This is a genomic window from Dietzia timorensis, from assembly GCF_020742175.1.
GTDB lineage: Bacteria > Actinomycetota > Actinomycetes > Mycobacteriales > Mycobacteriaceae > Dietzia > Dietzia timorensis_A.
In genome coordinates, this window is sequence record NZ_DYXM01000006.1 from 1 (window position 1) to 48,804 (window position 48,804).

A 48,804-nucleotide genomic window follows, 5' to 3' on the forward strand; every position below is an offset into this window, starting at 1 on the left:
CCTCCCCCACTCGTAGGGCGCTTAGCCCATGGACATTTTCCGGCGTAGCATGGCGACCATGACTGTCGCACCCGAAGGCCGGAAACTTCTTCGCATCGAGGCGAAGAACGCCGCTACCCCGATCGAGAACAAGCCAGAATGGATCCGCACCAAGGCGGTGATGGGGCCCGAATACCGCGACATCAAGGGGCTGGTCAAGGGCGGCGGCCTCCATACCGTCTGCGAGGAGGCGGGCTGCCCGAATATCTTCGAATGCTGGGAGGACCGGGAGGCCACGTTCCTTATCGGCGGTAGCGAGTGCACGCGCCGCTGCGATTTCTGCCAGATCTCCACGGGAAAGCCCAGCCCGTTGGACCGCGATGAGCCGCGCCGCGTGGCCGAGTCGGTGCGCGAGATGGATCTGCGCTACTCGACGATCACCGGTGTCGCACGCGACGATCTTGACGACGGCGGCGCCTGGCTTTACGCCGAGACGGTCCGCAAGATCCACGAGCTCAACCCGAACACCGGCGTGGAGAACCTCATCCCGGACTTCAACGGCAAGCCTGATCTCCTCGCCGAGGTATTCGAATCTCGTCCAGAGGTGCTCGCCCACAACGTGGAGACTGTGCCGCGCATCTTCAAGCGGATCCGCCCGGCGTTTCGTTATGAGCGCTCCCTCGACGTGATCACGCAGGCCCGCGACTTCGGTCTGGTCACCAAGTCGAACCTCATTCTCGGTATGGGTGAGACCAACGAGGAGATTGTCGAGGCGCTCCACGATCTGCACGACGCCGGCTGTGACATCATCACGATCACCCAGTACCTGCGCCCGTCCTCGCTGCACCATCCGATCGAGCGTTGGGTCAAGCCGCAGGAGTTCGTTGATCTGTCGAACGCCGCCTACGAGATCGGGTTCTCCGGGGTTATGGCAGGTCCGCTCGTGCGCTCGTCGTACCGCGCGGGAAAGCTGTACGCGCAGGCGATGCACGCACACGGGCTAGACGTGCCGGAGAATCTCTCCCACCTCACCGCCGAGAAGTCGGCTACCCAGGAGGCCAGCTCGGTGCTCGACCGCCAACTCCAACGCGAAGCGGCCCGCGTTTAGCGCTGGTTCACCAAGCCACTCCGATGCCGGGGATCCGCAAAGCCGCGCGGTCCCCGGCATCGCTTTCGCGCAGTTGACGACGGACTCGACGCGTCTGTCAACGTCGGGTTTAATCTATCGTCGCGCTGGGCATTATCCTTATACTCATGGCAGCCAGCGATAAACAATCCAAAGAAGAGAAGAAGGCCGCGAAACAGGCCAAGCGCGCAAACGGTAAGCAGCAGCGTGGGCAGTTTTGGCAGGTCCTCAAGATGCTCGCGAAGGAAGACAAGCTCTTCATTCCGGGCGTCATTGCGATCATCATCGGTACCGCCGTCGTCGCGTTCCTCGTCGGCCTCCTGTGGGGCGGCCAGTGGTGGATGCTGTTCCTCGGTATTCTCCTGGGCATCCTGCTGGCGATGACATTCTTCTCCCGTCGGATCCAGCGACTTATGTACAACCGGTACGAGGGAACGCCTGGCGCCGCCGCGTGGACGTTGGACCAGCTGCGCCGTGGGTGGCGTGTTACCCAGTCGGTGTCGATGAACACCCATTTCGATGCCGTCCATCGTGTCGTGGGACGCCCGGGGATCGTGCTAGTCGGCGAGGGAGAACCGCACCGCGTCAAGCCGCTCCTCACCCAGGAGAAGAAGAAGGTCGCGCGGATCGTCGGCGATACCCCGATCTACGAGCTCATCGTCGTCGAGGGCGCAGATACCAAGGCGTCGCCCGAGCAGGTGGAGCTACCCAAGCTCAATCGTCGCCTCACCCGGTACCCGATGAATATCTCGCGTGACAAGATCGATGCGCTCGATACCCGACTCAATTCACTCAACGCGAAGTCGGGGATGCAGGCCTCGATGCCCAAGGGCCCGATGCCGCAGGGCGCAAAGGTGCGCAGCGTCAATCGCACCGCTCGCCGCAAGGGCGGAAAGTAGAAGCCGACCCCGCTGGCAACCCCGCGACCGCGCTACCGACTGCGAACCACCGCAGTTCCGGTAGCGCGGTCGTGCATTCCGCGCAGGTCTTCGTCCTGGAAGAGCGCGGGGAACACACACAAGGTCAGTAGAGTGCGAACAACGGCACGCCACAATCCGACCGGGGCGTCGGCATCGACGCGTCCGACGGCGAGACCCGTTGCTGCCATCCCTGGCGTCAGCGAGAACGCCCATACCGAGGCCACGGAGATAAATGCCCAAATGATCGGGATAGTCGAGGAGATTCCGCCGAGGATCCAGCTGCCGTCTACTCCAAGAATCAAGTTTGTCGGGAGAGCGACGATAAGCCAGTCGATGAGGAGCGCACCTACGCGTCGCCCCAGCGTGGCGATCGATCCTGGCCCATGCTCGGTCGCGCCAAGCTTCTCCCCCGCGAAGTTGCTAGGAGACTCGTCAAGAGCTGCCTGCGGACCGGAAAGCCACGAACCCGTTACCTTGCGCATGCGTCTCACTCTATGTGTTTCGGCACTTCGAACGTAATTTGCGTCCGCCAAAACCTGCGAAAACGCCGCGAAATATTGCCTCGGTTAACGTCGACGAAACATGGCAGTGATGGACGGGCAACACCAGTTCTCTATTCTTAATGGAGTACACAGCCGATGGCACCGGCCATCAGGCGTAGTTACGAAGGAGAACCGCATCGTGGGATTCAATAGCCCCGCAGAGGTAATCGAGTACGTCAAGAGCGAAGGTGTCGAGTTCGTCGATATCCGTTTCACCGACCTGCCCGGAGTGCAGCAGCACTTTTCGATCACGGCAGATCAGTTCACCGAGGATGTTTTCGAAGAGGGACTGGCCTTCGATGGCTCGTCGATCCGCGGATTCCAGTCCATCGACGAGTCGGACATGATCCTCCTCCCGGATCCGTCGACCGCTCAGATCGACCCGTTCCGCATCCGCAAGACGCTCAACATCGTCTGCTCGGTCCACGACCCGTTCACTCGCGAGGCCTACTCGCGCGACCCGCGTAACGTCGCCGCGAAGGCGGAGGAATACCTCATCTCGACCGGCATCGCCGACACCGTGAGCTTCGGACCTGAGGCCGAGTTCTACATCTTCGATTCGGTGGCCTACGAGACGAACACGAACTCCGCGTTCTACGAGCTCGAGTCGGTATCGGGCTGGTGGAACCGCGGCAACCCGGTCAACCCGGATGGCTCGCCGAACCTCGGTTACAAGGTGCGTGAGAAGGGGGGCTACTTCCCCGTCGCGCCGTACGACCACTACCAGGACCTCCGCGACGAGATGTCCGTCAAGCTCGCCGGCGCCGGCTTCGAGCTCGAGCGTGCACACCACGAGGTGGGCACGGGCGGCCAGCAGGAGATCAACTACAGGTTCAACACGCTGACCAAGTCGGCGGACGATCTGCAGCTGTTCAAATACATCATCAAGAACACCGCCTGGCAGGCCGGCAAGTCCGTGACCTTCATGCCGAAGCCCCTCTACGGCGACAACGGTTCGGGCATGCACTGCCACCAGTCGCTGTGGAAGGACGGCAAGCCGCTGTTCCACGACGAGGCCGGCTACGCGGGCCTGTCGGACATGGCGCGCCACTACATCGGCGGCATCCTGCACCACGCTCCGTCGCTGCTCGCTTTCACGAACCCGACGATCAACTCGTACCACCGTCTGGTCAAGGGCTACGAGGCGCCGATCAACCTGGTGTACTCGCAGCGCAACCGCTCTGCCTGTGTGCGCATCCCGATCACGGGTAACAACCCGAAGGCCAAGCGCATCGAGTTCCGTTGCCCCGATCCGTCCGGCAACCCGTACCTGGCGTTCGCCGCCATGTTCATGGCCGGCATCGACGGCGTGCGCAACAAGATCGAGCCGCCGGAGCCGGTAGACAAGGACCTCTACGAGCTTCCCCCCGAGGAGGCCGCAGGAATCCCGCAGGCTCCGACTACGCTCGATGCCGTCATCGACCGCCTCGAAAGCGACCACGACTACCTCACCGAGGGTGGCGTGTTCACCGAGGATCTCATCGAGACCTGGATCAAGTACAAGCGCGAGAACGAGCTGGACCCGGTCCGTCTGCGTCCGCACCCCCACGAGTTCGAGCTCTACTACGACTGCTAGGCAGCTCGTCACCAGCTCATATGACCGGGCCCCTACCGCATTGTTCGCGGAAGGGGCCCGGCCTTTTCATTTATGACGTCGGACGTGCCGGCCCTCTCGGGTTCGCAGCGCCCGTTCGTCCTCACTCGCCGATCGGGCCGCCGTCGCTGCGCCAGGCCACGACCGTGGACGGACGGGCCAGCGAATCGCCGCCCTCGGGCCAATGCGAGGTACCCGTTTCGACCGTCGCCTCGTCGTCCTCGCCCGGGTGCTGGACATTGACGATGACCCGGCTCTCGGTAACCACCGGGCCGCACGTCTCAGCGCCGACCGGAACCGTGAGGAACTGCTTCGTCAATCCGCGCGTGTCGCCCTCGAGCGACACGGCGAACAGCCCGTCGTTGGATTCCAGCGCGTTGCCGTCGGTGGATACCCAGAGATTGCCGAAGCTGTCGAAGGCCAGGTTGTCCGGGCACGAGATCGGAGAGACGGACGACTTGTCGAAACCGCCGAAGTACGTCTCGGCGGCGTCCGGATCACCACAGACGAGCAGCAGGTTCCAGGTGAACTCCTCCCCTGCCGTGTCGTCGTCGATTTCCAGCACGTAGCCGTTCTTGTTCTCCTTGACCGGCGCATATTCCATCGCTGGCTCGTCGTCCTTGCCGGGGCGCCCCGCCCCGCGGTACTCATTGTTCGTCAGCGCCGCGTAGACCTTGCCGGTCTCGGGGTGCGCCTCGACGTCCTCTGGGCGGTCCATCTTCGTGGCACCCGCCTCGTCCGCGGCGAAGCGGCTGAACACGAGCACCTCTTCCCCACTCATTCCGTCGATGTGGGATTCCACCGACCCGTCGGACTTGCAGGTGGCGAGCTTGTGCCAGCGTCCGGTGCCGTCGAAGGCGCCGTCCTCGGGGAGAGTGTTCTCCTCGAAATCGTCCGAATTCCCCTCGAAGCTCGCCACATAGAGGACGCCCTCGTCGAGCGCCTTCATGTTTTCGCGGCGCGCCTCGGCGTCGTCGCCCTCAACGATTTTCTTCGAGGAGACGAACTTGTAGATGTATTCGAAGCGGGAATCGTCGCCGGAGTACGCCACGATAGTTCCGTCGTCCGCCACGTGGATGGCTGCGGCCTCGTGTTTGAAACGGCCGAGTGCCGTGTGCTTGACCGGGGTCGACTCCGGGTCCCACGGGTCGATCTCGATCACCCAGTTGAAGCGGTGTGCCTCGTTGGGCTCCTCGGTGATGTCGAAACGCTTGTCGAAGCGTTCCCATTTGCGGGCGGTCTCCTCGTCTTCCATGCCGTACCGGGCGAAGCGTTCGCGATCCTCGTCCTCGGGCACGCGATCGCCGCCGGCGAAGTATTGGTCGACGTTTTCCTCTCCGGACAGGATCGTGCCCCACGGGGTCACCGATCCGGCGCAGTTGTTCAACGTGCCGAGCACCTTGGTGCCCGTGTCGTCCTTACTCGTCTTGAGCAGGTCCGAACCTGCGGCAGGCCCGGTGATCAGGAATTCGGTCGTCGCCGTAATGCGGCGGTTGTATTTGCCCATCACCGGCTTGAGGCGCCCGTCGGAATCGTTGCCTTCGACCTCTACGATCGACAGACCGTGGTTGGCCCATTCGATCTTCACGTGGTCTTCGCTCGGGTTATCAGCGTCGTAGCCGGGGAACATCTGCTGCGGCGTGGTGTACTCGTGGTTGCTCACAAGCAGGAAACGCGTGTCAGAGCCCTCGATGGGCAAAAGCGCGGCGAAGTCACAGTTGAATCCGAACTGCTTCTCTGCATCCTCCGGCGTCTGTCCATCGAGCTTCCATTCTGGCGCGCCGTCCACGACGGGATCACCCCACCGGATCACCACATCGTTCTCGTAGCCCTGTGGTGTGATCACCTTGTCTTCGGTGTTCGGGGCGACCATCTCGAACCGTAGGCCGGCGGGCGGCTCTGGAGCGGACTCGGGGGCCGAGGACGATGCGGCCCCCGCTGTCGAACCCGAACCATCCTGTCCGCAGGCGGCGAGCATGCTCGTTCCGCCGACAACGACCGTCGCCGCCCCGACCCCTCGCAGCACCGTGCGACGGTCGAATTCCCGCTGGACCACATCCCGGAAGTAGAGATTATCGGAGGTGTTGCGGACGGGCTTTGCGCAAGCGTCTCCACATTTGTAGATGCAGGTTCGGTGGGATCGGCTCGAGCGAAAGTCCATCTTCGCCAGGAGATTTTGTCCGATGGGGAGCATGAGGGGGCAGCCTCTTTCTCGTTCGGTCTTTGCGGAAGTTACCGAAGCGAGGGTAGGGAGCCGCAGCAAAGTCGCAGTGGCGCAAAGGTGAATGTCCACTGAACTCCGGCCGTCTATCGAAAAAGGGTCACCCGCGCGGCCCCAATCGGTCACGGATAATGGGCGACGTCGCCGTCAACCATTCTGTATACGCGCCGGGATTGTCGAATTCCGTGTCCACCACGAAGAGCCCGCGCCCGGGAACCGTGGCGCCGAGCTCGGTGAGCACCGGCCGCAGGACAAGCTCGGGGGCCAGCGCGTGAGCGAGACCGCCGCCGAGCATGAGCGGGACGGCGAGACCCGACAGACCGCTTCCCCCGGGAAATCGGTCGAGGAACAGCTTGAGCAGTCCTGTGTAGGCGCCCTTATAGGTCGGGCTCGCGACGATCACGAAATCTGCACGGCCGACATCCTCTACGAGTGTCGCAACCTTCTCGCTTTGCCAATCGAGCAGATCCGCCCCCAGCAGGGCCAAATCGACGACGAGATCGGGTTCGCCCGCAAGCTCCGTGGCCACGTACTGCGCCGCTGCCAAGGTGCGGCTCGCGGGCTTCGGGTTTCCGGCGACGACGGCGATTGTTGTCACAACGATTCTCCTTGATAAGTGTTCGAGCTAATGCAACGTAGGCCTCGGGCGCTGTTCGGCCAGGCCACAAGCAGGCGGTTAGCGCGCGGGCACAAGATCGAAGGCCGGCTCGAGCCCGAGGTGCTCGCGCAGCGTCGCACCGCGATATTCGCGCCGGAACAGATTCCGACGCTGCAGTTCGGGCACGACGAGGTCGACGAAGTCGTCGAAGGTCCCCGGAGTCTGCGCAGCGGACAAGATAAAACCGTCGGCCTCGCCGCCGTGGAATCCGTCTTCGATCTGGTCCGCGATGTCCTGCGCGGTACCGACGAACTGCGGGAGCAGCACGCCCTGGGCGTAGAGCTTCCCAATGTCCCGGAGGCTGAGGTCGTCGCGCCTGCTCAGCCCCCGCGCCACCTCGAACAGCCCACGGGTTCCCGAGACCTCGATGTCCTCGATCGGAGCATCCAGGTCGTATACGGAGAAGTCGTGATCCGTGTGCACGGACAGGGTCAGCAGACCGGAGATGGGATCCGCATTCTCGTTGTGGCGCGCCTGCTTGTCCTCGGCCTCGGCACGCGACCGGCCGACGAATGGGATGAACGACGGCAGGACCTTCACTCCGTCGGGGTTTCTCCCCGCATCGCTGACCAAGGATTTCACGTCTTCGTAGTACGCCCTGCGCCCCTCGGCGGTCGGATCGATCTCGAAAATCGCGTCCGCCCACCGCGCCGCGAAGTTTTTTCCGGTCGTGGAGGATCCCGCCTGGATCAGGACGGGGCGCCCTTGCGGGGAACGCGGAGTGGGAAGTGGCCCGCGGGAACGGAAGTACTTGCCTTCGTGGAAGATGGCGTGCACCTTGTCCGGATCGGCGAAGATACCCGCATCTTTATCGAGCACCAGCGCGTCGGGATCCCAGCTCTCCACCAGCTGGACAAAGGCGGAGACGAACTCCTCCGCGCGCTCGTACCGAGAGTCGTGGTCCAGCGCGAGGTCCTGCCCGAAGTTCTGCGCCTCCGCCCGGCTCAGCGAGGTGACGATGTTCCACGCCGCGCGTCCGCCCGACAGGTGGTCGAGGCTCGAGAACAGCCTGGCGAGATCGAAGGGATGGAAATACGTGGTGCTCTTGGTCAGCGCGATGCCCAGGCGCTCGGTAACCCCCGCGATCGTCGCCGCGACAACCGACGATTCAAGGGTCGCGCTCGCCTGCGTGCCGCGCCGAAGGGCCTCGCGTTCGTTCCCGCCGTAGTTCGTCGGCACCGCCAGCAGATCGGCGAAGAAGACGAAGTCGAATTTCCCCCGCTCCAGGGTGCGCCCGATGCGTGTCCAATGCTTCGCGTCGAGAAAGTCGAGCTGAGACCCCGGATCCCGCCACGCCGCGTGGGAATGTGCAACGTGCGAGGCGATCTGGAATCCACCAAGGTGTAGCTCACGAGTCATTTTCCGGGCCTTCCTGCCGCTGTATCTTCCGGCCAAAGCTACAAGCGCACGGCGCCGCTACCCCAGACTTCGACTCATGCTGGTTCCTCCTTTTCCCGTGTATGACGGCGGAGTTCCGATCCCTCCCCACCCCTATATGCACCTTGTTGCACATAACTTCGTTGCATATGGATTCGGCTCGTCGTAATGTGCTGCCCATGGCGTTGGAACACGCGATCCTCGTGTCGCTCGCGGAGCGCGCCGGCACCGGCTACGAGCTGGGCCGGCAGTTCAGCACGTCGATAGGGCACTTCTGGTCCGCGACGCACCAGCAGATCTATCGCACCCTCGGCCGCCTGGCCGAGGACGGCCTAGTCGACTGCGAGTCGGTCGCCCAGGACGGGCGGCCGGACAAGAAGGTGTATTCGCTCTCTGGCGCAGGGCAAGACTTCCTGCGCGAGTGGGTCGTCACGCCCACACCGATCCAGACCCTGCGAGACGATCTCGGCGTCAAGATCCGCGCGGCCGAACATGCCGACCTGCCCCGGCTAATCGCCGAGATCGATCGCCATCGCGAGCTCCACCGTTCCCGCCTGGAGTTGTTCCACACCTTCGCCGCGGAACAGTTCCCTCCGGACTCCGCGCGCACCGGAAGAAAGCTCCACCAGTATCTCGTCCTCCGCGGCGGGATCGGCGTGGAGACGTTTTTCGTCGACTGGTGCACCGAGGTCATCGACGCGCTCGAAGGCGAACTCCGTGACTCGGCGCCCGCCAAGTAACCTCCGCCCACCGACCGACCACACTCCTTTACGACCCTGCCCCTAGGAGAAACCCCATGTCGAACGCCCACTTTCCCCATCTTTTCGAGCCGCTGCGCATCAACTCGATGACCCTGCCGAACCGCTCGGTCATGGGGTCCATGCACACCGGATACGAAGATCATGTGTGGAACGCCGACAAGCTCGGCGATTTCTACGCCGAACGCGCGCGTGGGGGAATCGGACTCATCGTCACCGGCGGCGTGGCACCGAGCAGAACAGGACAGTTGCTGCCCTTCGGGGCCAAGATGACCGGGAAGCTCGACGTCATCCACCACCGACGCGTGACGAAGAAGGTGCACGAGGCCGGAGGGCTGGTGTGCATGCAGATCCTGCACGCGGGCCGCTACGGGGTGACCCCGCTCAAGGTGGCCCCCGGGACCGAGCCTTCGCCGATCCACCCGTTCAAGCATCTGCGCATGTCCGATCGGATGATCCGCCATGTCATCTCCTCGTACGGGAAGGCCGCCGAACTCGCGCAGCAGGCGGGGTACGACGCGATCGAGATCATGGGCGGCGAAGGCTATCTCATCAACCAGTTTCTCTGCCCGCACACCAACGATCGCACCGACAAGTGGGGCGGGTCGACGGAGAACAGGCAGCGGTTCCTTCTCGAGGTCATCGACGCGATCCGCGCGCGCGTGAGCTCCGATTTTCCGGTGATCCTGCGCCAGTCGATCGCCGACTTCGTTGCGGGCGGACAGACGTGGGATGAGATCACGCAGCTCGCCCGCGAAGCCGAGGCACGTGGCGTCGACGCGATCAATACCGACATCGGTTGGCACGAGGCCAAGGTGCCGACGATCGTCACGTCCGTTCCGCGCGCGGCGTTCGTCAAGTTCACCGAGCGCCTGCGCGGGGAGGTTTCGATTCCGCTCATCGCCTCCAACCGCATCAACACCCCCGAGGTCGCCGAGGAGATTCTCGAGCGCAGCGAGGTCGACGCGGTCTCGATGGCGCGGCCGCTGCTCGCCGATCCACATTTCATGGCCAAGGCCGCCGAGGGGCGAGCGGACGAGATCAACACGTGCATCGGCTGCAATCAGGCGTGCCTCGACCACGCCTTCGTCGGTAAAAAGGTCTCGTGCCTGGTCAATCCGCGCGCGGGTCGCGAGACCAGCCTCGTACTGTCCCCCACAAGGCATGCGAAGAAGGTCGCCGTCGTCGGCGCGGGCCCGGCCGGGCTGTCGGCCGCGGTGTCTGCCGCGGAGAAGGGGCACCGTGTCTCGCTGTTCGAGGCGGACTCCTCGATCGGCGGCCAGTTCTCCATCGCCGCGCGCATTCCGGGCAAGGAGGAATTCTCCGAAACCATCCGCTACTTCACCACCCAGCTCGACCGGCTCGGCGTGGACGTGCGGCTTGGCACCAGAGTGACGGCGGACGAGCTCATCTCGCAGGGCTACGACCATGTCGTCGTCGCGACGGGAGTCACCCCGCGCATGCCCGATATCGAGGGAATCGACCATCCGAAAGTCATGAGCTACGCCGACTGCGTACTCGGCGACCGCGAGATCGGGGACACCGTCGCCGTCGTCGGTGCGGGCGGTATCGGCTTCGATATCGCCGAGTTCCTCACCACCGACAACTCCCCAACGCTCCATCTCAAGGAGTGGGAGCAGGAGTGGGGCGTGGACGACGATCCGGAGGTTCCCGGTTTCGTCACCAAGCCGCGCCCGGCACCGGCGGCGAGGCAGGTGTACATGGTCCAGCGCAAAACCTCGCGCATGGGCAAGGGACTCGGCAAGACGACCGGTTGGGTGCACCGCGCGAGCGTGAAGATGAAGGGCGTCGAACAGATCCTCGGAGCCACCTACGACAAGATCGACGACGCCGGGCTGCACCTGTCCTTCCGAGACTCGGATGGCAAGGTCACCGATACCCGCGTCCTCGATGTCGACACGGTCGTCATCTGCGCCGGGCAGGAATCGGTCCGTGAGCTCGTCGATCCCCTGACCCGTGCAGGGGTGGCGACCTCGATTATCGGCGGTGCAGACGTCGCCGCCGAGCTCGACGCCAAGCGTGCGATCAAGCAGGGCACGGAGCTGGCCGCGTCTCTCGACTGACGGGCGCGGACGCCGTTAAAAGATGGTAGACGTGGGCCATGAGCACTGAGGGTCGACGCACGCTCGACTCCCGCGTCCGCGCGGTGGCCGGCGAAAATTTCTGGAACACCATGCCCCTCGGCCCGGACGGGGTGCGGGTCGTCATGACCGACGGACCGCACGGGGTGCGAAGGCAGGTCGGCGGCGGAGACGCTCTCGACCTGGAGGACGCCTATCCGGCCACGTGTTTCCCCACGGCCTCCGCGCTCTCGTCGACGTGGGACCGGGATCTTCTCGGCCGCGTCGGCGAGGCGCTCGGCGTTGAGGCGGCGGCTCTCGGCGTTCATGTCCTCCTCGGCCCGGGAATGAACATCAAACGCCATCCGCTGTGCGGACGAAACTTCGAATATTTCTCCGAGGACCCGCTGCTCTCAGGCACTCTCGCCGCGTCTCTCGTCCGCGGCATCCAGTCGACGGGGACCGGCGCGACTCTCAAGCATTTCGCCGTCAACAACCAGGAATCATTCCGCTACTCGGTCGACGCCGTCCTCGACGAGCGCACGCTCAGAGAGCTCTACCTCCGCGGATTCGAGATCGCCGTGCGCGAGAGTGAGCCGTGGATGGTGATGTGCAGTTACAACTCGGTTAACGGCACCACAGCCTCGTGTAACCGCACGCTGCTCACCTCGATCCTGCGCGAGGAGTGGGGCTTCGACGGCGTGGTTGTGAGCGACTGGGCAGCCACGGGTCCCCGAGCGGAGGCGCTCAAGGCCGGGCTCGACCTCGAAATGCCCGGCTCCGAGCTCAATACCGGCGAGCTCCTTCGCGATACCGAGCGCGATGCCGTCACCGCGTTCGCTCTCGACCGCGCCGTCACGCGCCTCGATACCCTGGCCGAGAAGGTCTCTACGCATGTCGAGAACACCGGTATCGACGCGAACACCATCGCCAAACACGACGCGCTCGCCGCCGAGGCCGCGGCCGCCGGCGCCGTGCTCTTGACCAACGATGGCACCCTCCCCATCGACACGTCCGGTTCCCTCGGCGTCATCGGCGAATTCGCGGAATCGCCGCGTTATCAGGGCGCGGGCAGCTCACGTATCAACTCTGCGCGCCTGACCTCGCTTCGGGATGCGCTCGGCGAACGCGACATCGCCCACCTCTTCGCTCCCGGGTATGACGCCGCACGTCCCGATGCCCGGGACGAGCGCAAGCTCGCCGAGGCAGTTGCCGTGGCACGCGGCTGCGAAACGGTCGTCCTCGTCGCCGGGCTCCCTGCGGCCGCGGAAAGCGAAGGAGTCGACCGCACCTCCTTCGCGCTACCGCAACAGCAACTCGACCTCATCGAGGCCGTCACCTCGGTCAATCCCCGCACAATCGTATTTCTGTGCAACGGGTCCCCAGTCGACATGGGGTGGGCGTCCACGACGCCGCCGGCCGCGATTGTCGAGGCGTACCTCGGCGGGCAGGCCGGCGGATACGCGATCGCGAACATCCTCTTCGGTGACGCCGAGCCGTCGGGGCGGCTCGCCGAATCCGTTCCGGAACGACTGTCAGACCTTCTCGCCGATCCGTGGTTCCCGGGTTCGATCCGCCAGGTTCAGCACCGCGAGGGAGTGTCGGTAGGCTACCGTCACCATGCCACCGCAGGCCCGGCCGCGCGGTTCCCGTTCGGCTACGGCCTCGGCTATGGGTCCACCGAGTGGTCCGATTTCTCCCTGTCCGCCACGACCGTCACTCCCGCCGACGTGCGGTGGGGCACCACCACCCCGACGGTGTACGCGAAGGTTCGAAACACCGGTGGCCGCCCGCGCCGCGAGTGCATCCAGGTCTATCTCGCCGACGCGCGGGAGGTCGCCTCTCCCGCGCGGGTGCTCGCCGGCTTCACCTCGGTCGACACCGCTCCCGGCGAGGAAGTCTCGGTCGAGGTGGAGGTCAGCGCCGATGCGTTCCACGTCTATAGTCCGCGGCAAGAGCGGTGGGTGTGTCCGCCGGGCGAGGTTATCGTGCAGGTCGGCCGCAATAGTGCCGACATCGTGTGGGAATCCCGCGTCGACGTCGCCGGTTCCGATTCCCCGGAGGGCGTGACAGACGAGCGGGTCCTCGGCGCAGCGGACGACGCCGGTTTCGCGGCGCTACTGGGTCGGTCCATCCCCAGCCCGCGCCCGGCCCGTCCGTTCACCCGGGACAGCACGATCGCAGAGATTCAGATGTCCAAACTCGCCGGGCTTGTGCTTCCGCGTCTCCTCCGCGCGGTCGCCTCCCGGGCGGGCGAGAAGGGCGAATCCAACCAACTCCTCGAGTCCGCGATGCGTGAGTTCCCCTTGCGTTCGCTCGCCTCAGCCAGTGGCGGGAAGGTGAGCTGGAAGATCGTCGATGCGGCGCTGGTGGTGCTCAACCGGCTCCCCTGAGGCCGGGAGGCGAAGCGGCGACGTTCCTAAAGGGCGCCCTGCAGCCAGTCGCGCAGCACCTTGGCGTGGGTGTGTTCGGTGTCCTTCCCCGCGATGAGGAGGACGACATCGCCTTCGGTCAGCGATGAGCGCAGCTCCGACAACGCCTCGTCGAGATCGCCTGCTGTGAAGGAGTCGTCGAGTTCCTTCCGATACGCCTTCGAGAAGTTTGGCCAATCGAGATCCCCGTCGTGGAATCGCTTGCGCAGTTCGTTCGACGGCGTGAGTTCCTTCGGCCAGCCGTCGAGTTCGATCGAGTCCTTGGCCACGCCGCGCGGCCACAGCCGGTCGACGAGAAAACACTCGGCGCCCTCCGGCACGCCTTCGCCCTTACGGGCGTCGTAGACACGGTCGATAAGGATGTCGCCACGTTTCGAAGACTTCTTTGTTGTGGACATACCCCGAGTGTAGGCCCAGAAAGCGAAGTGTCGACACCGATTTCAGAGGTGGGCGATCTCCGAGTCGGCGAGAAGGCCCGGCGCCTCCGACGTCACATGTGCCCAGAACTCCTCCACAGGGGGATTCGGGGCCGCACGGGCGTTGCGTACGACGCCGATTTCTCGGCGGATTCTGGTTTGTAGCGGCACAACCACCGTGTTTTCGGGCTGCATCGACGGATAGCCGAGCGGGACAACGGCCAGCGCGAGCCCGGCGGAGACCAGTCCACCGGCGGTGGGGATCTCGCCGGCTTCGAACACGATGCGCGGGGTGAAGCCGGCCTCGGCGCACAATTCGTCGAAGACCTGGCGCGTGCCGTACCCGGGCAACAGGGTCGCAAAAGGCTCGCCGGCAACCTCGGCGAGACGGACGCGCCGGCGGGAGGCGAGGCGATGTTCGCGGGGCACGGCGAGCCCCTGTCGTTCATCGGCGACGAGAACGAACTCGAGGTCTGGGTCCGTCGGCCTCGGCGTCGCGAGAGCGATATCGCTGAGCCCGGCCGCGACGCGCTCGGACAGCTCGACCCCCGGGCCCTGGTGCAGCACGAACTCGACGCCGGGCCGGCGGCCGAGATGACCGCGCACGAGCCGAGGCATGAGCCAGGTGCTCAACGAATGGAGAAAGTCGAAGCGGATGGTGCCGCGGTCCGGGTCGCTTATCCGTCGCACGGCCTCAACCCCTGCGACCACCTCGGCATCCGCGCGGCCCAAATGCTCGCGCAGCACCTCCCCGCGGCTGTTGAGGCTCAGCCCGCCGGCGGCCCTGTCGAAAAGTTGCGTGCCCACATCGTGCTCGAGGCGTTGGAGCCGCCGCGACAGCGTCGACTGTGGGATGCCCAGGAAATCCGCCGTCGCGCTCATCGAGCCGATCGTGCAGAGTGTGAGAAACCACTCGGGACTCCAGCCTCGTATCAACATGTTGCCCTCACCGCCCTGTGCTCATGCATCTAGTACAAGTCATTGTCCATTTATATGCATTGGACGCATGTCAAGTAAACACCCACAGTAGAGGCATGCCTGCGAGTTCCGAGACCACAGTTACCTCCGAGACACTGCCTGACGCCGGACTGCACCCCGGCGCGCCGGAGTACTCGAAGGCGATAATCGCGCTGATCGCCGCCGGCCTCGCCTCGTTCAACGCGATGTACGCGACACAGGCGCTGCTGCCGGCTCTGACCGAACAGCTCCACGTCTCCCCCGCCTCGGCATCGCTCACCGTCTCGGCGGTCACCGGAATGCTTGCCGCTGCGATCATCCCCGCGTCGATCCTCTCCGAGCGGTTCGGGCGCGGCCGGGTAATGATTATCTCCGCCGTCGTCGCGACTTTGATCGGCGTGGCACTCTCGGCATCTCCGACGATCGAAGTTCTCGTCGCCGGCCGGGCGATCCAGGGAGTCTTCGTCGCCGGCGTTCCTGCAGTCGCAATGGCGTGGCTCGCCGAGGAGATGTCCGCCGAGTCCCTTCCCGCGGCGATGGGGAAATACGTCGCCGGCACGACGATTGGCGGGCTTCTCGGCAGGCTCGTCCCCGCCGGAATGCTCGAGCTCGGCAGCTGGCGCTGGGCCCTGCTCGCCACGGCGCTGCTCGCACTGGTATTCGCGATCATTTTCGCCGTACTTTTGCCCCATCAGCGCAATTTCGAACCCAAGACCATCACGCTTCGCAGTGAGCTCGCCGCTCTGGCCGCACATTGGCGCGACCGGCAGATTGCCGGGCTCTACATACTCGCGTTTCTCCTCATGGGCGTGTTTGTCTCCCTCTACAACTATCTAGGCTTCCGTTTGCGTTCGGACTTCGGCTTCTCCGAGGCCGCCGTTGGCCTGGTGTTCCTCATCTACCTCGTCGGCACCTGGACCTCGGCGCGCGCGGGCACCTTCGCCTCGCGAGTCGGCCGCACCGCCGTAGTCGGCGTTGGAATCACCGCGGCGGCGGCAGGGCTGCTCCTCACCTTGTCGTCGCACCTGCTGCTCGTACTACTGGGAATGGCGGTGATGACCGGCGGCTTCTTCGCCGCACACTCAACCGCCTCCGGCTGGGTCGGGGCACTGGCCAAATCCAATCGCGCCGAGGCTTCGTCTACGTACCTATTTTGCTATTACCTCGGCTCGTCCGCGCTCGGATACCTATCGGGCCTGGTGTTCCACCACACGAGTTGGGGCGGGCTGATCCTCGCGCTTCTGGCGCTGCTCGCCCTCGCCGGCGTCACACTGTTCGGTCTCGTTCGCGGCAGGCGCTGACCACCCCACTCTTCGTCTCATAGTTCCGGCACCCCCAATCCCGGTCGACCAACCGAGATCCGGGGGTGCTAGCCTTCACCCTTACTGATAATCGTTTTCATTATCAGTTTGGATGCGGGGTGAAAACTTCACCCGCGGGACGAAGGGATTTACGCACTGTGAATAGCCAACTCGCCATAGAACGCCGCAGGCTCGGGACGCTCGTGGGCGTTTCGATGACGGCCGCCGTCTTTGCCGCCGCCTGTTCGAACGAGTCCGGCGCGATACAGGAGGGAGGCGCGGAATCGCCCGCCGGGGCGGAGGCGACGTCCGACGTCATAGGCGGCAACGATGCGGGACCGGGCACCGAAGCTCCCCAGGAGGCCGCCGGCCCGCAGGCCCGACTCGTGGCCACCTATGACGGCGGGCTGATGACTCTCGACGCCGACACGCTCGAGGTGCTCGACACCACCGAAATGCCCGGCTTCCTGCGGGTGAACCCGGCCGGAGACGGGCGGAATGTCTTCGTGTCCACCCCAGAGGGATTCCGGGTCTACGACGCGGGAACGTGGTCCGAGCCGCATGGCGATCACTCGCATTCATACGTCCAGTCCCCCGCGCTCACCGACACCGTGTATTCCGCGGAGGAGCCCGGACATGTCGTCGCGCACGAAGGAAAGACCGTGCTCTTTTCCGACGGCGACGGCCGAATGCAGACCGTGACGACCGAGGACATGCGTGACGGCGACTACCCCGAGCCGGAGACTGCCGTCGCCGACGAGCCCCATCACGGCGTTGCCGTGGCTCTGCCCGGGGGCAGCGTACTGATGACAACCGGCGACGCCGACTCGCGCAACGGCGCGAAGGTTATCGACGCGAACCACGCCGAGGTCGCGTCGACAGAGGAATGCCCCGGCGTGCACGGAGAAGCTCCCGCAGCCGGAGGAAGGATTGCGCTGGGATGCGAGGACGGAATCGTCGTGTGGGATGGCGAGCGCTTCACGAAGATCGACGCACCGGACGCGTACGGCAGGATCGGCAACCAGAAGGGCAGCGAGGACTCCGCCGTCGTACTCGGCGACTACAAGGTCGACCCTGACGCCGAACTCGAGCGGCCGGAGAGGATCTCGCTCACCAATACCGAGACGGGCACCATGCGGTTGGTCGATCTCGGCACCTCTTATAGCTTCCGTTCCCTGGAGCGTGGCCCCGGCGGCGAGGCGCTCATTCTCGGTACCGACGGCGCACTTCACGTCATCGACCCCGACAGCGGCGTGGAGACCGATGCAGTCGAGGTCATCGACGAATGGCGGGAACCGGCCGAGTGGCAGGAGGCGCGCCCGACGGTGTTCACGATGGGCGAGACGGTGTATGTCAGCGAGCCGGAAAAGAAGTTGCTCCACGAAGTGGACCTCGCATCCGGCGAGGTCACCCAGACCGCTCTGCTTCCTCACGCGCCCAACGAACTGACCGGTGTGAGCGGCGACATCGACTAGGTCGCCACACGTGCCGCGGCGGGCGTCACCATCACAGCAAGACGCGAAACTGCGGCTCGGTCGTGCGATACTTGCAGGTATGACTGATCCACACCGCGGGGGCGGCTATTACCGCGATGCCTGGGATACCGCAGCGCACGAACCGAGGCGGCGAGGTGCCGCGACCGCGTGGATCATCGCCGCGCTCGTCGTGGCACTCGTCGCCGCCGTGGGCATCATTGCCGCGGTGTGGCTACTCGGCCGGAGCTCCGACGAGCCGAGCCCAAACGCGGTCGACGATTTCACCGTGGCCCCCACAACGGAGTCGAATTCCGGGGACGGCCGCGCGCAGCAATCCGAAACTCAGTCGTCAACCGCGACGTCAGCACCTGCGGAAACCTCCACGCCGCCGAGTCCCTCGGCGCCCGCATCCACTTCGACCTCTTCCGAATCGACGTCCTTGCCGGCCGGGCTTAATCCGCGCGGCTGGAAAAATGGGGTCACGTGCAATGCCTCCGACGACTGGGTTTACGCGGGGAGCAACGGCGCGGACTACGCCCTGATCTGCGTGGCCACCCCCGGAGGGGGCCTGTATTACAAGGGATTGTTCCGCGGAGGCGAAGCCGAACACGACATCGCCACCCAATCCGGCGTGGGCACGACGAACGCCCAGTTCGAAACGCTCGCCTCGGGAGACACGAGCATCTTCATCGATGGCTCCGAGCTCTACGTCTATGGATCCGGCGGCGAAATAGTCGCACAGACGTCCTTCGGGCAGGTCTACGCTCAATAGGTATGGGATCGATCCGTCTTTTCGCCGGTATCACTCCCCCGCAGCCCGTTCGAGATCATCTCGACATCGCGCTCGAGGACGTTCGAGCCCGCGCCGGGGAGACCCTTCGGTGGACGCCACGCGCGAATTGGCACATAACGCTGTCGTTCTACGGAGAGCAGCCGGCGGGCTCCATTGAGGAAATCAGCGACTACCTCCGGTCCGTGGCCGTGGCCAACTCGCCGATGTCCGTGCACCTTGCCGGCGCCGGGGCGTTCCATTCGACCCGGCTGTGGATCGGGGTGGGCGGGGAAACGGACCGCCTGCGCGGGCTGATGTCCGAATGTCTTCTCGACGCCGACTTGCCACGCCGCAATCGTGCGCATCTTTCCGTCGCGACACTTTCGAACAGCCACCGTACGCAGCGAAGGCGCGGACGTCGCTCGTCCCCAGTGGTCGGCAACAGCACCCCAAGATTGGACAACTTCGTTCACGCTCTGAGCGTGTACTCGGGCCCGGAATTCGACGTCGACGCGATCGAGCTTTTCGAATCCCGACTCGGCGAGGGCCCGGGCGGCGCGCCGGCCTACGAGGTGCTCGCCCGGTTTCCCTTGGGAGCTACGTCTTAGCCCGTCAGCTTCGCGACGTTTCCGTCGCAATACACGGGCACACCACTGGCCAGGAAGAACGCGGCCTTTTCCGGATCGTATTGGCCGCGCTCTGCAACACCGTTGATGACGTCGCCCACCGGAGCATTCTGGTCGAGCTGACCGCACGCCTCGGTGATCACCTGCACCGGATCCACGCCCTCGGGCATGGCCGCACCGAACTGCTGCGTCAACGCGATGAAGTTATCGCGCTGCTGATCGCCGACCGGCGGCGGGGGCGGAGGAACCTCGCCCTCGGGCGGTGGCGGTACCTCTCCCTCCGGCGGAGGAACTTCGCCCTCTGGTGGTGGCGCCTCCCCTTCTCGTGGGGCCGGAGCGGGGGCCGGCTGACTCGAAGTCGCCGAAGTCGTCGTCTGCTCCGTCGTCGACGAGGACGCGGGATTTTCGAAGTCGTCGGCCACCTGTAGCTGGGAACAGCCCGCAAAGGTCAGGGCCGCGGTGCCGGCGAGACCGAGCGCGGCGACGCCGCGCCGCACCGGGAAGGTCATCTTCGTTGTCGAACGCATAGTCAAATGATAGGTGAGAGAGCGGCAAACACCCGTAGCGGCGCTGGGTAGCGCCGACAATCGCCTAGCGCAGAAACTTCCGCATGTCCGAGAGCATGCCGATCACCTTGTCGACATCCGCCTCGCTGCGCAGAGATCGTCGGAGGAATTCGGCCACCGCGCGGGGAGGTTCGGTCCCAGCGCCTTCACCTCCGATCGAATGCGCCCCCGCCCGCGAGGTCGAGTCGTCCCCGGCCCCGGCGGCGCGGATCACGGAGCCGGGCTTGCGGTCGGCGAGGTCTACCTCGAAACGGTCGCCTTCGGCATCGGATCCGACGCAGAGCACCTTCTCTTCCGCGGGAACCCCGGCAGCTTTCGCTGCGGCGACGAAGTCGTAGAGCTCGCCGTAGGTCACGTCGGCGAGTTTGAGCGTGAGTTTCATCTCGAGCGGCATGGTTCCAGCCTATTCCGGCACGTCGGTCGCGTCATCGGGGTTCACCCCGAAATTCCCGCCCCCGCGGAGTCTCTATTCGCCCCAGAACACCTTGTCGACCGCTTTGTGCCCGATGCGGGTGACGCGCATGTACTCATTGATGAACTCCGCGGTATCGAGCGCCGCCTCTTTGCCCGAGCAGATCTGGGCGACGCCCGCGACGACCTTGCCGCTCGTCGGCAGCTCGTCGGTCGGTTTGCCGCGCACGAGCACAAGCGCGTTGCGCACGCGCGCCGCCATCGTCCATGAGGCGCGCAGGTCCTCGGCGTCGGACTCCGAGACGAGCTCGGCAGATGCCGCCGCGGCGAGCGCTTCGAGAGTCGAGGTCGTATGTAGCCCTTCCACCTGCGACGCTGATTGCATCGTGAGTAGCTGGACGGTCCACTCGACGTCGGCTAGGCCGCCGCGGCCTAGCTTCGTGTGCGTCGACCGGTTCGCGCCTCGCGGCAGCCGCTCCGTGTCGACGCGTGCTTTCATGCGCCGAATGGCGAGCACCGATTTCTCCGGCATCCCGTCCGCGGGGTAGCGGAATTCGTCGATCATGTGGAGGTAGTCGATGGCCAGGTCCGTGTCCCCGGCGCACACCGAGGCGCGCAACAGCGACTGCAGCTCCCATATCTCGGCCCACTTCTCGTAGTAGGCGCGGTACGAGCCGAGCGTCCGCACGAGCGGCCCGCTGCGCCCCTCGGGGCGCAGATCCGCGTCGACCTCGAGCGGCGGATCCGAGGAGGGGGTGCCCAGCAGTTTGCGCATGCTCTCGCACACCGACGTCGCCCATTTGATGGCGACCTCGTCCTCGACACCCTCAGCCGCGCGACACACGAAAAGAACATCCGCGTCCGATCCGTAGCTTTGCTCGCGCCCGCCGAGCCGTCCCATCGAGATCACAGCGACCTCGGCCGGCGCTTTCCCGTCCTCGGGAAGGGCATTGTTAATGACGGCGGAGAGCGCTGCCTCGATGACGGAATTCCATAGCGACGTGAGCCGCTCGCCAACGTCTTCGACGTCGAGCATCCCGAGGATATCGGCGCACCCGATCCGGGCGAGCTCCGCGCGGCGCAGCGAGCGCGCGGTCGAGATGACCTTCTCCGGGGTGGAATGTCGCGCCGCCGACGCGGTGAGTGCGCGGGCGATCGTCTGAGCGTCGGACGCGAGAAGCTTCGGCCCCTCGGCGCCGTCCGCAAGGTCGAGGATTACGTTGGGTGCGCGCTGCAGAAGCTCGCGCACGAAGGCGGAATTCCCGAGGACGGTCATCAGGCGTTTGCCTGCGACATGGTCGTCGCGGAGCAGGCGTAGGTACCACGACAGTTCCTGGTGTTCCTCGCTGATCTTGCGGTAGGCAAGCAGCCCGGCATCCGGATCGGCGGTCTCCGAGAGCCATTCCATCAATGTCGGCAGGATGAGCGACTGGATCCTGCCCCGACGCTTGGAGCTACCGATAAGCGCGCGCAGGTGTCCGACTGCGTTGCGCGGCGAGCCGAAGCCGAGTGCGGCGAGCTGGCGCTCCATCGCCTCCGAGGACAGCGACAGCGCCTCGGCGTCATAGGCCGCGATGGAATCGAGCAGCGGACGGTAGAAAAGCTTTTCGTGGAGACGACGGACGCGCGAGCGCAGCACACGTAACCGTTCGGCGAGCATGCCCGGTGCATCGCGCATCCCCTCGGCACGAATACCCGCCGCGCGGGCGAGCCACCGGTAGCCCTCTTCGTCCCCGAGCTCCGGGAGTAGATGCGTGCGCTTGACGCGCTGGAGCTGGAGACGGTGTTCGAGCAGGCGGAGGAACTCGTAGGCGTCGATGAGTTTGCCCGTGTCCGCGCGAGCCACGTACCCGCCGTCGACGAGCCGCACGAGCGCTTCGACGGTATTTTGAACGCGCAACGTCTCGTCGCCTCGGCCGTGCACCATCTGCAGTAGCTGCACGGCGAACTCGACGTCACGAAGTCCGCCGCGGCCGAGTTTGAGCTCGCGGTCGAGCAGCTCGTTCGGCACGTTCTCCTCGACCCGTCGGCGCATGCGCTGCACGTCATGGACGAAGTCCTCGCGCTCGGACGCCGTCCACACCATCGGGCCGACCGCCTCGACGTAGGAGTGCGCGAGATCCATATCCCCGGTCATCGGCCTGGCCTTGAGGAGCGCCTGGAACTCCCAGGTCTTCGCCCAACGTTTGTAGTAGGCGACGTGCGAGTCGAGGGTGCGGACCAACTCGCCGCGCTTGCCCTCGGGGCGGAGCGCGGCATCGACCTCGAAAAACGCCATCGAACCGATGCGCATCATCTCGCCGGCGACGCGAGCGGTCTTGGGGTCTGCGGGGTCCGAGACGAAAACGACGTCGACATCGGAGATGTAATTGAGCTCTCGGGCCCCGCATTTGCCCATCGCGATGACACCGAGTCGGCTGGTAATCTCGTCCTCACCGAACACGTTCGTCATGCCCACCGCCAGCGCGGCGGTGAGGGCTGCGTCGGCAAGGTCGGACAACGCGAGCACGACGTCGCCGAACGGAACGGGCCGCTCGGTCTGGATGACCGAACCGGCGAGATCATGCGCGGCGATGACCAGGAGCTGGTCGCGGTAGGCGACGCGCAGCGGGTTGACGGCGGCCGCGCCGTGAATGCCGGCCCTGTACGTGCCGGCCGAGGTCAAATCGTCGCTCGCCGTGTTGCGGACGGCTCCGGAATCGTCGGTCTCCGACGTCACACGTGCCGGTCGGGCGTCCACCGAAGACAACAGGCCGGCAAAGAAGTCCTCCCGAACAGGGAACTCGCGCTGCAGATGGGGCCACTTGTGCGGGTCGGCGACAAGATGGTCGCCGAGCGTCGTGGACGAACCGGTGAGCGAGAACAGCCGCGCCCGCAGAGTCTCGTCGGAGTGGAGCGCGGCGTCGAGGTCCTTCCACGCGGTGCCGGAGGGCAGATCGGTGCGCTCGTCGAGGGATTCCTTGAGGCGGGAAATGGTCGTCAGCGCGAGGTCCGCATCGGGCGCCCGTGACAGCGAGCGCAGCACGTCGATCGACTGCTCGGTGGTCCAGCCGAGGTCGGCGAGCTTCGCGCTCGCGCCCTCGCCGACGAGGCCGAGCCGCCCCGGGCTCGGCACGACGGGACGATTATTGTCGGCGGCGTGCGCGGGTCGGATCACAGCGGCAGGTAGCTTCTCAGCTCGAACGGGGTGACGTGGGCGCGGTAGTCGTTCCACTCTCTACGTTTGTTGCGGAGGAAGAAGTCGTAGACGTGCTCGCCGAGCGCCTCGGCGACGAGCTCGGAATTCTCCATCTCGTCGAGGGCCTGTTCGAGGCTGCCGGGCAGGTCACGGTAGCCAAGTGCGCGCCGCTCGGAACGCGACATCGTCCACACGTCGTCCTCGGACTCGGGTGGCAGCTCGTAGCCCTCCTCGACGCCCTTGAGGCCGGCGGCGAACATCACTGCGAACGCGAGGTACGGGTTGCATGCCGAATCGGGGCTGCGCACCTCGATGCGCCTCGAGGACGCCTTGTCCGGGGTGTACATCGGCAGGCGCACGAGCGCCGAGCGATTCGCGCGACCCCACGTCGCCGAGGTGGGCGCCTCTCCCCCGCCGATGAGCCGCTTGTACGAGTTGACCCACTGGTTGGTGACCGCGGAGAACTCCGGCGCGTGCTGCAGGATGCCGGCAACGAACGACTTGCCGGTGGCGGACATCTGGTACGGGTCGTCAGGATCGTGGAAGGCGTTGTTATCGCCCTCGAACAGCGACATGTGCGTGTGCATCGCCGAGCCCGGGTGGTCCTTGAACGGCTTCGGCATGAAGGTCGCACGCACGCCGTTCTGCATCGCCACCTCCTTGACGAGGTAGCGGAAGGTCATGATGTTGTCCGCCATCGACAGCGCGTCGGCGTAGCGCAGGTCGATCTCCTGCTGCCCTGGCGCACCCTCGTGGTGGGAGAACTCCACGGAGATACCCATCGCCTCGAGCGACTCGATGGCGTGACGACGGAAATGCGGGGCGTGCTCGTGCACGGCCTGATCGAAGTAGCCGCCGTTATCGGCGGGCTCCGGCTCGTGACCGTCGGTGTCGAGATTGCGGACGAGGAAGAACTCGATTTCGGGGTGCACGTAGCACGCGAATCCCAGGTCGGCGGCCTTGCTCAATTGACGGCGGAGCACCTGCCGGGGATCGGCGAAGCTCGGCGAGCCGTCCGGGTTGGCGATATCGCAGAAGATGCGCGCGGAGTGCTGTCCGCCGTCGTCGTGCGCCCAGGGCAGCACCTGAAACGTCGACGGGTCCGGCCGCGCGACCGTGTCCGCCTCCGATACCCGGGAAAAGCCCTCGATCGAAGAACCATCGAAGCCGATGCCCTCGTTGAACGCGCCTTCGAGTTCCGCCGGCGCCAGCGCGACGGACTTGAGCGTGCCCGTGATGTCGGTAAACCACAGCCGGACGAACCGAATATCACGTTCTTCCAGCGTCCTGAGCACAAATTCCTGCTGACGGTTCATGTGTTCACCTTAAGCCTTCGGTGTTTCCTCCGTGTTAAATCGGTACCCGCCCACGCGACTTCACGTGCGGGTCAAGGCCGGTTACGGTCGCGGCCCGCCGGGTGGCAGGATATGGGCAAGGCCTTTTCCGCCCGTTAATGACGACGGGCGTGGGTGAACTTCGTGAAAAGGGAGCGTGCTTGTCACTATGTACGGCGATTCGGGCACTTCGGCCCAGGACGGCGAAAACCAGAGCGCACCGGGGCTGACGAAGGTCACGCGGGTCCATCACGTGGCCCAGTGGAAGGCAGAGGGGCGCAAGTTCGCGATGCTCACCGCCTACGACTATTCGACGGCCAAGGTCTTCGAGCAGGCGGGCATCCCGATCCTGCTCGTCGGCGATTCCGCGGCGAACACGATGTACGGCTACGACTCGACCGTGCCCGTCACGGTCGACGAGATGGCGCCGCTGGTTCGGGCCGTCACGCGCGGCGCCCCGAAGGCGCTCGTCGTCGCCGACCTCGTCTTCGGCTCCTACGAGGCGTCCCCGCAGCAGGCCGTCGAGGCGGCCGCGGAGATGATGAAGCGCGGCAACTGCCATGCTGTCAAGCTCGAGGGCGGCGTCAATATCGCCGAGCACATCCGCGCGATCACGAACGCCGGTATCCCGGTCATGGCGCACATCGGTTTCACCCCGCAGTCGGTCAACGGTCTCGGCGGTTTCCGCGTGCAGGGCCGCGGCGAATCCGCCGAGCGGCTCCGGGCCGATGCGCGCGCCGTGCAGGAAGCCGGCGCGTTCTCGGTGGTCATGGAAATGGTGCCGGCCGACATCGCCGGGGAGATCACCCGCGAGTTGCAGATCGCCACAATCGGGATCGGCGCCGGCAACGAATGCGACGGCCAGGTGCTCGTGTGGCAGGACTTCGCCGGGATGACGACGGGCCGCACGGCCAAGTTCGTCAAGCGGTACGCCGAGCTCGCCGACGAGCTGCGCGCAGCCGCGGTCCAGTATGCGACGGAGGTCGCCGACGGCTCCTTCCCCGACGCAGATCACAGTTTCTAGGAGATTTCGCGTGTCCGAGTTGCGCACCCCGTACCCGGCGATCGAGCCCTTCGACACGGGGATGCTGCCCGTGTCCGACGGCAACGAGCTCTACTACGAACAGGTCGGCAATCCGGAAGGCAAGCCCGTCGTGTTCATCCACGGCGGGCCGGGCGGCGGGTGCCAGCCCGAGCACCGCCGCATGTTCGACCCCGCCGCCTACCGCATCGTGCTGTTCGACCAGCGCGGTTGCGGGCGGTCCACGCCGCATATCGCCGACGGCGCGGACCTGGAGCACAACACGACATGGAACCTCGTCGACGATATCGAGGTCCTACGCAGCCGCCTGGGGATCGAGGCGTGGCAGGTCTTCGGCGGGTCCTGGGGTTCCACACTCGGCCTCGCCTACGCGCAGACCCACCCCGACCGGGTCACCGAGATCGTGCTCCGCGGCATCTTCCTGTGCCGTCCCCTCGAGATCGACTGGTTCTATCGCGGCGGGGCCGCGCACCTGTTCCCCGACGAGTGGGAGGGCTACCTCTCCGTGTTGGGTCCGGAGGCGCGCGGGGATGGCCTGCGCACCTTCGCAGCTCCGGGATTCGATCACGTCGCCAGGTACCACGAGCTGTTGGAGTCGAACGATCCGGCGGTGGCGCTCGAGGCCGCGCACGCGTGGACAACGTGGGAAAAGAACACCTCGCACCTGGTCAACCATCCCGACGACGACGGCGGCGACGCCGCGGGCGCCGATCCCGCCGAGGCGGACCGATTCGCCCTCGCGTTCGCGCGGATCGAGAACCACTACTTCTTCCACGACGCTTTCCTCGCCGACCGTCCGCTGCTCGACGGGATGGACGCGATCGCTCACATCCCGGGTGTCATCGTGCACGGCCGATACGACGTGGTGTGCCCGGTGACCAACGCGTTCGAGCTCGCCGCCAGGTGGCCCGCCGCCGAGCTTCACGTCTCCCCCGAGGCCGGCCACGCCATGGCCGAGCCCATGACCACCCACCACTTGTTGACGGCGACGGACCGCTTCCGCCAGAACGCCTGACCTCGCGCGGCTCACTGCGTCCGCCCGCGCGAGGTGAGGCGCGGATCGAGGGGCCTGGGACGGGAGAAAAGCTGGTAATAGTGGGTGCATGACACCCGGCACGCACTGGGAAGTGGAGTCCACTTTCGACGTTTCGACCAGCGCCGATGTCCCCGACCTGACTCTCGGCGGGGAACTAGACGCGCGGGCGGAGCAGGTCCACCACCTTTCCGCCACCTACTACGACGCAGAAGATCTGCGGCTCACCAGGGCAAAGATCACAGTCCGCCGCCGCACCGGCGGAAAGGACGACGGCTGGCACGTCAAGCTGCCCGCCGTGGAAACCTCCGCCGGTTCCACCGGGCGCACCGAACTAACATTTCCACTCACCGATTCGGCGGACGTTCCCGACGAGGTCCGCACCGCGGTGTGGGGATACGCGCGCCACGATGAGCTGATCCCCATCGCGCGCATCGACAACGAGCGGCACGAAACCGTGGTCGAGCGTGGCGGCTCGGCGATCGTCGAATTCTGCGACGACCATGTCCGCGGTACCCGGCTGCGGGACGGCGCGGCGATCTCGTGGCGCGAATGGGAGCTCGAGCTCGTCGACTCCGAACGCGGCGGCTCCGTCGATGTCCTGTCCCGACTCTCGGCCGCATGCCTCGACGCCGGCGCGAGCGCGTCACCGCTCGCGTCGAAGCTCGCCAAAACGATCGGCCCCGTAGATGACGTCGCAGCTCCGGCGTCATCGGCGGTGGCTTCCATGCTCCGTGCCGATGTCGATAAATTGCTGTCCGGGGACGCCGGGGCGCGCCTCGGCCTGGAGGTCGGCATCCACGCGATGCGCACTTCTGCGCGCAACCTGCAGACGACTCTCAACGCGCACGCGAAGGAGCTGCGTGCGGCCGGCGAGGCGATCAACGCCGGACGCCCGGGAAGCCACGGCGTCGAAATCTCCTCGCTCGAACGCGAACTCAATGAACTCATCCGGATGCTCGGAAAATCGCGAGACGTGCAGGTAGTGCGCGCGCGATTGCACGAGGTCTCCGACGGCTACCCTCGCGATCTCGTCCCCGACTCGGTGCGCGATCGGATCTTCTCCGAACTCGACCGCGAAGAGCAACGCACCGCGAAGCGGGTGACGATGGGCCTGGAGAATCCGCGCTACCTGGCGCTGCTCGACTCACTCGACGACGTGATCGAGGCCGCGGGTGAGATGGAGACGCCGACTGATGCACAGCGCGTCCGCTCGGGGCGGCCGAAGGAGATCATTTCGTCCGGGAAGAAGGGGCTCGGCAAGGGGAAACCAGGGGCTCCGACGTCGGACCTGGTGGTCCAGGGCGCGCAGCGGCAGTTCAAGCGTTTCGACAAGGCGCGAGCCCGGGTCGAGGACGAACTCGACTCGCTGAACCTGACGCTGGCGCAGCGCGAGGAGCTCACCCATACCCTGCGCAAACGGAATAAGGCGCTGCGTCGGACGGCGGCCTCGATCAGCTCGAAGGAGATGCCGCAGGTGGTGTCTCTGCGCTCGGCGAGCGAGCGGCTGCACGACGTGCTCGGCGACGTGCAGGATTCGGTGACGGCGCGGCAGTGGATCCGGCGGATCTCGCGGCGCGCGGAGGCCGCGGGAGAACCGACGTTCGGATTCGGGGTGCTCTTCGAGCACGAGCGGTTCTCGTCCGAGCGCGCGCTCGAGGGCTTCGCCGACGAGGCGGCGACAGTGTCCGCGGCATTCAAGGAAATGCAGGACTCGCAACGCAAGCTCCGCGCCGCGAGGAAGGCGAAGTCCCCGAAGAAGGGCAAAGACAAGAAATAGCCCAGCGGGACGTGCCCGCCGGGCGGTGCGCTAGTCCTCAGTCCTCGTCCTCGTCCCACTGCTTATTGCGCTCCTTCGCCGTCTCGAGGGCGTGAGCAGCGGCCTCGCGGGTCGGGTACGGCCCCATGCGGTCGATGTACCCTTCCTGCTTGCCCTGGACGACCTCGCCGGTCTTGGTGTTGTAGTACCACTCGGTGCTGTTGTCGTTGCCGTTGTCAGCCATGAGATGTGACTCCCTAATGTGCGCGGTCGGTCGGTTCTGCGATTGATCTCCCTGTCGAGGGTAGACGGGTTGGCAGGTGCTAGGTGAAGAAGAAGCGGACGACGTGGAAGAACACCGGGGCCGCGAAGACGAGCGAATCGAGTCGGTCCATGATTCCGCCGTGCCCGGGGATGATCGAACCGAAGTCCTTGACCCCGCGGTCGCGCTTGATCGAGGACATGACCAGACCGCCGAAAAAGCCCATGAGGCAGGACACGAACGAAATGGCGGCGGCCTGCCAGGGCGCGAACGGCGTGATCCACCACAGCGCCGTGCCGAGAGCGGTAGCCGAAAGCACTCCGCCGACGAAGCCCTCCCACGTCTTGTTCGGACTCACCGACGGCGCTATCGGGTGGCGGCCGAGGGTCTTGCCCCAGATGTATTGGAGCACGTCCGAGCCCTGGACGACGATGAATAGGAACAGCAGCAGTTGGGCGCCGGCCGCGCCGCCGGATCCTGCGGGCGCGTATTCGGCGAACTCTCGACCGTGCTCGATTGCGGTCGGCAGGTTGAGCACCGCGACGGTGTAGCTGACCGCGTACACGCACACCATGAGCGCCCACTGGGTGACCGCGGTGCGTTGCAGGAACTTCTTCGTCTCGCCCGCGAGCGCGCTTCGCGTGGGCAGGAAGAGGAAGGCGTAGACCGGGATGAACACGGCGAACATGCCGTACCAGTGCTGCCAGACGAAGAAATAGTGCAGCGGGGTGATGATGAAGAACACCCACACGAGAGTCTTGTGGTCTTTGCGATGCGTGGGTGAGATGGTGATGAATTCGCGAAGGCCGAGCCAGGACAGCAGCAAGAACGCGAACACGGCGACGGTCTCCCCCGCGAGCAACGCGACGGCGATACCCGTGATCATGAACCACCACGCGGCGATGCGTTGGGTGAGGTTGGAGAGCAGGCCGGCGTTCTTCGCGCGGTCCAGCACTGCGTACAGCACCGCCGTCACCACCGAGGCGAGAACAAGTACGCCGTAGACCCCGCCGAGCAAAAGCCCTGTGCGCGCGTCGACTAGACCGATCATCGCTTGTCCTCCCGAGAGCCGTGCCCGGAGTCCGCGCCCGGTTCGGGCTCGTCATCGATGTCCGGGTCGAGGTTGCGCAGGGATCTATTGATGATCGCCGTGGCACGCTCGAGGAACTCGTCCTTTGATTCCCCCTCGCCTGTCCTGATCGGCTCGTGGAACCGGACCGTGGACAGGTGCGGGACCGGGATCTTCTCCCCTTTCGGCAGGATCCTGCCGAGGTTCGCAAGCGCGACGGGAATGACGGGGATCTCGGGGTTCCTTCGAGCGAGGTGGTAGAGGCCCGCCTGGAACCGCGCGAGCTTCTCCCCGGTCCCCCGGGTGCCCTCGGGGAAAATGATGAGAGAGTCTCCCGCCGTAAGGACTTCGTTCATCCCGTCGATTTGGCTGGAGGAACGTTGCGCCCTGTCTCGACCTTGCGGGGCATCCCTGCCGCGCGCTCCCGAGCCGCCGCGCTCGACGAGGTAGGCGTTGAAGAACCCCTCCGCGGCAGCACGCTTGATCCCACTCGACCAGTAGTCGGCCGCCGCAACCGGGCGCACCCTGTTGCGCAATCGCGGCGGCAACGACGCCCACAGCGTGACGAAATCGAGGTGACTCGAGTGATTGGCGTAGAAAATTGCCTGGCGTGGCAGGTCGACAGTCGAACCGTCGCGGACCTCGCCGTGCGAGACGAACTCGGGTTTCGCCCCTGCGATCGCGGCGACCGCCGCTGCGACGACCGTTCGGGCGCCAGACATCGCGAGTCTGGATGCGCGCGAGTGTGCCTCTCTCATGCGGATTCTCCCTCCGCCGTCATACGCCGTGCCACGAGCCGCAGCCTGACGATGACCGTGGCCGCCGAGCCGGCCACGACCACGACGAGCGCGACGGCGAACACCGTGCCCTCCGCCAGCGGCGTGAGCGGCTCCGCAAGCGAGACCAGCGCTGCGGCCACCATCACCCACATGCGTGCCGGCTTGGCCATCGGCCCCTGGAAGAAGTTGCCGGTGCCGTTCGCCGCGCCGAGGCTTCGCACGTACGCGGTGAGGACGGCGGCGAGCGCCGTAGCCCACCCGAGGGCGACTCCTACATCGGTAGAGCCGATGGTCCACGCACCGGCGGTCGCGTAGCCGGCCGCGGCGAAGACGAATACGTCGGACAGCCTGTCGGGCACCTCGTTGTAGAGATCTCCCACCGGCGAGTGCATGCCCTTCTCTACCGCCAGCATCCCGTCGAGCATGTTCGCGAGCAGGCGCAGCGGCAACAGCAACGCGACGGCCACGAGCAAAATGGACCGCACCGGCGTGCCGACATGTGCGGACGCGACGAGCAGCGCCGCCGCGAGCGCGGCAAAGACCACCGAGAGCACCGAGATCTGGTTGGGGGTGAGCCCGGCGCCTGCCATCGCGTCTGCCGCGCGCGCAGCCCAGCCGGTGCTGCGCTGCGGGATGTCTCGCCGTCGAGTGCCGTGCGGGATCGCTCCCGCGCCCTCGACTGATTCCGGTCCCGACATATGGTCCCCTTCCCCGTTGCGAATGAGACTCGCGGCCGTGCTCGATGCCTCACACTGTATAAAGTTCCGGTCCGCGCCGGGCGCTTCTCGCCGCGGCCACGATCGTGAGAGGGAACTTTCCGCCGAAATGTTCCATCACACATAGGCACGGGAATTGGGTTTTGACGCCGACGTCACTCGAAAGCAGGAGGAGGGCCGATGGGCGCACGATTGGATCATGCGGTGGCAGCCGGATGGGGGTTCGCCGAGGCGACCGCCTTCTTTATCGTCCCGGACGTGTGGCTGAGCAAGGTCGCGCTGCGCCACCCTCGCAGGGCGATGGAGGCCACGCTGTCTGCGCTCGGCGGCGCGCTCGTCGGCGGCGTGCTCACCTACCGTTGGGGCGCGAAAGTCCCGGCGGAGGAGAGTTCCGCGATGCTGCAGCGGCTGCCGGCGATCAGCGAGACGATGATCACCAACGCCGAGCGGGACCTCGTCGCGAAAGGCGATCTCGCAGTGCTCGTCGGCCCGACCAAGGGAGTCCCATACAAGATTTTCGCCCGTACCTCGGGTCTCCAGGGCCGGTCGCTCCCGGCGTTTCTCGCCTGGTCCGTGCCGGCGCGGATGACCCGGTTCGTTCTCGTCCCGGGCGCGAGCCACCTGGCCCACGTGGCCGGAAAGAATCTCTTCCCGCGCCAGATCTCCTGGCTCGCGCCGACCGTGTATTGGGGAGGTTGGACTGCGTTCTATGTGTGGTATTTCCGCACAGTCGGCCGCGACTAACTCGCTGCGCCGGCGCCGGGCGCGGCCTGAGCCGGCGCATGTGCCGTGAACTCGACCCGGCGGGACTCCCGGTCGGCTACCGCGACGTACACCGTCGCCGTCGTCCCCTCCGACACGGGCCCGGTGCACGACGCGAAGACCGGAGGTTGCGCGAGGAACACCTCCCCTGGCCGTTCCTTGGCTTCAGGTGTCTTCGGTTCCGTGCTCGAGCGCAGCACGTACACCGCCAGCGGAACACCGACGAACTCCTCGAGCGCGACTGCCTCGGCAAGGTCGACGCAGGCGCGGTCTACCGCAGACGCCGTGCGCGAGGTGCTGTTCATGATCTCCGGCAGTGCCCCCATCGCGCCGCGCACCCACTCGGGGATCTCGGTGCCCGCCGTCAGCGCCAGGCAGATTTCGGTAGCGAAGCGGTCGACCAGCCGGCGCAACGGCGCGGTGACGTGCGCGTAGGGTCCGCCGATCCCGGCGTGCTCGCGTTCTTCCGGTTCCTGCCCGTCGAACACGGCGTAGTCGGCGCCGCGCAGTGCCGCGGTGGAGGCTCGCATCATCGCAAGTCCGCGCGAATTGTTGACGTCGACGGAATCGAGGAACTCCCCGAGGGATTGTTCCTGCGGCCATTCGAGCTGCAGCGCCGCCGCGGTGCGCCGCAGATCCGACAGCGTGTCTTCGTCTGCGCGCGGCAGGGTGCGCAGCACGCCGCACCGACCCTCGAGCATGATCGCCGCCGCGCACCTGCCCACGAGGAGCGAGATCTGCGCATTCCACTCGTCGGCTTCGGTGCGCTGCTCGATGCGTAACTCCCAATGTCCGGCGCCGCCCTCGATGTCCTGGGCAGGGATCCGCAGGTTGACGGCGCCGGCGCGCACTCCCGCAGCCCGCAGTGCGCGCCCGGCGGCGGGAAGTTCGGCGATCGGTTCGGCGAGCGTGCCTTCGTCTGCGGCGGCCTGGACCTCGGCGTAGGTGAAGCGCTCGCGCGAGCGCACCGTAGCCCGACGCACGTCGGTGGACAGCACGCGCGCCTCCGCGTCGATCTCCACTCGCCACAGCACCGCGGCCCGAACCTCGCCTGGCAGCAGCGAGCCTGCGGACTCGCTGAGCTCGCGTGGATGCAGCGGCACGGATCCGTCCGGCAGGTAGATCGTCTGGCCGCGGCGCAGGGACTCCGCCTCCATCGCACCGCCTGGCGGGACCAGCGCCCCGACGTCGGCAATCGCGTAAAAGACGATCCATCCCCCGGCGGCGCGGGTTTCGATGCGCACCGCCTGGTCCAGGTCCATCGAGCCCGGCGGGTCGATAGTCACGAGGGCGAGTTCGGTGAGGTCCGCGCGCCCACCGGCGAAGAGGTCCCGCGCGGCGTCCGCCTCGGCGCGCACATCCTCGGGGAACGCATCGTCACCGGAGGGTGGCAGTTCGAACTCGCTCCTGATGGGAGCGAAATCCAGGTCGCGGGAGGTCATCCACATGCTCGTAATGATAGGCGCAGAACGCCTATGTCACGTGGGAAGAACGAGTCGGCCGATAAGCCGGATTTTGTGGCCCCCGCTTGAGCGAGGCGACGACCATCCATCTGGGTACACCGTCGCCGGGTACCTCAAGCAATCCACCCGCGCACTCGGGCGAGCAGCCCTCGAACATGCGCGCAGCCGCACCGTCGGGTGCGGCCTTCGATCTTGCTCCGGGCGGGGTTTACCGAGCCGCTGCGGTCACCCGCAGCGCTGGTGCGCTCTTACCGCACCGTTTCACCCTCACCGCCGTCCTCGAGGGGCGGCGGCGGTCTATTTTCTGTGGCACTATCCCGCGGGTCACCCCGGGTTGCCGTTAGCAACCGCCCTGCTCTTCGGAGTCCGGACTTTCCTCGACGCCGGCCTGCCGGCAGCTGCCGGCGGTTCCGAACGTCGCGGTCGTCTGGCCGACTCGTTCTGTGCAGAATTCTAAGGGCTTTGCACGCCGAATTGCATAACGGCCGGGCCGGCCTGCTAATCGAGCCCTTCGAGGTGTGCCGTGGAGTTGACCAGGTGCACGCTTGACTGCCCGTCGCTGTAGCGCCGTAATTCGGAGATTTGCGACAGGTCGAGGTGCAGGCGATAGGCGAATTCGGGTCCGCCCGCGAGTGCTTGCTGCAGCATCAGCTTGATGGGCGTGACGTGGCTGACGACCACGAGCGTCCCGCCCTCGGCCTGCTTCGCCCATGTCTCCACAGCAGGCAGCACGCGCGAGGCAACCTCGTCGAAAGACTCCCCGCCGGGCGCCGCGAGTGCCGGATTCCCCAGCCACGCCCGGTGGTGTTCGGGGTCTCGTTCGGCCGCCTCACTGAAGGTGAGCCCCTCCCATTCGCCGAAGTCCGTCTCGATGATTCCACGGTCGACCGACAGTCCTACACCCGTAGATTTTGCGAGCTGTGTGGCCGTGGCGAGGCACCGAGAAAGCGGTGAGGAAACGATCGCCCGAATGTCGCTGCCTCCGGCGTCATTGGTGGTCATTTTCCGGATGACGGCGGACGTCGCCTCCGCCTGGCGTTCACCTAAATCGGTGAGCGCCGGGTCGCCGTGGCCGGAAAAGCGCCGGTCGACCGACATCGGCGTCTGTCCATGACGAACGAGCAGGATCCTGGTCATCGACGCCGAACCGGCCACCCAGCCGGCCGAATGCCTGGTGCCCGATCCCTTCCCGGCGACCCCGGAACTCACTGCGTGCCCTTGGGGCGAACGAGGATCGCGCCGCATTCAGGACAGTGGATGACGGTAGTCGCCGGGGCGTCGTGGAACTCGGCGATCGTCGCGCGGTCGAGCTCCATCTGGCAGGCGCCGCAGCGGTGCGGATGCAGTTCGCCGGCCCCGGCGCCGCGCTCGGAGGCGATGCGCTCGTATTCGGCCATGAGCTCGGCGGAAACGTGCGCGGCCAGGTCGGCGCGGCGGCTCTGCGCGGATTCGAGGGAGGCGCCGACGTCGTGGATCGCGTGGAGCCGAGCGATCTCGGCGGTGGCGATCTTCGAATCGAGCTGGTCGAGCATTGCCCCGTGGTGAGCGACGTCGGCCTCTCCTGCCTCGCGCGCCGTTGTGAGATCCCCCAGCTGCGCCTTGAGTTCTTCGATGAGCCGGACGACCGCGCCCTTCTCGTGGGCGGCGTCGCGCCGCGCGGTCGCCGTCGGTAGCGAGGCCTCGTCCGTGGCCGCCGCCTCTGCCGCACGTTTGTCGAGGTCGGCAAGCTCGGAGAGCATCTTCTTGTGCGCACGTTCGGCGTCCTCGAGGCGGATGCGGGCGCGGGCCGCGCCGCCCGCCGCGGCGCGCCGCTGCTCGCGAAGCTCGTCGAGGCTCTCCTGCTCCGGCAGGTTCTTGTCCTTGTGCCGCAGCCCCGCGATTCGCGCGTCGAGTTCGGCGATTTCGACGAGATGACGTTGTTCGTCTATCGGTGCTTGCATCTGGTCTCCTCGACTACGTTGACGTGCGAAAGCCCTGGGGCCATCCCGAATCGAGATTACTTGGGGCTCTGCGCGTGGACGGTCCACGGGTCGGTTCGCCGGTCCAGGACCGTGGCCTCTACGCCCGCGTGGTCACGGAGTAGCCCGGCGGCCTGTGCGCACCACGGGAACTCGGCGGCCCAGTGGGGCACGTCTATCACTGCGGGCGGGCCGAGCCGCAGGTGCTCGTCCACCGGATGGTGGCGCAGATCGCCCGTGACGAACACGTCCGCCCCGGCCGCACGGGCCGCGCCCAACATGGAATCGCCGGCGCCCGAGCACACCGCTACGCGGCGGACGGGCATGTCGGGGTCGCCTGCCGCACGCAGGCCGCCGACCGTCGCAGGCAGCCGAGCGGCGAAATCGCGGGTCAGTTCCGCAAGCGTGCGAGGCACGGGGAGTTCGCACACCCTGCCGAGCCCCGCCGACGTGGTGTCCGCAGGGCCGACGGCGTGCGAGGAGAGGATGTCGTAGGCGGGAACCTCGTAGGGGTGCGACGCGAAGAGTGCGGCGCGGACCTTCTCCCGAATCGCCGCCGGCGCGATGAACTCGGCGTGGATCTCGGTGAGCTTCTCGGGCTCACCCACCGCGCCGATCGTCGGGTTCGTGCCGTCGCCCGGCAGAAATTGTCCCCGCCCGGAGTGTGTGAAGGCGCAACCGCTGTAACCGTCGAATTCCCCGGCACCAGCGGCGAACACTCCGTCGAGCACGGCGTCGATGTCGTCAGGTGGGCAGGTGAACATCCATTTGTCGACGGTGGACGACACCTGGGGCTTGAGCGGCACCCCGGCCGGGATCCCGAGAACCTCGCACAGCGCATCGTTGACGCCGGGCCGTGCCGAATCGGCATTGGTGTGCGCGGCGAACAGCGCACAGCCGGACGAGATGAGCCGGTGCACCAGCCTCCCCTTCGGGGTGTCGGCGGCGACGGAATTCACCCCGCGCATGAGTGGTGGGTGGTGGACGAGCAGCAGCGACGCGCCCGCGGCGATGGCATCGTCCACGATCTCGTCGGTCGCGTCCACCGCGATAGCCACCTTGCCGACGTGGTCGGCGGGATCGCCGGCGACGAGCCCGACGGCGTCCCAGGATTCGGCCAGGGCCGGAGGGTAGGCGTCCTCGAGCACGGCGATCACCTCGGCCAGCGTCGGGGCACTTTCCGCGCTCGCGCCGGTGGCCTTGTGTGCACCGTTCATTCGTAGCTCTCCTTTGCTCACCGTGTCGTCGCTCCTGCTCTAACGGCGGCCTCGGCTGCGCGCCAGGCCGCTACCAGCCGTTCTACCTGCTCCGCCGGGCGCACGGCCAGCCGAAAGTATCCGGGACCGACGCCACCGTCCGAAGCCTCGGTCTGCGAGAGACCGGGAAAGGATTCGCAGCGCCGCACGGCGATGCCGCGATCGACGAGCGCCGAATGGAAGTCCGCCGTGTGCACGCCGGGCGGCGCCGCCACCAAGAAGAACGGGGCCTGCGGATCGGCGACGATTCCGATCCCGGCGGCGGCCAGCGCGCGTGCCATCTCGTCGCGCTCGGCGTGCATGCGTGCACGTTCGGAGCTCACCCAGGCCTCGCCCGCCTCGCTCGTCGCAACCTCGAGGGCGCGCAGCTGGGGCGTGCCGAGGTGCCAGTGCCCCTGGCGTGAGGCGAGACGATCGAGCAGGCGCGGATCGCCGACCGCGTAGCCTACGCGCAGTCCCGCGAGCGACCACGTCTTGGTGAGCGAGCGCAGCACGACCACCCCGGAAACGCGCGCCCCGGCGAGCGAGGCCGGCTCCCCGGCTGCGGTCATGTCCATGAAGGCCTCGTCGACGACGAGCACTTCCGCGTTCGCTCCGAAGTCGAGAACCTCTGCAGGTGTGTACAGGCGCGAGGTGGGGTTGCACGGGTTGCCGAGAACCAGCGCGGTGTTCGGCTCCAGCGCGGCTCCGGCCGGCAGGTCGAATGGTGCGTCGAGGGTGATCGTGTGCACCGGAAGGTTGGCCTTGCGTCCTTGGTGCAGTGGTTCGGTAAAACTCGGCATCACGCAGGTCAGCGACGCGGTGCCGAGCGCCGGAAGCAGCGCGAACCCCTCTGCGCCGCCGGCGAGCAGGAGAACCTCTTCAGGAGTGACGCCGTGGCGCCGCGCGATCTGCTCCCGCACCCGCTCGGTCTCGTTCGCGCTCGGATAGGCGGCGATGTCCTCGATCGCCCCGATCAGCGCTTCGCGCATCAATGACGGCGGACGTGCCGCGCGCACATTGACGGCGAAATCCAGGCAACCGGGGAACAGTTCCCGGTCGCCGTGGAATTCGGGGGCCGCCGGAGCGGGCGAGGTATCGGCCACGATTTTCCAGCTTACTGTGCCCCGTCGCGGGGCCGCCGCCGTCGGTAAAGTGGATGCCGTTGGCCACGAAACGAGGCCGAAGTGAAGAGGGGGCGACCGTATGTCCGATCCGTATCGCGTGGTTTTCGTGTGCACCGGGAATATCTGCCGCTCCCCGATGGCGGAGGTGATGGCCCGCGCCGCCTTCGCTGATGCCGGGCTCGGCGAGAAGGTATCTATCGAGAGCGCCGGCACCGGCGGCTGGCACACCGGCGAGGGCATGGATCCCCGCGCCGCCGCCGAGCTCGAGGGCCTCGGCCTGAATCCCGGGCACTCTGCGCAGCAGGTCTCCGAGCGGCTGCTCGACGCGGACCTGCTCGTGGCGCTCGACTCCGGGCACGCGAGCTCGCTTCGCCACTCGGGCGCCGCCCCGGAGCGGGTTCGGCTGCTGCGCGAGTTCGACCCGGATGCCCATGGCGTGGATGTCGCAGATCCGTACTACGGTTCGCAACGCGATTTCAGCACCGTCCGCCGTCAGATATCCGCCGCTCTTCCCGGGCTGGTAGACACCGTCCGCACCGAGCTCGGGCAGTAGCCGAACATGGGCCCGGCAGGAGCGGCCGCCCATGCAGCTTCAGGGGCTGCGGCGACTTCTTCGAAGCAGCGGGCAGGGGTTACCGTAGAGGTGTGAATCTCAAGCGTGTACTCACTCCCGGCTGGTTGCTCGGCATCATCGCCGTCATCGCTTTCGCCGTGGCGTGTTTCATGCTGCTGGCGCCGTGGCAGCTCGGCAAGAACGACAGCCTCAACGCGCGCAACGATCGGCTCGTCGAGGCCAGCGAGTCCGATCCCGCCCCGGTCGACGAGGCACTCGACGCCGAGGACCCGGCGAGCTTCGAATGGCATTTCGTGTCCGCCACGGGGCGTTTCGACGACGATCCGCAGCACCAAATTCTCGTCCGCCTGCGCCCAGTCGACGGCAACCAGGTCTACCAGGTCCTCAGCCCCTTCGAGACCGACGACGGCCGGACGCTGCTTATCAACCGAGGGTGGGTTCCTGTCGGCGCCGCGGGCGCGATCGGCGACATTCCCCCGGTGCCCAGCGGCGAGGTGGAGATCACCGCGCGTTTCCGGCAGGCGGAGCCGCAGCCTGCCGAGCCCACCGAGATCCGCGGCGCGGACACGGTGAAGACCTTCAACGTCGCCGAGATCTCCGCGCTTCCGGAGTTCTCGGACATCGATCTCGCCCCGCAATATCTGCAGCTCAACGGCGGCCAGCCGGGCGCGCTCGGCGAAATACCGACGCCGGCAATCGAGAGCGGGCCGTACCTGTCCTACGGCCTCCAGTGGATCGCCTTCGGTATTCTCGCACCTACAGCGCTCATTTACTTTGTGACGACGGAGCTGCGTAATCGCCGAAGCCGGCCGCTGCTCTCGCGTCCCGGCGAATCGCGAAGCACCGCGGACTCCTCTCCCACATCCGCCTCGACTTCGGCCGACGCGAAAGACGGCACGCCGTCCACCGCAGAGGATGCCCCCGCCGAGCGGACTTCGGCCCAGGACGAGAACGCGGTACTCGCGGATCGCTACGGTGGCGAGCGCATCAGCGCCGAGCAGCGGCGGGCGCGCAGGAATCGCAGCCGTATCTAGTTCGTCGCGATCCGCCCGGCCACGCCGGCCACCAGAAGCCCGAGGACCGCGGCGACCACTGTGCCGTCCTGGACGCGGCGCTCGAGCGCGAGGGCCCGAGAAATGTCCGCCGCCTGCACGAGCGCTGCGCCCGCGTTGAGCCGTCCCCGGAATTCGACCCCGTACGCATACGGCGTGCGCCCACCGAGCTCAACGCCAAGTGCCCCAGCCGCGGTCGATTCGACGACACCGGCGTTCGGGCTTGGATGCCCGTGTGCGTCGCGTTTCCATGCGCCGACGGCGTCGCGCATCCGCCCCCCGACCGACGGCGCTGCCGCCACCGTGGCGAGGCCCGCAAGCCGGGCGGGGATCCAGTTGAGCGCGTCGTCGAGCCTCGCTGCGGCCCAACCGAAATTCTCAAAGCGTTCGCTGCGGTGCCCGACCATCGCGTCGAGCGTGTTCGCCGCGCGGTAGGCGAGAATCCCGGGCGCCCCGGCCACGGCTCCCCACACCACGGGCGCCACGTGCGCGTCGGCGGTGTTCTCCGCGACCGATTCGACGGTCGCTCGCGCTAACTCCTGCGGGTCGAGCTGGTACGGCTCCCTTCCACAGAGCCACGGCAGCCACTCGCGGGCGCCGTCGACGTCCCCGGCAGCCATCGCGTCGCCGATAGTCCCTGCGACGCGGAGCAACGAGGTCCCGCCCAGGCTCACCCACGTCGCGGCGGCGGTGAAAACAACATCCACCGCAAAACGACCCGCTGGATGACGTCGCAGCCCGCAGTCGGCGAGCCATCCGGAGACCACGCCGAGCGATGCGGCCCCGCCGACCATCCCGGCCACATAGACGACCCCGGCCGCCCGTGCGCGCGCAGGCGCGGCTCCGGGGCGGTTAAGCGCGCGTTCGACCCCCTGGGCCGCTGCCCCGAATCCCGCCACCGGGTGCCAGTGTGCGGGGTCCGCGAACGCCCGGTCCGCTGCGAAGCCGAGGGCTAGGCCCGCCGCGCGGGAATGGAGGTCCGACGTCATACAGCGAATGGTAGCGGGGTCGGCCCCGCTCCCCCGGCTGCGGGCGCAGGGCAGCGGAATCGGTGGTCTTTAAGCGGATTATCGGAAAAAGAAAACGCCCGCCCAGAAAACTGGACAGGCGTTCAAAAAGTGCGCGCAGAGGGATTTGAACCCCCGACCGCTGGTGTGTAAGACCAGTACTCTAACCGCTGAGTTATACGCGCCTAACCGCACCATCAGCACGGCATGCAGGACGACAATACCGCATGGGACGCGGCAGACGTAAAAAGGCGCGGCTAGCGCTTGGGGACGCTGCCCTTGCGCAGCGCGAGCCGAGCTCCAGCCCACTCGCCGAGGCCGCCGGTCTTCGTTTGCATCATGCCGGCAGTCTGCGCGGATTCAGCGATGACGGCGGGCTCTACATGTCCATCGAGTCCGGTCTTCGGGGTGAATACCCACACGCAGCCGTCGTCGGACAGTGGGCCCATGACATCCATGAGGCGGTCGACAAGGTCTCCGTCGCCCTGCCGCCACCACAAAATCACCACATCGACGACTTCGTCAGTGTCGTCCTCAAGCAGGACGGAGCCGATGAGATCCTCCACGGCTTCGCTCAATGCCGGGTCACAGTCTTCGTCCCAACCGACTTCCTGGACCAGCATTCCCTTCTTGAGTTCGAGATTCTGCACGTCGACCGCGGTGGCGTCTTGAGTGGTGCCTTCGGGGTCTGCCGAAGCGACCAAGTTTCTTTCCTCCTCATGTGAGTGCGTCCCAGCATTGCCGGGTTGCGCTGTTTCGTTCAACACTACTGTGTCAACTTATCGCCTCGGATAGCAATGTAGAAGATATGTAGCCCGAATTTCCGGGATTTTCCCGGCGTGCATCGCGCCGAATCACCGCGCTTAACACGCGCTGTTGTGATCCGCGCTACCGTGGAACGTGAGCAAACTGTCACGTATTTGCTTCACCGTTCCGAACCGAATATCGCCATCCCCGCGAGTTCGTCGGCCCGGTGAGTTCCCCTGCAGGTATGCCACCTACTTATTTGCAGAGATCGGCGTCGAACACACCACTTCGATTCCGAATGACCGCACCAAGGAGATTCAATGAGCCCGAATACTGGCGAGGACGCCGTCGTTACCGGCGCGCACAGCGCCAATGTCCCCATCCTCCGCGAAGGCGTTGCCTCGTACCTCGCCGACTCGGACCCGGAGGAAACCCAGGAGTGGATGGACTCACTCGACGGGCTCTTAGCCGACGCAGGCCCCGAGCGTGCTCGTTATCTGATGCTTCGGCTCCTCGAGCGGGCGTCGAAGCAACGCGTGGCCCTGCCCGCTTTGACCAGCTCGGATTACGTCAACACGATCCCGACATCGCAGGAGCCCGAGTTTCCCGGCGATGAGACGATCGAACGTCGCTATCGCAAATGGGTGCGCTGGAACGCGGCGATCATGGTCCACCGGGCTCAGCGTCCCGGAATCGGGGTCGGGGGGCATATCTCCACCTATGCGGGCGCCGCTCCCCTCTACGAGGTGGGTTACAACTATTTCTTCCGCGGTAAGGACCACCCCGGCGGTGGCGACCAGATCTTCTTCCAGGGCCACGCCTCCCCCGGGATGTACGCCCGGGCATTCCTCGAGGGCCGTCTCACCGAAGAACAGCTCGATGGTTTCCGCCAGGAGAAGTCCCGAGCCGGAAATGCCCTTCCGTCTTATCCGCACCCACGTTGCCTGCCGGAGTTCTGGGAATACCCGACGGTTTCCATGGGCATCGGCCCGATGAACGCGATCTTCCAGGCACGGTTCAACAAATATCTCGCCAACCGCGGCATCAAGGACACCTCACACCAGCACGTGTGGGCTTTTCTCGGCGACGGCGAGATGGACGAGCCCGAATCGCGCGGCGCACTCGCGGTTGCGGCGAACGACGCTCTGGACAACCTCACATTCGTCATCAACTGCAACCTGCAGCGCCTCGACGGGCCCGTGCGCGGTAATGGCCAGATTATCCAGGAACTCGAATCCTATTTCCGCGGCGCGGGTTGGAACGTCATCAAGGTGATCTGGGGCCGCAACTGGGACACCCTGTTCGCGATGGACACCGAGAACGCCCTGGTGGACCTTATGAACAACGTCTCTGACGGCGACTACCAGACAATTCGAGCCAACGACGGCAAGTACCTTCGCGAAAACTTTTTCAACCGAGACCCGCGTACGGCGAAGATGGTCGAGGACTGGACCGACGACGAGTTATGGGCGCTCAAGCGCGGCGGCCACGACTACCGAAAAATCTACGCCGCATATAAGGCCGCGCTGGAACATAAGGGCCAGCCGACTGTCATTCTCGCGCACACGATCAAGGGTTACGGGCTCGGAACCAACTTCGAGGGCCGAAACGCCACCCACCAGATGAAGAAGCTGACCCTCGACGACCTCAAGAATTTCCGCGATAAGCAGGAAATCCCGATCGCCGATGACGAGCTGGAACGAGACCCGTACCTTCCGCCCTATTACAAGCCGGATCAAGATTCGGCGGAGATCAAATACCTTCTCGAACGCCGAAAGGAACTGGGCGGATTCGTTCCAGAGCGCCGCCACACCTTTACTCCGCTCACCGTTCCCGGGATCGACAAGCTCAAGAAGATGCGTCAGGGCTCGGGCAATCAGGAAGTCGCCACCACGATGGCGTCGGTCCGGATCCTCAAGGAATTGATGCGCGATCCGGAATTGAAGAAGCGTTTCGTCCCCATCATCCCGGATGAAGCCAGGACGTTCGGCATGGACTCGTGGTTCCCGACGTTGAAGATCTACAACCCGCACGGGCAGAACTACACCTCGGTCGACCATGACCTGATGCTCTCGTACAAGGAGTCCACGTCCGGACAGATCATGCACGAGGGCATCAATGAGGCGGGGTCCGTATCCGAGTTCACCGCCGCCGGCACCGCCTATGCCACCCATGGCGAACCGATGATTCCCGTGTACATCTTCTATTCGATGTTCGGGTTCCAGCGCACGGGAGATTTCATCTGGGCGGCGTCCGATCAGCTCGCACGCGGATTCTTCCTCGGCGCAACGGCGGGACGAACGACTCTCACCGGCGAAGGCCTCCAACACATGGATGGGCATTCGCAGCTGCTGGCGGCAACCAACCCCGCGATCGTTGCCTACGACCCCGCCTTCGGTTTCGAGCTGGCCCACATTTTCCGCGCCGGCATCGAGCGCATGTACGGCCCCGGGTCCGAGGTTGAACCGGAGCAAAGAGTCGAGCCGGTCCCCCACGACGAAGATCGCAACGTCTCGTACTACATCACCTTGTACAACGAGCCTGCCAAGCAGCCGGCTGAACCGGAAGACCTCGATGCCGACGCACTGCTTCGCGGCCTCTACCTGTTCCGAAAGGCCGAGAACTCCGGTCTGGAGGCCGATATCCTTGCCTCCGGTGTCGGCATGTACGCCGCCATGCGAGCACAGGAAATCCTCGCGGACGATTATGGCGTTGCAGCGAATTTGTGGTCGGCGACCTCGTGGAACGAGCTCGCGAAGAACGGGCTCGCCTGTGATCGACACGCTCTGCGAAACCCCGAGGATGAGGTCCAGGTACCTTTCGTGACCACCCAGTTGGAGGAGGGCGCGGGCCCGGTCATCGCGGTGAGCGACTTCCAGCGAGCGGTCCCTGAACAGATCCGTGGATTCGTACCCCGGTCCTACTACACTCTCGGCACCGACGGATTCGGGTTCTCCGATACTCGCCCGGCCGCACGTCGATTCTTCAATACCGATGCGGAATCGATAGTCATCGCCGTCCTTCGCGGCTTGTACAACGAGGGCACAATCGGACATGATCAGCTCGTTCAGGCAACACGCGACTTCGAAATCGATAGCGTGGATGCCGCACCCGAGCAGACATCCGACCCTGGAGTGGCGTGATATTCGAGTTGGACTCGATCGACCCGGCCGACGATTCGGCCACACAAGAGAATTCGGCCGCGCGCGCAAGCGCCTCATCGGAGACCGACGCGAGAACCGTTCGTCGGAAGAAGACCGATGAGTCGCGGCGCACGCGGCCGATCTCTGACGCGCTTCTCCGGCGCTTCACCCGATATTCCGGACGCCTGTCCACCGAAGCAGTGCACTGGCTGGAGACCCAGCTGACCTTCTTCCAGGTATTGCCGGCAGACCAAAAGGCTCAAATTCACCTGATCATCCAGAGCGCGATCCGGGATTTCGCCGCCTGGACGAAGAATCCCGAGGCCGAGCTATCCGATACGATCGCAGCGTTCAAGCTGCTGCCCGGTGAATCCGGCAGCTCCCTTTCGCTCCAGGAAACGGTCCAGCTCGTTCGTTCGACGCTCGACTACTTCGAGTTGGTTCTTCCACGCGTCTCGCACAACGAGGGTCAGCGCAATGCCACGATCACGGCACTGCTTCGGTATGGCCGTGAACTCGGGTTCACCGCCGCCGCCGTCTATGCGGCCGCGGCCGAGAACCGGGGGTCCTGGGACACCCGAATGGAAGCGATGCTCGTCGACGCGATCATTCGCGGAGACGACATGGCCGACCTCAACTCCGGCTCGGCTGCGCTCAACTGGGACACGACTCAGCCTTTGACCGTGATTGTCGGCGTACCCAAGGCCGATCTCGGAATTACGGCGGTCAACGATATCCACATGGCTGCCACTGCCGATGACCGGCAAGCGCTCGCCGTGGTCCAGGGCGCCCGCTTCGTCGTGGTCCTGTCCGGGGCGCTTCCCGCGGCCACTATGATCCCGCAACGCATTCTCAAGACCTTTGATGACGGCCCGGTAGTTCTGGGGCCCACCGTCAATAACCTTTCTCAAGCTCCTCGCAGCGCAGCAGAAGCGATCAAGAGCTTTGAGGCGGTCGCCGCGTGGCCCAATGCCCCTCGTCCGGTATCTGCCGTTGACCTCCTTCCCGAGAGGATTCTCGCGGGCGATGAAACGGCACGTCGCACTCTTGTCGATACGGTAATAGGCCCTCTTCGCGCAGCCGACGCGTCTGTCGAAGAGACGCTCCACGCATATATCGAGCATGGTGGCCAAGTGGAGGCGTGTGCGCGTGAGTTGTTCGTTCACCCTAACACGGTGCGCTACCGGCTTAGGCGTGTTGCGCAAATCACACAGTACGACCCCTTGAAACCTCGGGACTCGTTTGTTCTGCGAATTGCCTTGACTTTGGGCCGTTTGCCGCCACACTCGTCACACTAATTCACATGAATCTCATTCTTGTAGTTCGTGTAACGATATTCCGTTGGTAACAGATGGGGCACGACATTCCAGCAGTTTTGTGGAATCCCTACAAATTTTGACTGCGCATTCTGGTTAGCAAAACATCAGCATCAGTTATGGATCGGGTGTTTGCTTTAACACGTGCTTTCATTCAACGCCCCCGGACAAGGCTCGCAGAAGCCTGGGATGCTCGCCGATTGGCTAGAACGTCCCGGAGCTCGCGTCCGCCTTGAGCAATGGTCCGTAGCCAGCGGCCTCGACCTCGTCACGCTCGGTACGAACGCGTCGAAGGACGAGATCCGCGACACTGCGGTGACGCAGCCGCTTGTCGTTGCCGCAGCACTGCTCGCCGCGGCCGAGCTTCGTGAGCGCGGGCTCTTGCCCGAAGCGAACGCAGCGACGGCCGACGATCGCCACCGCGACACCGTGGTCGCAGGACATTCCATCGGGGAACTCGCCGCGCTCGCAATGGCGGGTGTCATCTCCGATGTCGACGCCGTGCTCCTCGCCGCTATCCGCGGAGCTGCAATGGCCAAGGCGTGCGCCGACCATGACACCTCGATGGTCGCCGTCCTCGGAGGCCGCGAGAACGAGGTGCGCGCAGCTATCGCAGACGCAGGCCTTTACCCGGCGAACATCAATGCCACCGGCCAGATCGTCGCCGCTGGTGACGCCGCGGCATGCGCCGAGCTGTCGGAGAATCCCCCTGCTCGCGCGAAAGTTCGTCAGCTCGAGGTCGCAGGCGCATTCCATACTCCGTTCATGCAACCGGCCGTCGAGGAGTTCGCAACGGCAGCCGCGGCAGTCGCCGTGTCCGATCCGGAATGCACCCTGCTGTCGAACGTCGACGGTAAAGCGGTCGACTCCGGCCACGACGCCCTCGACCGGGTTGTCTCGCAGGTGACCTCACCCGTGCGCTGGGATCTCTGCTCGCAGACCCAGACCGAACTCGGCGTGACGGCGTTCATCGAGCTCCCCCCGTCAGGCGCACTCGCGGGCATCGCGAAACGCCAAATGCGCGGTACCGACCGCCTAGCAATGGAAGGTCCGGACGACCTGGACTCGGCGAACAGTCTCGCGCTGTCCGCGTCGGCTAGTCTGTACCACTGCGCTTGACGCACGGCGCCGCGTAGCATTCCGGCGCCGCACACACTTGAGGCCTCCCCACAGGGCGGTCCGAGACCAGCAGGATAAATGCCCCAAACGAAAGGTTTACCCATGGCACGCACCAAGGAAGAAATCATCTCCGGCCTCGCCGAGGTAGTCGAAGAGGTTACCGGTATCGAGCCCTCGGAAGTCACCGAGGAGAAGTCCTTTGTCGACGACCTTGATATCGATTCGCTGTCCATGGTGGAAATCGCCGTGCAGCTCGAGGATCGCTACGGCGTAGAGATTCCCGACGAGGATTTGGGTAAACTGCGTACGGTCGGCGACGCCGTCTCGTACGTCGAGAAGATCGAGGCTTAGCTTCCTGCCCCGTCGGCCGGCTTCCGCCGGTCGGCGTGCGGCATTCGCCGCACCACGATAATGTAGATACGCACTACCATTTCGTTCACAAATATCCGTGGGCCTCACCCCACGCTCCGCTGCCCCTTGATTGATTGGGTAGCCGGTGTGAGCGAAAAGCGCCTTCCACACTCTGCGTCTAGCGCAGCCGCATTCAGGTAGTCGGAGAGCACGCCCCTCACCGCGAGCTCCCCGAACGCGTAACAGCATGTAGTCCGTCGTCCGATACGCAAGTGAGCGCAGCAAGCACGAACTTTCGGATCGTCTCGACGAGACTGGCTGCTTCCACCCCGAGCGGCACTTTCCTCCGCATACTGATCGCGCCAAGCGCGAGGTCGAGCACGTGGCACAGCCACTCGACAAATGAAGAGCCTTTAAGGAAACGCCAGCTATGACTGCATTCGCTACACCTGACATCTCCACCATCGAAGACGTGGACCCGCGCAATCCGTACGTTCGTCTCGCCACGCTTCTGGACGACGGCACCGTGTCCCCCCTCCAGGCAGCCGATGCCCCCGATACCTACGATCGCGCCGGCGTCGTCGCGGCACGCGGAACGATCGAAGGATCTCCCGTGGTCGCCTTCTGTACCGATGCCACCATCATGGGCGGGGCGATGGGCCACGTCGGCTGCGCCCATATCGTTTCCGCTATCGACACCGCACTGGAAGAAGGCGTGCCGTGCATCGGGTTGTGGCATTCCGGTGGCGCTCGACTCGCCGAGGGCGTCGAAGCACTTCACGGCGTCGGGCTCGTGTTCCACGCGATGGTTCGCGCGTCCGGCAAGATTCCGCAGATCTCCGTCGTATTGGGTGCAGCGGCCGGCGGCGCCGCGTACGGGCCCGCACTCACAGACGTCGTCATCATGGCTCCCGAGGGCAAGGTGTTCGTCACCGGCCCCGACGTCGTGCGTCAGGTCACCGGTGAGCAGGTCACCCAGGTTGAGCTCGGCGGGCCGACCGCCCACCACCGCAAGTCGGGCGTGTGCCACATCGCAAGCGATTCCGAAGGCGAGGCATACGAGAGGGCCCGCGAGCTGTCCACTCTCTTCAGCCAGCAGGGCGTATTCGACGCGGAGGCCCTCCGCAACGAGCACGAGGACATTGGCGCACTCTTCCCCGAGTCCCCGCGTCGGGCATACGATGTTCACCCCATCGTCGATCACGTCGTCGACGCCCGCGAAGACGGCTCCTCTAGTTTTGTCGAACTGCAGAGCAAATGGGCTCCGTCGATCGTCGTCGGATACGGGCGTCTAGCCGGTCGTACCGTCGGCATCATCGCGAACAATCCGCTTCGTCTCGGCGGGTGCCTCAATTCCGAATCCGCGGAGAAAGCCGCGCGCTTCGTGCGCATGGCTGATGCGTTCGGAATCCCGCTCGTCGTTCTTGTCGATGTACCGGGCTACCTCCCCGGCGTGGCACAGGAGTGGGACGGCGTCGTACGCCGCGGCGCCAAGCTGCTCCACGCATTCTCCGAAGCGAAGGTCGCCAGGGTCACCCTCGTCACGCGCAAGATTTACGGCGGCGC

Annotated in this window: 42 protein-coding genes, 1 tRNA gene and 1 other RNA gene; 21 read left to right on the plus strand and 23 right to left on the minus strand. The window is 65.7% G+C overall.

Annotation, left to right across the window (positions count from 1 at the left end; genetic code table 11):
- The first annotated feature begins 58 nt into the window (after nucleotides 1–58).
- Complete coding sequence (lipA, locus tag K8V11_RS00140) at nucleotides 59–1,087, plus strand: lipoyl synthase (protein WP_303910058.1); 1,029 nt, start codon at nucleotides 59–61, stop codon at nucleotides 1,085–1,087.
- 146 nt (nucleotides 1,088–1,233) lie between these two features.
- Complete coding sequence (locus K8V11_RS00145; protein WP_303910060.1) at nucleotides 1,234–2,004, plus strand: DUF4191 domain-containing protein; 771 nt, start codon at nucleotides 1,234–1,236, stop codon at nucleotides 2,002–2,004.
- Nucleotides 2,005–2,036: 32 nt separating this feature from the next.
- Here K8V11_RS00145 and K8V11_RS00150 read toward each other — a convergent pair whose 3' ends face one another.
- Nucleotides 2,037–2,507 carry an RDD family protein gene (locus K8V11_RS00150; protein ID WP_303910061.1) on the minus strand — a complete coding sequence of 157 codons (471 nt, stop codon included), beginning with the start codon at nucleotides 2,505–2,507 and terminating at the stop codon, nucleotides 2,037–2,039.
- A gap of 199 nt (nucleotides 2,508–2,706) precedes the next feature.
- Between K8V11_RS00150 and glnA (K8V11_RS00155) the strand changes: the two genes are divergently transcribed.
- Complete coding sequence (glnA, locus tag K8V11_RS00155) at nucleotides 2,707–4,143, plus strand: type I glutamate--ammonia ligase (protein ID WP_303910063.1); 1,437 nt, start codon at nucleotides 2,707–2,709, stop codon at nucleotides 4,141–4,143.
- A 121-nt stretch (nucleotides 4,144–4,264) separates the two neighbouring features.
- Here glnA (K8V11_RS00155) and K8V11_RS00160 read toward each other — a convergent pair whose 3' ends face one another.
- From K8V11_RS00160 to K8V11_RS00170, 3 genes are all read right to left on the minus strand, one after another.
- A complete protein-coding gene (locus K8V11_RS00160) occupies nucleotides 4,265–6,355 on the minus strand; it encodes a PhoX family phosphatase (protein ID WP_303910065.1) in 2,091 nt (696 codons plus the stop codon).
- Between the two features lie 127 nt (nucleotides 6,356–6,482).
- On the minus strand, nucleotides 6,483–6,980 hold the full coding sequence (locus K8V11_RS00165) for an NAD(P)H-dependent oxidoreductase (protein ID WP_303910067.1): 498 nt from the start codon (nucleotides 6,978–6,980) through the stop codon (nucleotides 6,483–6,485).
- A gap of 78 nt (nucleotides 6,981–7,058) precedes the next feature.
- The gene (locus tag K8V11_RS00170; protein WP_303910069.1) at nucleotides 7,059–8,399 is read right to left on the minus strand and encodes an LLM class flavin-dependent oxidoreductase; all 1,341 of its coding nucleotides are present in this window, start codon (nucleotides 8,397–8,399) and stop codon (nucleotides 7,059–7,061) included.
- 197 nt (nucleotides 8,400–8,596) lie between these two features.
- On the opposite strand from K8V11_RS00170, the gene K8V11_RS00175 reads away from it, so the two are divergent.
- The 3 genes from K8V11_RS00175 to K8V11_RS00185 are packed head-to-tail and all read left to right on the plus strand — an operon-like array spanning nucleotide 8,597 to nucleotide 13,649.
- Nucleotides 8,597–9,157, plus strand: coding sequence for a PadR family transcriptional regulator (locus K8V11_RS00175; protein ID WP_303910071.1), 561 nt, complete (start codon nucleotides 8,597–8,599; stop codon nucleotides 9,155–9,157).
- 56 nt (nucleotides 9,158–9,213) lie between these two features.
- Nucleotides 9,214–11,259, plus strand: a complete 2,046-nt coding sequence (locus tag K8V11_RS00180; protein ID WP_303910073.1) for an NADPH-dependent 2,4-dienoyl-CoA reductase — start codon at nucleotides 9,214–9,216, stop codon at nucleotides 11,257–11,259.
- Nucleotides 11,260–11,297: 38 nt separating this feature from the next.
- On the plus strand, nucleotides 11,298–13,649 hold the full coding sequence (locus tag K8V11_RS00185; protein WP_303910074.1) for a glycoside hydrolase family 3 protein: 2,352 nt from the start codon (nucleotides 11,298–11,300) through the stop codon (nucleotides 13,647–13,649).
- 26 nt (nucleotides 13,650–13,675) lie between these two features.
- On the opposite strand, the gene K8V11_RS00190 is transcribed toward K8V11_RS00185, so the two are convergent.
- Nucleotides 13,676–14,086 carry a DUF488 domain-containing protein gene (locus tag K8V11_RS00190; protein WP_303910076.1) on the minus strand — a complete coding sequence of 137 codons (411 nt, stop codon included), beginning with the start codon at nucleotides 14,084–14,086 and terminating at the stop codon, nucleotides 13,676–13,678.
- A 42-nt stretch (nucleotides 14,087–14,128) separates the two neighbouring features.
- The gene (locus K8V11_RS00195) at nucleotides 14,129–15,043 is read right to left on the minus strand and encodes a LysR family transcriptional regulator (protein ID WP_303910078.1); all 915 of its coding nucleotides are present in this window, start codon (nucleotides 15,041–15,043) and stop codon (nucleotides 14,129–14,131) included.
- A gap of 95 nt (nucleotides 15,044–15,138) precedes the next feature.
- Between K8V11_RS00195 and K8V11_RS00200 the strand changes: the two genes are divergently transcribed.
- From K8V11_RS00200 to thpR, 4 genes are all read left to right on the plus strand, one after another.
- Entirely contained in the window at nucleotides 15,139–16,362 is a 1,224-nt protein-coding gene (locus K8V11_RS00200; RefSeq protein WP_303910080.1) for an MFS transporter, read from the plus strand.
- A gap of 158 nt (nucleotides 16,363–16,520) precedes the next feature.
- A complete protein-coding gene (gene aztD / locus K8V11_RS00205; RefSeq protein ID WP_303910082.1) occupies nucleotides 16,521–17,837 on the plus strand; it encodes a zinc metallochaperone AztD in 1,317 nt (438 codons plus the stop codon).
- Nucleotides 17,838–17,916: 79 nt separating this feature from the next.
- Nucleotides 17,917–18,609, plus strand: a complete 693-nt coding sequence (locus K8V11_RS00210; RefSeq protein ID WP_303910084.1) for a hypothetical protein — start codon at nucleotides 17,917–17,919, stop codon at nucleotides 18,607–18,609.
- A gap of 2 nt (nucleotides 18,610–18,611) precedes the next feature.
- A complete protein-coding gene (gene thpR / locus K8V11_RS00215; RefSeq protein WP_303910086.1) occupies nucleotides 18,612–19,217 on the plus strand; it encodes an RNA 2',3'-cyclic phosphodiesterase in 606 nt (201 codons plus the stop codon).
- Here thpR and K8V11_RS00220 read toward each other — a convergent pair.
- From K8V11_RS00220 to glnA (K8V11_RS00235), 4 genes are all read right to left on the minus strand, one after another.
- The gene (locus K8V11_RS00220; protein ID WP_303910087.1) at nucleotides 19,214–19,762 is read right to left on the minus strand and encodes a DUF732 domain-containing protein; all 549 of its coding nucleotides are present in this window, start codon (nucleotides 19,760–19,762) and stop codon (nucleotides 19,214–19,216) included. The two genes, thpR and K8V11_RS00220, sit on opposite strands and share 4 nt — an antisense overlap.
- 64 nt (nucleotides 19,763–19,826) lie before the next feature.
- Nucleotides 19,827–20,195, minus strand: a complete 369-nt coding sequence (locus K8V11_RS00225; RefSeq protein WP_303910089.1) for a hypothetical protein — start codon at nucleotides 20,193–20,195, stop codon at nucleotides 19,827–19,829.
- Between the two features lie 72 nt (nucleotides 20,196–20,267).
- A complete protein-coding gene (locus K8V11_RS00230; protein WP_303910091.1) occupies nucleotides 20,268–23,369 on the minus strand; it encodes a bifunctional [glutamine synthetase] adenylyltransferase/[glutamine synthetase]-adenylyl-L-tyrosine phosphorylase in 3,102 nt (1,033 codons plus the stop codon).
- Nucleotides 23,366–24,706, minus strand: a complete 1,341-nt coding sequence (gene glnA / locus K8V11_RS00235) for a type I glutamate--ammonia ligase (RefSeq protein WP_303910093.1) — start codon at nucleotides 24,704–24,706, stop codon at nucleotides 23,366–23,368. The genes K8V11_RS00230 and glnA (K8V11_RS00235) overlap by 4 nt, the downstream gene beginning before the upstream one ends.
- 187 nt (nucleotides 24,707–24,893) lie before the next feature.
- Between glnA (K8V11_RS00235) and panB the strand changes: the two genes are divergently transcribed.
- The 3 genes from panB to K8V11_RS00250 all read left to right on the plus strand — a co-directional run bounded on the left by panB (nucleotide 24,894) and on the right by K8V11_RS00250 (nucleotide 28,579).
- On the plus strand, nucleotides 24,894–25,748 hold the full coding sequence (panB, locus tag K8V11_RS00240) for a 3-methyl-2-oxobutanoate hydroxymethyltransferase (RefSeq protein WP_303910132.1): 855 nt from the start codon (nucleotides 24,894–24,896) through the stop codon (nucleotides 25,746–25,748).
- A gap of 19 nt (nucleotides 25,749–25,767) precedes the next feature.
- Nucleotides 25,768–26,781, plus strand: a complete 1,014-nt coding sequence (pip, locus tag K8V11_RS00245) for a prolyl aminopeptidase (protein WP_303910134.1) — start codon at nucleotides 25,768–25,770, stop codon at nucleotides 26,779–26,781.
- A gap of 88 nt (nucleotides 26,782–26,869) precedes the next feature.
- A complete protein-coding gene (locus tag K8V11_RS00250; protein ID WP_303910095.1) occupies nucleotides 26,870–28,579 on the plus strand; it encodes a CYTH and CHAD domain-containing protein in 1,710 nt (569 codons plus the stop codon).
- Between the two features lie 37 nt (nucleotides 28,580–28,616).
- Here K8V11_RS00250 and K8V11_RS00255 read toward each other — a convergent pair whose 3' ends face one another.
- The 4 genes from K8V11_RS00255 to K8V11_RS00270 form a co-directional block, all read right to left on the minus strand.
- The gene (locus K8V11_RS00255) at nucleotides 28,617–28,802 is read right to left on the minus strand and encodes a hypothetical protein (RefSeq protein ID WP_303910097.1); all 186 of its coding nucleotides are present in this window, start codon (nucleotides 28,800–28,802) and stop codon (nucleotides 28,617–28,619) included.
- A gap of 79 nt (nucleotides 28,803–28,881) precedes the next feature.
- Nucleotides 28,882–29,871, minus strand: coding sequence for a phosphatidate cytidylyltransferase (locus tag K8V11_RS00260; RefSeq protein ID WP_303910099.1), 990 nt, complete (start codon nucleotides 29,869–29,871; stop codon nucleotides 28,882–28,884).
- Nucleotides 29,868–30,647: a 1-acyl-sn-glycerol-3-phosphate acyltransferase gene (locus K8V11_RS00265; RefSeq protein ID WP_303910102.1), complete on the minus strand. Its 780-nt coding sequence runs from the start codon at nucleotides 30,645–30,647 to the stop codon at nucleotides 29,868–29,870. Before K8V11_RS00265 ends, K8V11_RS00260 begins: the two co-directional genes overlap by 4 nt.
- Complete coding sequence (locus tag K8V11_RS00270) at nucleotides 30,644–31,366, minus strand: CDP-alcohol phosphatidyltransferase family protein (protein WP_303910104.1); 723 nt, start codon at nucleotides 31,364–31,366, stop codon at nucleotides 30,644–30,646. The genes K8V11_RS00265 and K8V11_RS00270 overlap by 4 nt, the downstream gene beginning before the upstream one ends.
- A 198-nt stretch (nucleotides 31,367–31,564) precedes the next feature.
- Between K8V11_RS00270 and K8V11_RS00275 the strand changes: the two genes are divergently transcribed.
- Complete coding sequence (locus K8V11_RS00275; RefSeq protein ID WP_303910106.1) at nucleotides 31,565–32,128, plus strand: hypothetical protein; 564 nt, start codon at nucleotides 31,565–31,567, stop codon at nucleotides 32,126–32,128.
- Here the strand turns inward: K8V11_RS00275 and K8V11_RS00280 are convergent.
- From K8V11_RS00280 to K8V11_RS00305, 6 genes are all read right to left on the minus strand, one after another.
- Nucleotides 32,125–33,594: an RNB domain-containing ribonuclease gene (locus K8V11_RS00280; RefSeq protein WP_303910108.1), complete on the minus strand. Its 1,470-nt coding sequence runs from the start codon at nucleotides 33,592–33,594 to the stop codon at nucleotides 32,125–32,127. The two genes, K8V11_RS00275 and K8V11_RS00280, sit on opposite strands and share 4 nt — an antisense overlap.
- A 40-nt stretch (nucleotides 33,595–33,634) precedes the next feature.
- Nucleotides 33,635–34,048: RNase P RNA component class A (gene rnpB / locus K8V11_RS00285), an RNA gene on the minus strand.
- A gap of 59 nt (nucleotides 34,049–34,107) precedes the next feature.
- Nucleotides 34,108–34,818 (minus strand): histidine phosphatase family protein, encoded by a 711-nt coding sequence (locus tag K8V11_RS00290; RefSeq protein WP_303910110.1) that lies wholly within the window; start codon nucleotides 34,816–34,818, stop codon nucleotides 34,108–34,110.
- Nucleotides 34,815–35,549, minus strand: a complete 735-nt coding sequence (locus K8V11_RS00295) for a zinc ribbon domain-containing protein (protein WP_303910112.1) — start codon at nucleotides 35,547–35,549, stop codon at nucleotides 34,815–34,817. Before K8V11_RS00295 ends, K8V11_RS00290 begins: the two co-directional genes overlap by 4 nt.
- A gap of 56 nt (nucleotides 35,550–35,605) precedes the next feature.
- Nucleotides 35,606–36,784 (minus strand): Nif3-like dinuclear metal center hexameric protein, encoded by a 1,179-nt coding sequence (locus K8V11_RS00300; RefSeq protein ID WP_303910114.1) that lies wholly within the window; start codon nucleotides 36,782–36,784, stop codon nucleotides 35,606–35,608.
- A gap of 17 nt (nucleotides 36,785–36,801) precedes the next feature.
- Complete coding sequence (locus K8V11_RS00305) at nucleotides 36,802–37,908, minus strand: aminotransferase class I/II-fold pyridoxal phosphate-dependent enzyme (protein WP_303910116.1); 1,107 nt, start codon at nucleotides 37,906–37,908, stop codon at nucleotides 36,802–36,804.
- 100 nt (nucleotides 37,909–38,008) lie between these two features.
- Here K8V11_RS00305 and K8V11_RS00310 point away from each other — a divergent pair, with 100 nt between their 5' ends.
- Both K8V11_RS00310 and K8V11_RS00315 read left to right on the plus strand, forming a co-directional pair.
- A complete protein-coding gene (locus tag K8V11_RS00310) occupies nucleotides 38,009–38,482 on the plus strand; it encodes a low molecular weight protein-tyrosine-phosphatase (protein ID WP_303910118.1) in 474 nt (157 codons plus the stop codon).
- A gap of 92 nt (nucleotides 38,483–38,574) precedes the next feature.
- Nucleotides 38,575–39,537, plus strand: a complete 963-nt coding sequence (locus K8V11_RS00315) for an SURF1 family protein (RefSeq protein WP_303910120.1) — start codon at nucleotides 38,575–38,577, stop codon at nucleotides 39,535–39,537.
- Here K8V11_RS00315 and K8V11_RS00320 read toward each other — a convergent pair.
- The 3 genes from K8V11_RS00320 to K8V11_RS00330 all read right to left on the minus strand — a co-directional run bounded on the left by K8V11_RS00320 (nucleotide 39,534) and on the right by K8V11_RS00330 (nucleotide 41,212).
- The gene (locus K8V11_RS00320; protein WP_303910121.1) at nucleotides 39,534–40,544 is read right to left on the minus strand and encodes a cobalamin biosynthesis protein; all 1,011 of its coding nucleotides are present in this window, start codon (nucleotides 40,542–40,544) and stop codon (nucleotides 39,534–39,536) included. The two genes, K8V11_RS00315 and K8V11_RS00320, sit on opposite strands and share 4 nt — an antisense overlap.
- A 130-nt stretch (nucleotides 40,545–40,674) precedes the next feature.
- Nucleotides 40,675–40,747: transfer RNA gene (locus K8V11_RS00325), tRNA-Val, on the minus strand.
- Between the two features lie 72 nt (nucleotides 40,748–40,819).
- Entirely contained in the window at nucleotides 40,820–41,212 is a 393-nt protein-coding gene (locus tag K8V11_RS00330) for a DUF3052 domain-containing protein (RefSeq protein WP_303910136.1), read from the minus strand.
- Nucleotides 41,213–41,629: 417 nt separating this feature from the next.
- Between K8V11_RS00330 and aceE the strand changes: the two genes are divergently transcribed.
- The 5 genes from aceE to K8V11_RS00355 form a co-directional block, all read left to right on the plus strand.
- Nucleotides 41,630–44,452: a pyruvate dehydrogenase (acetyl-transferring), homodimeric type gene (gene aceE / locus K8V11_RS00335; protein ID WP_303910123.1), complete on the plus strand. Its 2,823-nt coding sequence runs from the start codon at nucleotides 41,630–41,632 to the stop codon at nucleotides 44,450–44,452.
- A gap of 8 nt (nucleotides 44,453–44,460) precedes the next feature.
- Nucleotides 44,461–45,750: a CdaR family transcriptional regulator gene (locus K8V11_RS00340; protein ID WP_303910125.1), complete on the plus strand. Its 1,290-nt coding sequence runs from the start codon at nucleotides 44,461–44,463 to the stop codon at nucleotides 45,748–45,750.
- 162 nt (nucleotides 45,751–45,912) lie between these two features.
- Nucleotides 45,913–46,887, plus strand: coding sequence for an ACP S-malonyltransferase (locus K8V11_RS00345; protein WP_303910127.1), 975 nt, complete (start codon nucleotides 45,913–45,915; stop codon nucleotides 46,885–46,887).
- A 102-nt stretch (nucleotides 46,888–46,989) separates the two neighbouring features.
- The gene (gene acpM / locus K8V11_RS00350) at nucleotides 46,990–47,238 is read left to right on the plus strand and encodes a meromycolate extension acyl carrier protein AcpM (protein WP_067477122.1); all 249 of its coding nucleotides are present in this window, start codon (nucleotides 46,990–46,992) and stop codon (nucleotides 47,236–47,238) included.
- Between the two features lie 430 nt (nucleotides 47,239–47,668).
- Nucleotides 47,669–48,804 (plus strand): acyl-CoA carboxylase subunit beta (locus K8V11_RS00355; RefSeq protein WP_303910130.1); only part of this gene is annotated, 1,136 nt, incomplete at its 3' end.

Coding starts and splice junctions, on each gene's coding strand:
- lipA (WP_303910058.1), top strand. CDS start 59: ATGACTGTCGCACCCGAAGGCCGGAAACTTCTTCGCATCGAGGCGAAG.
- K8V11_RS00145 (WP_303910060.1), top strand. CDS start 1,234: ATGGCAGCCAGCGATAAACAATCCAAAGAAGAGAAGAAGGCCGCGAAA.
- K8V11_RS00150 (WP_303910061.1), bottom strand. CDS start 2,507: ATGCGCAAGGTAACGGGTTCGTGGCTTTCCGGTCCGCAGGCAGCTCTT.
- K8V11_RS00160 (WP_303910065.1), bottom strand. CDS start 6,355: ATGCTCCCCATCGGACAAAATCTCCTGGCGAAGATGGACTTTCGCTCG.
- K8V11_RS00170 (WP_303910069.1), bottom strand. CDS start 8,399: ATGACTCGTGAGCTACACCTTGGTGGATTCCAGATCGCCTCGCACGTT.
- K8V11_RS00175 (WP_303910071.1), top strand. CDS start 8,597: ATGGCGTTGGAACACGCGATCCTCGTGTCGCTCGCGGAGCGCGCCGGC.
- K8V11_RS00180 (WP_303910073.1), top strand. CDS start 9,214: ATGTCGAACGCCCACTTTCCCCATCTTTTCGAGCCGCTGCGCATCAAC.
- K8V11_RS00185 (WP_303910074.1), top strand. CDS start 11,298: ATGAGCACTGAGGGTCGACGCACGCTCGACTCCCGCGTCCGCGCGGTG.
- K8V11_RS00190 (WP_303910076.1), bottom strand. CDS start 14,086: ATGTCCACAACAAAGAAGTCTTCGAAACGTGGCGACATCCTTATCGAC.
- K8V11_RS00195 (WP_303910078.1), bottom strand. CDS start 15,043: ATGTTGATACGAGGCTGGAGTCCCGAGTGGTTTCTCACACTCTGCACG.
- K8V11_RS00200 (WP_303910080.1), top strand. CDS start 15,139: ATGCCTGCGAGTTCCGAGACCACAGTTACCTCCGAGACACTGCCTGAC.
- K8V11_RS00210 (WP_303910084.1), top strand. CDS start 17,917: ATGACTGATCCACACCGCGGGGGCGGCTATTACCGCGATGCCTGGGAT.
- thpR (WP_303910086.1), top strand. CDS start 18,612: ATGGGATCGATCCGTCTTTTCGCCGGTATCACTCCCCCGCAGCCCGTT.
- K8V11_RS00220 (WP_303910087.1), bottom strand. CDS start 19,762: ATGCGTTCGACAACGAAGATGACCTTCCCGGTGCGGCGCGGCGTCGCC.
- K8V11_RS00225 (WP_303910089.1), bottom strand. CDS start 20,195: ATGCCGCTCGAGATGAAACTCACGCTCAAACTCGCCGACGTGACCTAC.
- glnA (WP_303910093.1), bottom strand. CDS start 24,706: ATGAACCGTCAGCAGGAATTTGTGCTCAGGACGCTGGAAGAACGTGAT.
- panB (WP_303910132.1), top strand. CDS start 24,894: ATGTACGGCGATTCGGGCACTTCGGCCCAGGACGGCGAAAACCAGAGC.
- K8V11_RS00250 (WP_303910095.1), top strand. CDS start 26,870: ATGACACCCGGCACGCACTGGGAAGTGGAGTCCACTTTCGACGTTTCG.
- K8V11_RS00255 (WP_303910097.1), bottom strand. CDS start 28,802: ATGGCTGACAACGGCAACGACAACAGCACCGAGTGGTACTACAACACC.
- K8V11_RS00260 (WP_303910099.1), bottom strand. CDS start 29,871: ATGATCGGTCTAGTCGACGCGCGCACAGGGCTTTTGCTCGGCGGGGTC.
- K8V11_RS00265 (WP_303910102.1), bottom strand. CDS start 30,647: ATGAGAGAGGCACACTCGCGCGCATCCAGACTCGCGATGTCTGGCGCC.
- K8V11_RS00270 (WP_303910104.1), bottom strand. CDS start 31,366: ATGTCGGGACCGGAATCAGTCGAGGGCGCGGGAGCGATCCCGCACGGC.
- K8V11_RS00275 (WP_303910106.1), top strand. CDS start 31,565: ATGGGCGCACGATTGGATCATGCGGTGGCAGCCGGATGGGGGTTCGCC.
- K8V11_RS00280 (WP_303910108.1), bottom strand. CDS start 33,594: ATGTGGATGACCTCCCGCGACCTGGATTTCGCTCCCATCAGGAGCGAG.
- K8V11_RS00295 (WP_303910112.1), bottom strand. CDS start 35,549: ATGCAAGCACCGATAGACGAACAACGTCATCTCGTCGAAATCGCCGAA.
- K8V11_RS00300 (WP_303910114.1), bottom strand. CDS start 36,784: ATGAACGGTGCACACAAGGCCACCGGCGCGAGCGCGGAAAGTGCCCCG.
- K8V11_RS00310 (WP_303910118.1), top strand. CDS start 38,009: ATGTCCGATCCGTATCGCGTGGTTTTCGTGTGCACCGGGAATATCTGC.
- K8V11_RS00320 (WP_303910121.1), bottom strand. CDS start 40,544: ATGACGTCGGACCTCCATTCCCGCGCGGCGGGCCTAGCCCTCGGCTTC.
- aceE (WP_303910123.1), top strand. CDS start 41,630: ATGAGCCCGAATACTGGCGAGGACGCCGTCGTTACCGGCGCGCACAGC.
- acpM (WP_067477122.1), top strand. CDS start 46,990: ATGGCACGCACCAAGGAAGAAATCATCTCCGGCCTCGCCGAGGTAGTC.